Raw genomic sequence first — 55,960 nt, 5'->3', positions numbered from 1 at the left:
GACGGGTTTGTCGGCGGGTTTGGATGGGGCAGATGTGCCGGGTCGCGGTTCGGTAGGGTCGGGCGCATGTTCGCTGCGTACGCCGAGAAGTTCTCATCCGACGACCCGATCTCCGGCCTCGTGCTCGGGGAGCGGCCTGACCCGGTCGCGCCGGACGGGTGGACGACGGTCACCGTCAAGGCGGCCTCGCTCAACCACCACGACCTCTGGTCGCTGCAGGGGGTCGGGCTCAAGGCCGAGGCTCTGCCGATGATCCTGGGCTGCGACGCCGCCGGGCTCGACGAGGACGGCAACGAGGTCGTGGTGCACTCGGTGATCTCCTCGCCCGACTGGACCGGCGACGAGACCCTCGACCCGAAGCGATCACTGCTCTCCGAGCGTCACCAGGGCACGTTCGCCGAGAAGGTCGTCGTGCCGCGGCGCAACGTGGTGGCGAAGCCCGCCGGGATGTCCTTCGAGGAGGCAGCATGCCTGCCGACGGCGTGGCTGACGGCCTACCGGATGCTGTTCACCCAGGGTGGGCTCAAGGCGGGCGACTCGGTGCTGGTGCAGGGCGCTGGTGGGGGAGTGGCGACCGCGGCGATCACGCTCGCGCGGGCGGCCGGCCTCAAGGTCTACGCGACCTCGCGTGACGAGGCGAAGCAGAAGCGGGCCCTCGAGCTCGGTGCCCATGAGGCCCTGCCGTCGGGGGAGAGGCTGCCGGTCAAGGTCGACGCCGTGATCGAGACGGTTGGCCGCGCGACCTGGAAGCACTCGGTGCGCTCGCTGCGTCCGGGCGGGGCGATCATCATCAGCGGCACCACGTCCGGGGCGAACCTCGACGACGCGCTGCTGACCAACATCTTCTTCCTGCAGCTGAAGGTGATCGGCTCGACGATGGGCACCCGCAACGAGCTGGCGAGCCTGGTCTCCCTTCTCGAGGCGACCGGCACCCGGCCGCTGATCGACCGCACCATGCCGCTGACCGAGGCCAAGGCCGGGTTCGAGGCGATGCACGCCGGTGAGCTCTTCGGGAAGGTCGTCTTCACTCTGTGACGCGGAGTACGTGACGTAGCGCAATGTGACGCAGCGCAATGTGACGTACGGAATATCGTTCGACTCCCGTCGGTTCTGCAAGGGACCATTGAGTATCGCCGGCGGGGGCTCGGAAAGTTTCTCGAGGCGTGATGTCGAAATCGGCCCCGCCCGTTCGATCTATGTATGAGAGCGGGCGGCAACGGGCCCCTGCGTACGACCCGAGGAACTCGCAATGACTGCTGCCGTCACAACATCGCATCGTCCCGTGGACGGTGAGAAGCGGCGTACGCCTGCCGTCATCAACCTGCTCGTGCTGGCCACCTTCGTGGTGATCCTCAACGAGACGATCATGCTCAACGCGATCCCGAACCTGATGAACAGCTTCGGGGTCACCGAGCACGCCGCCCAGTGGGTCTCGACCGCGTTCATGCTGACCATGGCGTCGGTGATCCCGGTGACCGGCTGGTTCCTGCAGCGGGTGACGACCCGGACCGCGTACGCCACGGCGATGGGCGTCTTCATCGCCGGCACCCTGATCTCGGCGATCGCGCCGGTCTTCAGCATCCTGCTCGCCGGCCGAGTCATCCAGGCGGCCGGCACCGCGGTGATGATGCCGCTGCTGATGACCACGCTGATGACGGTCGTCGACGAGAGCGACCGGGGCCGGGTGATGGGCAACGTCACCATGGCGATCTCGGTCGCGCCGGCGCTGGGGCCGACGATCTCCGGACTGATCTTGGGCTTCGGGTCGTGGCGGCTGCTCTTCTTGCTGGTCCTGCCGATCGCCATCGGCGTGGCCTGGTCCGGGCTGCGCCGGCTGGAGAACGTCGGTGAGACGTCGAAGACGAGCGTGGACTGGGCATCGGTGGTCATCGCCGCGCTCGGCTTCGGATCGCTCGTCTACGGACTGAGCCGGTTCGCCGAGGGTGAGGTCGGGCGTCCCGTGATCATCGCCGCCTTCGGTGCGGTGCTGATCCTCGCGTTCGTGCTCCGTCAGCTGCGCCTGCAGCGCATCGGTTCGCCGCTGCTGGACCTGCGCGCCTTCCTGCACCCGACTTTCACCAAGGCACTGGTCCTGATGGCGATCGCGTTCCTGGCGATGATGGGCTCGATGATCCTGCTGCCGCTCTACCTGCAGACCGTGCGCGGGCTCTCCCCGCTCTACACCGGGCTCCTGGTGATGCCGGGCGGTCTCGCGATGGGCCTCCTCGGACCGACGGTCGGGCGGATCTTCGACGCGCGCGGCGGCCGGGTGCTCGTCATCCCTGGCTCCGTCGGCATCGTCGTCGCTCTCGCCGGGTTCTCCCAGATCTCGCTCACCACGCCCTACTGGCTCATCCTGGTGCTGCACCTGGTCCTGATGGTCAGCCTGGCCGCGGCCTTCACCCCGGTCTTCACCCTCGGCCTCGGGTCGTTGCCGTCCCACCTCTACTCCCACGGCTCCTCGATCCTGGGCACGCTCCAGCAGGTCGCGGCCGCGTTCGGCACCGCCTTGGCCGTGACCGTGATGTCGGTACGCAGCGACCAGGTCATCGACGAGGTCGGTGCGATCGCGGCGCAGGTCAGCGGTCTGCAAGCCGCATTCATGGTCAGCGCAGCGCTCGCGCTGATCGTGGTCGTGATGGCCGTTCTGCTGCCGGCTCGGGCAGAGGCGCCCGAGGAGCCGGTGACGTCACCTGACGCCGATCTCGACGCCGAGCTCGCCGAGCTGTGCGAGCACGGTCGCGAGGCCACGGCCTGCGGCTGCTGAGCTCCTAGCCCTCCGAGCGCCACTGGTAGACGCCGACCAGCAGCATCCGCAGCTGGGTCCGCACGGTGGCGACGATCTGTGCCTCCTGCTCGGGGCGAGTGGTGGAGAGGATCTGCTCCGCGGTGGCGACCAGGACCGTCACGAAGAGCGACGAGAGCACATGCAGGTCCTTGGCCGTCCAGATGTCGGTGCCGGTCATCAGCGCCAGGTCGGTGGCGAGCTCGCGCTCGCAGAGCTCGATCTCGCGGTGGATGGCCTCGCGCACCGAACGCGGCCCGGCGACGCGCTCGCGGGCGATGAACCCGAAGTGGTCGCGGCGCCGGTGAACGTGGTCGACGAGGGCATCGATCGAGCCGTCGACGATATCCTGGTCGGCCCGGGCGTTGCGGCGTACGTCGCGAAACAGGTCTCGCAGCGAGTCGAAGGATTCCTCGACCAAGGCCAGGCCGAGCGACTCGATGGAGTCGAAGTGGCGGTAGAAAGCGGTCGGCACGATGCCGACCTGCTTGGCGACCTGACGTAGCGACAGCGCTGTCAGCGAGCTGTCGGCGCACAGCTCCAGCGTCGCGTCGAGGATCGCCCTCCGGGTCCGGAGCTTGCGCTCCGCACGGCTCTCCGGCTCGGTACCCGTCTCGATCACCAGACCATCCTAGGCGCAGCGAGCAGGGAGGCGTCAGGTGCACACCTGTACACCGTGATCTGAACCACGTGCGCGGTGTCTTGACGCGTGCAGTGATGACCCGCCATCGTTGTCGGTGTACAGATGTTCACTGAAAGGCGAAACACATGGCACTCGACCTCGGCGGCCGGATCCTCCGCTCCCGCACGGTTGCGGCGCTCGCCTCCCCGCATGGCATCGACCGCTACCTCACCCAGATCAACCCGATGCTGGCAGCGCACGAGGTGCGTGCTCGCATCACCGACATCCACCCGGAGGTGAGCGCGCCTGGCGCGCCCCGGGTGGCGACCGTGACTCTCCAGCCCACCTCGACCTGGCGCGGTCACCGCGCCGGCCAGCACGTCAGCGTCGGCATCGACACGGGGGAGGGGCGGCGTACCACCCGCGTCTTCACCGTCTCCAACACCGAGAGCAAGCCGGGCGAGCCGCTCACCATCACGGTGCGCGCCCATGAGGACGAGCACGCGACTCCCTACAGCATCTCCAAGTTCCTCACCGAGCGGGCCACCGTCGGCACCCTCGTCCACCTGTCCCAGGCCGAGGGCGACTTCGTCCTTCCCGACCGGGTGCCCGAGCACATCGTCCTGATCTCGGGTGGCTCCGGCATCACGCCGGTGATGTCGATGCTGCGCTCCCTGCAGCGGCGTACGCACCGGGGCAAGGTCACCTTCCTGCACTGGGCGCCCAGCGCCGACCGCCAGATCTTCGCCGACGAGCTCGACGAGATCCGTCGCCAGGGCCACGGCGTCGACCTGCACATCATGCATACCTCTGACGGTGCGCCCTACCTCTCGCCGGCGCTGCTCGAGAAGCTCGTCCCGGGATTTCGCGAGGTGCCGACGTGGGCCTGCGGGCCGGCGTCGCTCATCGAGGCGGCCCAGGCGGCGTACGCAGGCACCGAGTCGCTCCGCGTGGAGTACTTCAAGCCGCCTCGGACCGCCGGTGTCGCCGGAGGCGAGATGGAGTTCGCCCGCACCGGCAAGTCCGTCGCCAACGACGGTGCGACGATCCTCGACCAGGCCGAGGCCGCGGGGCTGACCCCGGAGTCCGGCTGCCGGATGGGGATCTGCTTCTCCTGCGTGACCAACAAGAGCTCCGGACGGGTCCGCAACGTCCTGACCGGCGAGACATCCGAGCTCCCTGACGAACAGATCCGGATCTGCGTGAGCACGCCCGAGGGCGACTGCTCCGTGGACCTCTGACGATTCCTTCGAGGAGATACCCATGACCAGTGTTGAGAAGACCGGAAACCGCCGACTGAGCCCTGAGGAGCTGGAGGCGTTCGGCGCCGAGATGGAGGCGATCCGCCAGCGGATCGTCGCCGACCTGGGCGAGGAGGACTCGGCGTACATCTACGACATCGTGAAGAAGCAGCGTGCCTTCGAGCTCGCCGGCCGCGCGCTCTTCTACCTGCCCGTGATCGGCTGGGTCCCGGCCGTCGCCTGCCTGTCGATCTCCAAGATCCTCGACAACATGGAGATCGGGCACAACGTCATGCATGGCCAGTACGACTGGATGGGCGACCCCGACCTCAACTCCCGCATGTTCGACTGGGACACGATGGCGCCGGCCGAGAACTGGAAGTACGGCCACAACTACATGCACCACACGTTCACGAACATCGTGGGCAAGGACCGCGACGTGGGCTACGGGATCCTCCGGATGGACGAGGACCAGAAGTGGCACCCCTACTACCTCGGCAACCCGCTCTACGCGTTCCTGCTGATGACGTTCTTCGAGTGGGGTGTGGCGATGCACGACCTCGAGGTCGATGAGCTCGTCGCGGGTCGCCGCACCTGGGCCGAGAACAAGGAGATCGGCGCCCGGATCTGGCGGAAGGTGAAGAAGCAGACGCTGAAGGACTACGTCCTGTTCCCGCTGCTCACCGGTCCGCTGGCGCCGCTCACCTTCGCGGGGAACTTCACCGCCAACATCATCCGCAACATCTGGACGTTCAACATCATCTTCTGCGGCCACTTCCCGGCCGGCGTCGCCTCCTTCTCGCAGGAGGAGTGCGAGGACGAGACCCAGGGTCACTGGTACTACCGCCAGCTCCTCGGATCGGCCAACATCACCGGTAGCCGCACCTTCCACATCATGTCCGGCAACCTCTCCCACCAGATCGAGCACCACCTCTTCCCCGACCTCCCGGCGCGCCGCTACCCGGAGATCGCCGAGGAGGTCCGCGAGATCTGCGAGCGCTACGGCCTGGCCTACAACACCGGCCCGCTGCGCAAGCAGCTGTTCGGTGTCTTCAAGAAGATCTGCAAGTACGCCCTCCCCGACCGCAAGTCGGAGGCCGCCGCCGCGGCGGAGCCCACCCCGGTCCTCGAGGGGGTCGCGGCATGACGCCCGACCAGCCACAATGGGTTGTCATGGAGCCTGAGCTGAGCAAGAACGAGATCCGCAAGGATGTCGCGCAGAGCGCCGTCGAGGTCACCGCGACCACGGTCGGCCAGGTCACCATGATCATCACCGGCGCCGTACGCGACGTGGCCGGTGCCATCGGCGGCCTCGCCACCGAGCTCTTCGAGCTCCGCGCCGCCGCCAAGCGAGCCGAAAAAGACCTCCCCGAATAGGCCGCGCCGCGCTGGTCGAGCCCGCGAGCGCTAGCGAGCGGTGTCGAGACCAACACAGTCACATGCCGTGTTGGTCTCGACACGCCTCCGCCTAGCGGCTCCGGCGGCTCGACCAGCGCGGCGGGTTAGTCTTCGGGGTCGTCCAGGCGGGCCAGCCAGGTGGCCAGGCGCTCGATGGGGGTCTCGTGCTCGGGGTGTACGTCGACGAAGGCCTGGAGCTGCTCGGCCAGCCAGGCGAGGGTGACCTCCTCGTCGCCCCGACGGGTGACGAGCTCCTCGATGCCGCGGTCGGTGAAATACATGCGCTCAGTCTTTCATTCTGCGTTCAGCGGTGAGTCGGAGGCCGGACCGCCGGAGAGGCCGCGTACGACCATGCCGAGGGTGGCGTTGATGAGCCCGTCGCGATCGGGCTCGGGCACGTGGCGATAGGGCCCGTCGACGAAGAGGACCGCGAGGCCGTGGACCGCGGCCCAGGCGCCCGTCTCGGCATCGGGACGGAGATCGGCCGCTAGCCAGCCGGCCTCGACCAGGTCATCGAGAGCGGTGGTGAGGAAGGCGTACGGCGGGGCCTCGGCGAGGATCGCGGAGATCTCCTCCGGCGGGTGCTCGTCGCCCAGCTGGGGCCGGCAGAAGGCGGTGCGGAACAGCCCCGGCTGGGCGAGTGCGAAGTGGACGTATCCCCGCCCCGCCGCGGCGAGCCGTTGCACTGCGGCCTCTGCCGGGTCGGGTGCGGGAGTCTCGGCGGCGAGGAGCTCGAGGATCGTCGCGGTGAGCCGTTCCATCGCCTCGTGCTTGGCCGCATGGAGCAGGTCGGACTGGTTGGCGAAGTGGCGGTAGGTGGCGGTCGGAGTCACTCCGACCGAGCGGGCAGCCGCGCGGATCGTCACCGCGTCCGGGCCGCCCTGCTCGGCGAGCGTCGCGGCCGCATCGACCAACGCGTTGCGGAGGTCGCCGTGGTGGTAGGGCCGAGCGCCCTCGTCCGAGCTCACTGAAGAATTCACGGAATTCATGTTGACACCTGCCCACATCGAAGGGAAAGTTAACACCTGCCAAGTTTACATCTGCACACATTCCGCTGGAGGACTCATGTTCCACCGACTCGGCACCCTCGTGGTGCGAAATCCACGCCGGGTCCTGGTGATCGGCCTGGTCGCTCTCCTCGGCGCGATCTATCTGGCCACCTCGGCCTTCGGCAAGCTCGACGACGCGGGCTTCGATGACCCCGCTTCGGAGACCAGCCGGGCCGCCGTCGCTCTCGAGGAGGGATTCGGCAACGACGCCGGATTCGTCCTCATCGTCAGCACCGGCGGTGGCGCCGTGACCGAAGGCGCGGCCGCGAAGGACGCCCAGGCGCTTGTCGATCGTCTTCGGACCGACGACGAGCTCACCGACGTCGTCTCGTATCTCGATGCGCCCGGTCCGGGGATGGTCTCCGAGGACGGTGCGCACGGACTGATCTCCGTCGGCGCCGAGGACCCGGACGAGACCGACGCTGCTGCGGTGATCGACCGCTACACCGATACCAGCGCCACCGACAACGCCACGACAGTCCATGTCGGTGGCCAGCTCGCCACCTTCGAGGAGATCAGCGGCCAGCTCGGCAGCGACCTCGGCCTCGCCGAGGCCATCGCGATCCCGCTGATGATCGCCTTGCTCATGCTGGCCTTCGGCAACATCGTGGCTGCCGTCATCACCCTCGCGGTCGGCGGCTTCGCCATCGCAGGAACCTTCGCAGAGCTCTCCGTGCTCGGCTCGTTCACCGACGTCTCCATCTACGCCCTCAATGTGACGACCGGCCTCGGGCTCGGTCTCGCTGTGGACTACGGCCTGCTGATGGTGGCCCGTGTGCGGGAGGAACGAGCAGCCGGATCAGCGCACGCAGATGCGGTGGTGCGGGCCGTGGAGACCGCCGGGCGGACCATCGTCTTCAGCGCGTCCACGGTCGCGATCTCGTTGGCGTCGCTGCTGATCTTTCCCCTCTACTTCCTGCGCTCCTCGGCCTACGCCGGAATCGGGGTCATGGTGATCACCGCCGTCGTCGCCGTGGTGCTGCTCCCCGCCACGATCGCGCTCCTCGGTGACCGCATCGATGCGCTCCGGATCCCCGGCGTGCGCGGACTGCGCGGTGGCGCGGCTCCGTCCTGGACCCGCCTGGCGCGATTCGTCACCAGCCGCCCCTGGGTTGCTCTTCCTGTCGTTGCCGTCCTGCTCGCGATGGCTGCACCCCTTGCGGGCATCGAGTTCGGCACCCCCGACGACCGGGTTCTTCCGACGACAGCCGGCAGTCGTCAGGCAGGGGACCTGCTCCGCGAGGAGTTCGACGGTGACGGCACCAGCCCGATCACGGTGGTGACGACCTCGGCTGTCGCGGACGACGACCTCGAGACCTACGCCGCGGAGCTCTCCCGCGTCGATGACGTCGACCGCGTCGACACCCGTCTCGGGACGTACGCCGACGGCACCCTCGTCTCGAAGACGCCGGCCGTCCCGCCGGGCGACGGCGCGGACCAGCTAGCCGTCGTCAACCAGCTCGACCGCCAGTCCGCGGAGGCCCGTGACCTGGTCCGAGACATACGCGCAGTCCCGGCGCCAGCCGACGCCGACGCCCTGGTCGGAGGCGGTGCCGCTGAGCTGCTGGACTCCCTCGACGCGATCGGCGCCAAGCTCCCGTACGCGTTCGGCGGGCTCGCCATCGCCATGGTGATCATCCTGTTCCTCTTCACCGGGAGCCTGGTCCAGCCGCTACGAGCGTTGGCGCTCAACATCATCGGCCTCGGCGCGACCCTCGGGGCAACGATCGCGATCTTCCAGGAGGGCATGGGCGCCGACCTCCTCGGCTTCACCGCCATGCCGCTCAACGTCTCGATGGTCGTGCTGCTCCTGGTCATCGCGTTCGGGCTGTCGATGGACTACGAGGTGTTCGTGCTCGGCCGGATCACCGAGATGCGGCGCCGCGGCCTGGGCAACGTCGAGGCGGTCGTCCAGGGGCTGGCCCACACCGGCCGGATCGTCACCACGGCCGCCGCGCTGATCGCGACCAGCTTCTTCGCGTTCCTGGTCAGCGACATCAGCTTCATGAAGTTCTTCGGCCTCGGGGTCGGGCTGGCGATCCTCATCGACGCGTTCCTCATCCGCGGGATCCTCCTGCCCGCGGCCATGCGCGTGCTGGGGGAGGCCGCCTGGTGGGCGCCGAAGCCGCTGCGACGCCTGCACCGCAAGATCGGTCTGAGCGAGGAACCGGTCCCGGTCCCCGTCTGAGACGAGACGTACGAAGGCCCCTCGGTGTCTCCACCGAGGGGCCTTTCGAACGTGCTGTGTGGGTTTCGACTCGCGGTCACGGCCTCGCAGGCTCGGCCGCGCGCTCGCTCAACCCGCCCGGCCGACGCGGAGCGCTCCTTCGTCGCGCTCCGCTGGCCGTGCGATCAGGCGAAGGCGCGCTCGATGAGCTCCTTCTGCTCGACCGTGTGCCGCTTGATGGTGCCGACGGCGGTGGTGGAGGAGGCCGGGCGGGTGATCGGCTCGACCTCGCGGTCCAGGTCGGGAACCACGTTGAGGTAGTAGCTCGGCCACGGGCCCTGGTTGTAGGGCTCGTCCTGAACCCACTTGACCTTGGCGTCCGGGTACTTCGCGAGCTCTGTCGCCAGCTCCTCGGTCGGCCACGGGTAGAGCTGCTCGACGCGGACGATCGCGACGTCCTCGCGCTCCCGCTTCCTACGCTCGACGACGAGGTCCCAGGTCAGCCGGCCGGAGACGACCAGCACGGTGCTGACCTTCGAGGCGTCGGCCTCGGTGTCGGCGATGACCGGCTGGAACGAACCCGAGGTGAATTCGGCCGGCTGTGACGCCGCGTCCTTGCGACGCAGCATCGACTTCGGGGTGAAGACGATCAGCGGGCGGTGCTCCTCGCCGAGGGTGTGGGTGCGCAGCAGGTGGAAGTACGACGCCGGGGAGGACGGCTGAGCCACGACCATGGCCTCGTCGGCACACAGCGTGAGGAACCGCTCGATGCGAGCCGAGGAGTGGTCGGCACCCTGTCCCTCGTAGCCGTGCGGCAGCAGCAGCACGACGCCGGAGTCCTGGCCCCACTTGGTCTTGCCCGCCGAGATGTACTCGTCGATGACCGACTGGGCGCCGTTGACGAAGTCACCGAACTGCGCCTCCCACATGGTCAGCGCATCGGGGCGAGCCACGGAGTAGCCGTACTCGAAGCCGAGGGCGGCGTACTCGGAGAGCAGCGAGTCGTAGACGTAGAACTTCGCCTGCTCCTCGCTCAGGTTGTTCAGCGGCGTCCACTCATCGGCGTTCTTGCGGTCGATCATGGTCGCGAAGCGCTGCACGAAGGTGCCGCGACGCGAGTCCTGACCGGCCAGCCGCACCGGGCGGCCGTCGAGCAGCAGCGAACCGAAGGCGAGCGTCTCGCCGGTGGCCCAGTCGATGCCACCGTCGGAGATCTGTGTCGCGCGCCGCTGCAGCTGCGGCATCACCTTCGGGTGGACCGTGAAGCCCTCCGGCGGGGTGACGTACGCATCCGCGATCCGCTTCAGCACGTCCTGCGTGATCGCGGTGACGGTCTCGCCGGCAGGCTTCTCGGGGTAGTCCGGGACGGTCTCCCAGGCCTGCGGCATCTTGTCGGCCTCGCGCACCTCGGTGAAGACCTGCTCCAGGCGAGCCTGGTAGGCGGCCAGCACCTGCTCCGCCTCCTCGATCGTGATGTCACCACGGCCGATCAGCGACTCGGTGTAGAGCTTGCGGACCGAGCGCTTCTGCTCGATCAGGTCGTACATCATCGGCTGGGTGAACGACGGGTCGTCGCCCTCGTTGTGACCGCGGCGGCGGTAGCAGATGAGGTCGATGACGACGTCCTTGTTGAACGCCTGGCGGTACTCGAAGGCGAGCCGCGCGACGCGCACGCAGGCCTCGGGGTCGTCGCCGTTGACGTGGAAGATCGGCGCCTGGACCATCCGCGCGACGTCGGTGGCGTACAGCGAGGAGCGCGACGAGCCCGGCGAGGTGGTGAACCCGACCTGGTTGTTGATGACCAGGTGCACGGTGCCACCGGTGCGGTAGCCACGCAGCTGGGACAGGTTGAGCGTCTCCGCGACCACACCCTGACCGGCGAAGGCGGCGTCACCGTGGACCAGCAGCGGCAGGACCGGGAAGACGGCGCCCTGGTCGAGCACGTCCTGCTTGGCGCGGGCGATGCCCTCCAGGACCGGGTCGACGGTCTCGAGGTGGGACGGGTTGGCGGCGACGGAGACCTTGATCTTGTCGCCCAGGTCGGAGAGGAACTCGCCCTCGGCACCGAGGTGGTACTTCACGTCGCCGGAGCCCTGGACCGTGCGCGGGTCGATGTTGCCCTCGAACTCGCGGAAGATCTGGTTGTAGGACTTGCCGACGATGTTGGCGAGCACGTTGAGGCGGCCGCGGTGGGCCATCCCGATCGTGACCTCGTCCAGACCGGCCTCGGCGGCGGCCTCGCAGACCTCGTCGATGACCGGGATCGCGGTCTCGCTGCCCTCGAGGGAGAACCGCTTCTGGCCGACGAACTTGGTCTGCAGGAAGGTCTCGAAGGCCTCGGCCTCGTTGAGCTTCGACAGGATCCGGAGCTGCTCCTGGCGCGGGGTCTTGTCGTAGGGCCGCTCCACGCGGTCCTGGATCCACCGGCGCTGCTCGGGGTCCTGGATGTGCATGTACTCGATGCCGGTGGTGCGGACGTAGGAGTCACGCAGGACACCGAGGATCTCGCGCAGCTTCATGAACGGCTTGCGGCCGCCGGCGAAGGAGCCGACCGGGAACTCGCGGTCGAGGTCCCACAGCGTCAGGCCGTGCGACTCGATCTGCAGGTCGGGGTGCGAACGCTGCTTGTATTCCAGCGGGTCGGTGTCGGCCATCATGTGACCACGCACGCGGTGGGCGTGGATGATCTCGCCGACCTTGACCTGCTTGGAGATCTGGTCGTCGTGGGTGGTGTCGATGTCTTGGTTCCAGCGGATCGGCTCGTAGGGGATCCGCAGCGACGCGAAGATCTCGTCGTAGAAGTCGTTCTCACCGAGCAGCAGCTTGTGCACGGTCGCCAGGAACTCGCCCGACTGCGCGCCCTGGATGACCCGGTGGTCGTACGTCGAGGTCATCGTCATGATCCGCGAGACCGCGTTCTGGGCGAGCTTCGAGGGGGAGGCGCCCTGGAACTCGGGCGGGTAGTCCATCGAGCCGACGCCGATGATCGCGGCCTGGCCCTGCATCAGCCGCGGCACCGAGTTGTTGGTGCCGATGCCGCCGACGTTGGTCAGGCTCACCGTGGTGCCGGAGTAGTCGGCCATGGACAGCTTGTTGTCCTTGGCCTTGCGGACGATGTCCTCGTACGCAGTCCAGAAACCGGCGAAGTCCATCAGCTCGCAGCCCTTGATGGACGGTGCGACGAGCTGCCGGGTGCCGTCCTTCTTCTGCTGGTCGATGGCCAGACCGAGGTTGATGTGCGGCGGGGTCACCTGGGTCGGCTTGCCGTCGATCTCAGCGTAGGTGTTGTTCATCGCCGGCATCGCCTTGATCGCCTTGATGATGGCGTAGCCGATGAGGTGGGTGAAGGAGACCTTGCCGCCGCGAGCGCGCTTCAGGTGGTTGTTGATGACGGTGCGGTTGTCCCACAGCAGCTTGACCGGCATGTTGCGCACGGAGGTCGCGGTCGGCACCGAGAGCGACACGTCCATGTTCTTGGCGGTGGCGGCAGGGATGCCGCGCAGGGTGGTGTAGGTCGGCTCGTCGGTGACCGCTACGGCGGTCGGCTTCGGGGCGTCCTTAGGGGTGGGCGTCGCGGTGCCCTTGGCCGGCTCGGCGGCCTGGGCGGCCGGGCGCGGCTTGGCCTTGGGGGCCGGAGCCGCCTTCGCCACCGGCGCCTCGGTCGAGGCAGGGGTGGTCGGCGCGGGCGCGTTGGCCGGAGCGTCGGCCGGAGCGGTCGGGACCGGAGACTTGGCAGCGGGCGTGGCCGGGGCCGAGGCACCGTTCGGCGACGCGCCCGGCTGTCCGTTTGTTTCGAAGAACTTCACCCACACGGGGTCAACACTGCTGGGATCCTTCGTGTACTGGTCGTACATCTCCTCGACCAGCCACTCGTTGGCGCCGAATTCCGCTGGGATGTCGGCAGTGTTGGGGGACGGGGTGCCTGAGGACACGGCTTGATTCGCCTCTTCCGAATTTTCGCACTGTAAGAAATGGGTTGCCCACGGGCAAGGCTATCCCCCCGAACACGCAAATGCCCGATGCAGGCTCCACCTGTGGACAGGATGTAATCCGTCACACATCTTGCGTTACCTGCCGGGTGAGTTGCCACCCGGGTCGTTGTGCGTACAGTGGCCCGGTCCCAGAGCAGGTCGACGAGGCGGATTCCCCACATGACGAGCAGCAGCACGAGGCCCGGTCGTTCGAGCGGCCGGCGCGTCGCAACGGCCCTCACCGCGGCGGCCCTGGCCGGCACCGTGGCACTTGCCGGATGCGGTGGCGAGCCCGACAAGCCTGCGGCCTCGCCGTCCCCGTCGGCGCCCCCGCCGGCCACGGTGAAATCGGCGGCCAAGCTCATCCACGTGCAGGGCAGGTTCCCCAAGAGCCGGCACCAGGCGGTCGCCACGAACGTCGCCGCGGTCGTCGACCGCTGGCTGCAGGCTGCGTACGTCGGGGGTGACTTTCCGCGCGCCACCGCCACCTTCACCGCGACGTCATTTCCGGGCTTCTCCAAGGGTTCGATCGCCCAGGCCGGCAAGCAGATGAGTCTGATGAGCAGCGCCACGATCGCTCCCCACATCGACGGCGTCGAGGTGGTCTCCAGCGACGTCCACGTCGATCTGCTGGCCAACAACAACTACCCGGTCGGCGCGGTCGCACGGGTGCGGCTGGTCTACGACACCACTGGTGAGCGCGAGGCCCGTCAGACCGTCCGTGGCAGCCTCGACCTGGTGCCGACCAAGAGCTCCTGGGCCGTCTTCGGCTTCAACATCACCCGCGAGGAGAAGCCGGCGCTGGACCCGTCCTCGGCGCCGTCCACCTCGCCCAGCCCGTCCTCGTCCAGCAAGTCCGGAGACAAGTCGTGAACCGCATGACGAAGTCCGTACGCCGCCGCCTCCTGACCACCCTCGCGCTCGGCCTGGTGCTCGCGACGACCGCCTTCCTGGTGCCGGACGCCCAGGTCGCCGAGCCGCGGGCCGAGCTGATCGCGACCAAGTGGGCCAAGGGTCTCGACGTCGCCCAGCACACCCGCAAGGGCGGCACCATCTGGGTCCTGGCCGTCGGCTCGGACGCCCGTCCCGGCCAGAAGGTCACCCGCACCCGTGGCGACGCGCTGCACCTGATCGGCTTCAACCCGTCCACCGGCTACGCGACGGACATCTCGATCCCGCGTGACTCCTACGTCAACATCCCCGGCCACGGCCGCTCCAAGATCAACGAGGCGCTGACCGCGGGCGGCCCGAAGCTGATGGGCCGGGCGGTCGGCAACCTGGTCGGCGTGCAGCCGCAGTACGTCTTCGTCACCTCCTTCTCCGGCATGAGCGACCTGGTGATCGGGATCGGCGGGGTCGACGTCGACAATCCACGCGCCTTCAGCGACCCCTACGTCGCGCGCTACGGCTTCAAGAAGGGCCGCATCCACATCAGCGGCCCGCACTCGGTCGACTTCGCGCGGGCCCGCAAGACGCTGCCCGGCGGCGACTTCGACCGCTCGGCCAACCAGTCTCGGGTCATCCGCGGCATCCATCGCAAGATCGTCGCCCGGCAGAACGAGACCGGCTTCATGGCCAAGGGCGTCGCACTGGTGATGAAGAAGATGCACACCACCGGCCTCTCCGGCCGCGACCTCTACCAGCTCGCTCACGCGGTCGCCGCGATCAACCCGGGCAAGGTCCGCACCTGTGTCGTTCCCGGCGGGATCGGCAACGCCGGCGCCGCCAGCGTGGTGTTTCCCAACGTCGGGGCGGCCCGCGCGATGGGCAACGACGCCCGCCACGACGGCAGGCTCAACCGCGGCTGCCGCGGTTAGCTTCTCGCCCTCACGAAGTCGCGCACCAGCGGCGCGACCCGTTCGGGGTGGTCGGCGACCACCCAGTGAGAGCCCTCGATCTCGTGGACGGTCAGGTCTGTGACGTACGGCCTGGGCGCCTCGGCCGCCAGCGCACGGCTGACGTAGGCGTCGCCGATCGGGGCGATGACCTGGACGGGGACCGTCACGGGGCGAGGCTGCGGGCGGGCCATCCGGGCGATCGCGTTGGCCCGGTAGAGCTCCAGGCCGTTGATCCGGTCGGAGCGGGTGCGGTCGTGCGCCGAGCCGCCGACGACCCGGTCGAGCACGCCCGAACGCCAGGCGAGCTCGGGAAGCAGCGGTGCCTGGAAGAACCCGATGTAGGCCGACCCGGCGCCCTGCTTCAGACGCTCGAGCACTCCGCGGGCGGTTCGGCCGGGCGTACGCAGCCAGGCACCGGTCTGATCGAGGCTCGGTCCGGAGATCGAGGTGAACGACGCGATCCGTTCGGACGGTACGTTGCCGGCGACCGCGTCCCAGGTCTGGGTCGATCCCCAGTCGTGGGCGAGCAGGTGCACCGGCGCCGCCGGGCTCACCGCGTCGATGACGGCTTGGAGGTCGGCGTTGAGCTGCTCGATCAGGTAGCCCTCGCGGGCGGCCGGCGCCTGCGAGCTGCCGTGGCCGCGTACGTCGTAGGTCACGATTCGCAGCTCGCTGCCGAGGATCCTGACCAACGGGAGCCACACGCTGGAGTTGTCGGGGTAGCCGTGGACGCAGACCACCGTCGGGCGGGTGTCGCCGCGAGACCCGAAGTCGGTGACGGCCAGCCGGAGCCCGTCGGTCGTCGTCACGTAAAGGGTGCTCACGTGGCGAGGCTAGTCGGACGGAGTTCATCGCTACGTGACACGATTCGCCCATGGACATCAGCTATCCGGTCACGATCGCCGCGGCTCGCACCTGGTTCAAGCTCGGCGACATCAAGATCAACATGACCGGCGCGGAGCACATCCCGGAGAAGGGCGGCGCCCTCCTGGCGGTCAACCACCTCTCCTTCGTCGACTACGTCATGGCCGGTTTCCCCGGGGCCGAGCGGGGCCGGCTGACCCGCTTCATCGCCAAGAAGGAGGTCTTCGACCACCCCGTCGGCGGCCCGGTGATGCGCTCGTTCCACCACATCCCGATCGACCGCAGCTACGGCGCGGCCGGGATGAAGAAGGCCGTCGACTATCTCCAGAAGGGTGAGGTCGTCGGGATCTTCCCCGAGGCCACGATCTCGCGCTCGTTCCTGATCAAGGACCTCAAGACCGGCACCGTACGCATCGCCGCCGAGGCCGGCGTCCCGCTGATCCCGGTCGTGCTGTGGGGCACCCAGCGGATCATGACCAAGGGCCAGAAGGTCGACCTGTCGCGGCACAAGACCGTCGGCATCGAGATCGGCCCGCCGCTGCCGGTGACCGGGGAGGACCCGGCCGCCGAGACGGCTGCGCTCAAGGCGCAGATGGAGGGCATGCTCGACCGGCTGATCAAGGCGCACCCGGCCGAGGAGCAGCCCCCGGGCTCGTGGTGGCTGCCGAAGGCGTACGGCGGCTCGGCTCCCACGCTGGAGGAGGCCGAGACGATGTACGCCGAGGAGCGCCGCCTCCGCGCTCAGCGGAAGGCCGCGAAGCGCAAGTCCTAGGTCGGCGCGCCGGCGCGCTCGGCGCCGGCGATCTGCTCGACCGCCGTCATCGCGGTGAGCGCAGCGTCGAAGAGCCCGTCGACGACATCGTCGTAGCTGTGGGTGATGGATCGTCGGGGGCCCTGCTCGGTGGCTCCGATGAGTGCGGCGATGGCCTCGCCGGCCTCTTCGCCCACCTTCGCGACTCTCCCCCAGAGAACGGCTTCCGCGTCGCGATCGCCCTGGGACTCATCGAGCCACCGGGACAGATACGCGAGCAGAGCCGGCGTAGCGTCGGTCATGCGGTCGGAGTCTAGGGCGCTCCCGGTAATCCGGTCGAGCCTTAGATATCGGGACTACTCAGCAGGCTGGTAGACCCCGAGCCGATTCCCGGACGGGTCGGTGAAGATGAACCGGCGCCCGCCGGGGTAGTCGTAGGGCACTTCGGTGATCGTGCCGCCGGCCTTCTCGACGGCCGAGACCGCGGCCTCGAGATCGGTCGTGCGGATCAACGGGAGCGGGGCGACCGGGGTCTCGGAGGCGTACATCCCGCCGTTCTCGTCCGTGCCGTCAGGTCCGACGATCCCGGCGTACATCCCGCCGTAGTCGTTGAAGGACCAGCCGAAGGCGGACTCGTAGAAGGCGCGCGAGCCGGGGAGGTCGGTGACCGCGAGCTCGAGGTAGTCGATGTGGAGTGCATTCATGTCCCTCGACGCTACCGGCAGCCACCGACACCCTCGCTCAGCCGAAGGCGATCTCGAAGTCCTTGCCGCGGAACGAGCCGATCTTGGTCGCGTCGCGGAGGTAGGCGAGGGGGCCGTCGGGGTCGAAGTTCCAGCTGCCGTGCGCGGGCAGGAGCCTGGCCCGGCCGTCCATGGTGAGCCAGGCGGTGTCAGGGTGCTCCTCGATCCCGGGCTGCTCGACGTTGCCCTTCATCGGGAGGCGCGGAGCCAGCTGGGTGACGTCGCTGAACCTAGCGGTGGCGATCGGGCCCTCGTCGTGGCTCGCCTCCCAGGTGTGGGTCGCCAGCGGCCCCTTCGTGGAGGCTCCTCCGCTGAACTTGGCCAGCCCCTTCGGGATCGCCCACAACGTACGGCCGCCGGCCACGGAGTCGGGGGAGTCCACCCAGATGTCGACCACGCTCACCGCCTTCTTCCCGTTGGACGCGGTGATCACCCGGGCGGAGAGGAGCTCGTGGTAGGTAAGCGGGCTGGGGTCGGTGTAGTCGACCAGGGCGACGGCGTAGATGCCCTTCGGGTGCCGCTCGTCGACATGGTGTCCGAGCCGGTAGACCGAGAGCCACATCGATCCGTGCATGTGCCAAGGGGCTGGGGGATAGCTGGTCACGTACGTCTCCCGAATTCTGTTGTCGATCCGTGTCGAGATGGCGATGCTCTGCTCGACGCGTTGGTGAGTGGCGATGGTCGCCACGCACGCACAAGGAGACCAGAGATGACCGACCAGGTGAAGGGCCCCGCCTCCTACTTCCCGTCCATCGAGAAGAAGTACGGCCGCCCGATCGCTGAGTGGAAGCAGATCATCCGCGACCACGGGAGCAGCAAGCACATGGAGCTCGTGGCCCATCTGAAGAGCGAGTACGCCCTCGGGCACGGTCACGCCAATGCCCTCGTCGCACACACGCTCGCCGAGGATGCCGCTGCGCGCTGACGCGCCGACACTGAAGGGGCGAAGCGCTTCTTCTGGCGCCTCTTCGTGTTGACTTCCGCCATGCGCGACGGACCGTTGGAGATCACCGACCTGCTCTGGTCGAGCTCGGGTACGGCGGTGGTCAGGGCCGATGCGGTCGAGCTGCTGCGATCGCGGGGTCAGGTGCGCGCGGCGCAGGTCGTCTCCATGCTGCCTGCGCGCGACGGAGTCCTCGACGCGGAGGCGATCGACGCGCTCGGGCTGCGGATCCATCGGGAGCTGCAGCGGCTGGGGGAGGAGCTGCAGCTGGGCCGGCGAGTGGCTTCCGTGGTGCGTACGTTGCTTCCGGCCGGGTCCGCGCCCGTGCGAGTCGTCGACGTGGGCTGCGGGCTCGGGCACGTGCTGCGCTCGATCGCGGCCCGGGGTGAGCTCCCCGCGCACGTCGACCTGGTCGGGGTCGACCTCAACGCCGTGCTCGTCGCCGAGGCCTCGCGACTGGCCGCGCTCGAGGGGTTGGACTGCCGGTTCGTCTCGGCTGACGCGTTCGAGCCCGGGGGCGTCATCGAAGACGGATCACGGACCGTGGTCGTGTCCAGCGGGCTCATGCACCACCTCGCTCCAGAGGACCTCGACGGGTTCTTCGCCGCGCAGGCGCGACTGGGCGTCGCGGCATTCGCGCACTGGGACATCGCGCCGTGCCTGTGGTCGACTATGGGCGCCTGGCTCTTCCATCAGGCACGGATGCGCGAGGCGGTCTCCCGCCACGACGGCGTGATGTCGGCCCGCCGGGCGCATCCGGCCGAGACGCTGCTCGCGGCCGCGAGCCGTGGTGCACCGGACCATGACGTCGAGGTGCGGGAGGGTTCGCGTTGGCATCCGCGAGCGCTCGACGTGCTGCGTCCGCTCGTGGGCGTGCGTCGATGAGTCTCGTCGTCCTCGTGCTGCTCGGCCTCCTCGACGCCGCCTTCAGCGGGTTCCGCTCCGCTCAGGGCCGCAGCGGGCTGGTCGACCACGCTCACGAGGACCACGTGGGCATGCTCCGCGGGGTTCGCCTGTTCCCGTGGCTGTCGTCGGCAGCGGTCGGCGTTCTCGCGATCGACCTGCTCCTGGGACAGGACCTCGAGGCGTACGTCTCGGCCGCCGACCTGTTCCTGCTGATCATCGCGCCGTTCGCTGCCGTCGTGCTGCTTGCGCTGGCGGCGTACGGGATCCTGCGCTGGGAGCTGAGATACCTCGCCTCCGCGATCATCCTCGGCCCGTGCACGTTCCTGCGTCCGTACGTCGTGACGGCCGCCGCGATCGTCGTGATCGTCCGGGCCGGCGAGGTGAGCGTGGCAGTCGCAGCGACCCTCGCCGTCATCGGGGTGCTCGCCGTGGAACCGGTCCTGGACCGCCGCGCGAAATGAGAGAAACCGCTGGTCACCCAGCGGTTTCATCTGTGCCCCCGGCAGGAATCGAACCTGCGGCCTACGGTACCGGAAACCGGCGCTCTATCCCCTGAGCTACGGAGGCATGCACCACCTGAGTGGTGCAGATGGAACCCTACAGGCTGGGACGGATAACGGTGAAACCGACTGGCGCTTATACGCTGGACCTCGTGACTCCTGAGCAGCTTTCCACCGCGGTCGTCGATGTCCTCACCGCGCTCGTCGATGAGGGTGCGATCACCCTTCCCGACGGCGTCCCGAGCACTGTCACGGTGGAGCGACCCCGGCAGAAGGGTCACGGCGACTACGCCACCAACGTGGCGCTGCAGCTGGCCAAGAAGGCGGGTATGAACCCCCGCGCGCTCGGGGAGCAGGTGGCTGAGAAGCTCAAGGCGACCGAGGGGATCGCGGACGTCGAGATCGCCGGGCCAGGCTTCCTGAACATCTCTGTCGAGGCCGGCGCCCAGGGCAAGCTGGCGGCCGAGATCGTCGCCGCCGGCGCCGCCTACGGCAACAACGACGCCTTCGCGGGACACAACATCAACCTGGAGTTCGTCTCCGCCAACCCAACCGGACCGCTGCACCTCGGCGGAGTTCGCTGGGCCGCGGTCGGCGACGCGCTCGGTCGTGTCCTGGAGGCGTCCGGCGCCGAGGTCACCCGGGAGTACTACTTCAACGACCACGGCGGCCAGATCGACCGCTTCGCGCGCTCGCTGCTGGCCTGGGCGCAGGGCAAGCCGGTGCCGGAGGATGGCTACGGCGGGGCGTACATCGAGGAGATCGCCAAGCAGGTCCTCGCCAAGGAGCCGAAGGCGCTCGAGAGCGACGACCCGCAGGAGGTCTTCCGCGCGATCGGCGTCGACCTGATGTTCTCCGAGATCAAGCAGAGCCTGCACGACTTCAACGTCGAGTTCGACGTCTACTTCCACGAGGACAACCTGCACAAGTCCGGCGCCGTGGACCGAGCCATCGAGAAGCTCAAGGAGCTCGGCAACGTCTACGAGAAGGACGGCGCGATCTGGCTCGCGACCGAGAAGTTCGGCGACGACAAGGACCGCGTCGTCATCAAGGCCGACGGCAACGGGGCCTACTTCTCCGGCGACCTCGCCTACTACCTCGACAAGCGTGAGCGCGGCTTCGACCGCTGCTTCATCATGCTGGGCGCCGACCACCACGGCTACGTCGGCCGGATGATGGCGATGTGCGCCGCCTTCGGCGACACCCCCCACGAGAACCTCGAGATCCTGATCGGCCAGATGGTCAACCTCCTCAAGGACGGCCAGCCGATGCGGATGTCGAAGCGTGCCGGCACCGTGGTCACCATCGACGACATCGTCGAGGCGATCGGGGTCGACGCCGCCCGCTACGCGCTGGCCCGCTACTCCAGCGACTCCAACATCGACATCGACCTGGACCTGTGGGCCAAGGCCGACAGCGCCAACCCGGTCTACTACGTGCAGTACGTCCACGCGCGCACCTGCCGGATGATGGCCAACGCCGCAGACCACGGCATGGCGATCGATCTCGACACCTTCGACCCGTCGCTGCTCACCCACGAGCGCGAGGGCGAGCTGCTGCGCGCGCTGGCCGAGCTGCCGCGCGTGGTCGCGACCGCCGCCGAGCTGCGCGAGCCGCACCGGGTCGCTCGCTATCTGGAGGACACCGCCGGCATCTTCCACCGCTGGTACGACGATGACGACTGCCGGATGCTGCCCAAGGGCGACGAGCCGGTGGCCCCCGTCAACCTGGCCCGGCTTGCGCTCGTCTCCGCCGCCCGCACCGTCTTCGCCAACGGCCTCGGGCTGCTCGGGGTCTCCGCTCCGGAGCGGATGTGAGCGCGCACGCATCGCCGGGCTCGTTCACCGGCACCTCCCCGGTGTGGCTGAAGACCCCGGACGACGTCAACGCCCTCGTTCCGGCGCTGTGGTCGGCAACGGCGTCCAAGGACGCGAGCGGTGTCCTCACGGTCGGTGGGGTCGCGGTGCCCGACCTGGTCGCGAACATCAACACCCCTGCGTACGTCTTGGACGAGGTCGACTTCCGCGAGCGCGCCCGCGCGTTCCGTGACGCCTTCACGGGCTATGACGTCTACTACGCCGGCAAGGCGTTCCTGTGCACCGAGGTCGCGCGCTGGGTGGCGCAGGAGGGGCTCTTCCTCGACGTGTGCTCCGACGGTGAGCTCTCGGTCGCGCTGCGTGCCGAGGTGGACCCGGCGAAGATCGGCTACCACGGCAACAACAAGGCGCCGATGGAGCTGCGGCGGGCGATCGTCGCCGGCGTCGGGCGGATCATCGTCGACTCCTTCGCCGAGGTCGAGCGGGTCGCCGCGATCGCTGCCGAGACCGGGGTGGTTGCCCGGGTGATGGTGCGAGTCACCGCCGGCGTCGAGGCCCACACCCACGAATACATCGCCACCGCCCACGAGGACCAGAAGTTCGGTTTCTCGATCTCCTCGGGCGACGCCTTCGAAGCCGTACACCGCCTCCTGGACGCCCCGAACGTCGAGCTGCGCGGGCTCCACTCCCACATCGGCTCCCAGATCTTCGACTCCTCCGGCTTCGAGGTGGCCGCCCGGCGGGTGCTGGCGCTGCAGGCCCGGATCCGGGACGAGCTCGGCACCGAGCTGCCCGAGATGGACCTCGGTGGTGGCTTCGGCATCGCCTACACCACCCAGGACGACCCCTCGACGCCCAAGGCGCTGGCCGAGGAGCTGACCGCGATCGTCGAGCACGAGTGCCGTGGCTTCGGCCTGGCGGTCCCGCATCTCTCGATCGAGCCGGGCCGGGCCATCGTGGGCCCCTCGATGTGCACCGTCTACACGGTCGGCACGGTCAAGGAGGTCGCCCTCGACGGCGGTATCACCCGCACCTACGTGAGCGTCGACGGCGGGATGAGCGACAACATCCGCACGGCTCTCTACGACGCCGACTACTCCGCCACCCTCGCCGGGCGAGCCTCGTCGGCCGGCCCTGTCCTGGGCCGCGTCGTCGGCAAGCACTGCGAGTCCGGCGACATCGTGGTCAAGCACGAGTTCCTGCCTGCGGACGTCGCGCCCGGCGATCTGATCGCAGTCCCGGGCACCGGCGCCTACGGGCGCTCGATGGCCTCCAACTACAACCACGCGCTGCGGCCGCCGGTCGTCGCGGTCCGCGACGGTGAGTCCCGCGTCATCGTCCGGCGCGAGACCGAGGACGACCTGTTCGCCACCGACATGGGCTAGCCCCAGCCGAAGCGTCACCCCGGTCGGCCGAGACGTCACCCCGGTCGGCCGAGACGTCACCCCGGTCGGCCGAAGCGTCACTCCGGTCGGCCGAGACGTCGCTGCGGTTGGCCGAGTTGGCACGAACTGCCCACTCGGCCGACGTACCTGACGTCTCGGTCGACGTAACTGACGCTTCGGCCGACGGGGGTGACGTCTCAGCTGGAACGAAGGGTACGGAGGACGGCGCGACCTCGGGGTGAGAGCCGGTAGCCGACGGGGAGCGACTCGGTGAGGCCGAGCTCCTTGAGGCGGCGGATGTCAGACTTGAACGGTTTCTTCTCCCGCCCGATCGAGGCTGCGATGGTCTCGGCCAGCTCGCCGGGACGTGCCTCGATGAGCTCCAGGTGCTGCCGGGTCCAGGGACCGCGGCGGCTGCGCCGGTCCATGTCCGCCAGCTTCGCGACCAGCGCAGCGGTCTCCTTCTTGCCCGGGCGCTTCGCGCGCAGGGCGATCCGCTCATCATCACCGGCGTAGCGCATCTCGATCCGGTAGACGTCCCCGTCCTTGCGGGACAGGAAAGCCAGCAGCTCCGAGAGCGTCGTACCTGCCCGGCGGGCGTCGTCCTCCGTGATCGCGTCGCAGGTCACCGGCGAGACGGCGATGAACTCGACCACGCCCAGCCGAGTGCGCTGACGACCGCCGGCGACGTGCATCGGTCGCTTCCAGCGGCGGAAGGCGAGATCGACCTCGCCGGCGCGGATGCGTTCGAGGTCGGCGTTGGGGAACAGCACCCACCTATCAAACCTTGCCGGATCGGAGATCGCGCGACCTCTGTAGGAAATTCGGTTTCGCCTTCCCGAAATCCTGGGGTCGGGGCGCTTACGATGGAGCGCATGCCGAGGGGGGTCTACTCAGATCGAGCCGCGGCGCCGTCGCAGGCGCCGCGCACCTCGGTCGCCCGGCTGACGAAGGAGCGCCGGGACAGCGTGACCCGCGCCGCGCAGACCTTCGGCTGGTCGGTGGTGACCGGCAAGGCCGCGGCGCAGCGGCCGGTGCGGTGGGAGGTGCTCGGGACCGACGTACGCGCCGAGCGCTGCGACCTCGTCATCGACGGCACCTGCGACGGGATCCTGGTCGAGTACTGGCACGGCAAGGCATCCTCGGAGAAGGGCCCTTGGCGGGCGGCGCGCTGGGTCGTGGTGCGGGTTCCCGCCCGTCTTCCCAAGACTGCCGCGATGATCGGGCTCTCGCCAGGCTCGGGCAACACCGGCACGGGCCGGGTGCCTACGCCGGTCTTCTTCCCGCCGGAGTTCCGCGCCAAGACCAACGTGACCACTCCGGACGGGGCCGTCATCGCGGCGGACGAGGAGCATGCCCGGTCGCTGTCCCGGTTCGCCAGCCATGTCGTCGACGAACGCCTGTGGGTGGTGGCCCGCAACGACGCCATCACGGTCACCACCGACGTGGAGCCGGATGCGGAAGAGCTGCTCCGCCGCGTACGCCTCGCGCGCGATGTCGCTGCGGTGCTCCGGCCGATCCCGGAGCTCGCCTGAGGTCTTGCCGAAATCCCTTGACCTCAAGTCAACTTGAGCAGGTTGACTCGCCGTATGCGAGCAATCAGACAGCACGAGTTCGGCGGCCCGGAGGTCCTACGCCTCGAGGAGGTGCCCGACCCGACCCCAGGCCTGGGCCAGGTACGCATCAGGGTGGAGGCCGCGGGCATCCACCGCCTCGACACCTCGATCAGAGCCGGCGACCTGCCGCCGACGATGCCGCGACCGGAGCTCCCGATGACACCCGGTCGTGAGGTCGCCGGCGTGGTCGACGAGCTCGGTGGCGGCGTCGACGAGGCCTGGCTGGGCGCGAAGGTGGTCGCGCATCTCGGCCCGGGAAGCAGCGGCGGCTACGCCGAGCTCGCCATCGCCGACGAGACGCAGCTCTATCTCCGCCCCGACGGGCTGGAGTCGGCCGAGGCCGTCGCCGCGATCGGCACCGGACGCACCTCGGCGGCGGTGCTCGACGACGCCCAGCTCACTCCCGACGACGTCGTCGTGGTCACCTCGGCCGCTGGTGGCATGGGCGCAATCCTGCTCCAGGGCATCCGCAACGCGGGCGCTCGCGCGGTCGGGCTCGCGGGTTCGGACGCCAAGCTCGAGGTCGCTCGCGGCTTCGGCGCGCAGACGGTCATCGACTACCGCACGGACGGTTGGCTGGAGCGGCTCCGTGCCGAGGAGCCCCGGATCACGGTCCTTCTCGACGGGCTCGGCGGCGACGTGCCCAGGCAGGTCTACGCCCACCTCGAGGACGACGGGCGGATGGTCCGGTACTCCGGCGACCAGGACGGCTACGAGGGCGGCGCCAAGATCATCGACATCCTCGGCCCCCGGGTCCTGGGCCGGATCAAGGAGTTCGAACGGGCCGCGCTCGAGGCCGCAGCAGACGGCACGCGGAGGCCATACGTCGGATCGAGGTTCCCGCTCGCCGAGGCCTCGGTGGCCCACGCCGCACTCGAGGGCCGTGAGACGACGGGGAAGGTCGTCCTGGTGACTCGGTCGAGCTAGTTGTGAAGCTGAGAGGGGCCTATAGGTCACTCTCAGCTTCACAACCTCGCCGAAATGTCCGCGCCTAGAGCGGAAGTCGGACCCCGGAGCCCGTCCCGGATACCCTTGGGCGCGTGAGCAGCAACAAGACGACCACGCACGCCGCCGAACCCTTGGGCGTAGCCGTCCTCGGCTGCGGTGTGGTGGGGTCCCAGGTGGTCCGGCTCCTGCTCGAGGGCGATGCGGATCTCGCCGCCAGAGTGGGTGCCCCGTTGGAGATCAGAGGCGTGGCCGTGCGCCGCCTCGATGCACCCCGCGACGTCGAGGTGCCCGCCGAGCTGCTCACCACCGACGCGCAGGGCCTGGTGGCCCGCGACGACGTCGACCTCGTGATCGAGGTGATCGGCGGCATCGAACCGGCCCGCGGCCTCATCCTCAAGGCACTGGAGAGCGGCGCCAGCGTCGTCACCGCCAACAAGGCGCTCCTCGCGGAAGACGGCCCGACGCTCTACGAGGCCGCCGAGAAGGCCGGCACCGACCTCTACTACGAGGCCGCGGTCGCCGGCGCGATCCCGATCCTTCGCCCGCTGCGCGACTCGCTCGTCGGTGACCACGTCACCAAGGTGATGGGCATCGTCAACGGCACCACCAACTACATCCTCGACAAGATGGACACCTACGGGGCCGGCTTCGAGGAGGCTCTCGCCGAGGCCCAGGAGCTGGGCTACGCCGAGGCCGACCCGACCGCCGACGTCGAGGGCTTCGACGCCGCCGCGAAGGCCGCGATCCTGGCGAGCCTCGCCTTCCACACCCGGGTGACCGCGAGCGACGTCTACCGCGAGGGCATCACCGAGGTGACCGCCGGTGACGTCGCCTCGGCCAAGGCCATGGGATCAGTCGTCAAGCTGCTCGCGATCGCCGAGCTCGACGACGACGATGTCTCGGTCCGGGTCCACCCCGTGATGATCCCGCGCTCCCACGCCCTCGCCACCGTGCGAGGCGCCTACAACGCCGTCTTCGTCGAGTCCGCCTCGGCCGGTGACCTGATGTTCTACGGTCAAGGTGCAGGCGGAGAGCCCACCGCGAGCGCCGTCCTGGGCGACCTGGTCACCATCGCCCGCAACAAGGTCCTCGGCACCCGCAGCTTCGGCGAGTCCTCCTACGCCGCTCGCGCGGTGCGCCCGATGGGGGAGACCGTCACCCGCTACCACGTCAGCCTCGACGTCGCCGACAAGGCCGGCGTGCTCGCCGCCGTCGCGACCGCCTTCTCCGAGCACGGCGTCTCGATCAAGGCCGTACGCCAGGAAGGACGTGGCGAGGACGCCCAGCTCGTCGTCGTCTCTCACGAAGCCCCCGATGCCGCGCTCGCGGCGACCGTGCAGCACCTGCGCGAGATGGAGTACGTCCGCGACGTCGCCTCGGTGATGCGCGTAGAAGGAGCAGTCTGATGACCAGTCAATGGCGCGGAGTGATCGAGGAGTACCGCACCCTCCTCGACATCCCCCAGGACACCCCGGCGGTCACCCTCGGCGAGGGCGGCACTCCGCTGGTCCACTCCGAGTGGCTCTCCAGCGCCACCAAAGGTGAGGTGTGGCTGAAGGTCGAGGGTCAGAACCCGACCGGCTCGTTCAAGGACCGCGGCATGACTGCGGCCATCTCCGTCGCCGTTCACGAGGGCGCGAAGGCTGTGGTCTGTGCCTCGACCGGCAACACCTCGGCGTCGATGGCCGCCTATGCCGCCAAGGCCGGGATCACCCCGGTCGTGCTCGTCCCCAACGGCAAGATCAGCGCCGCCAAGATGGCCCAGGCCCTGGTTCACGGCGCCGAGGTGGTCAAGGTACGCGGCAACTTCGACGACTGCCTCAAGCTCTCCCGTGCGCTCGCCGACAGCTACCCGGTCGCGTTGGTCAACTCGGTCAACCCGATCCGCCTCGAGGGCCAGAAGACGGCCTCCTTCGAGGTCGTGGACCGTCTGGGCGACGCGCCCGACTACCACCTGATGCCGATCGGCAACGCCGGCAACCTGTCCGCCTACTGGCTCGGCTATGAGCAGTACGCAGCGGCCGGTCACGCCACCAAGACCCCGGTCATGCGCGCCTTCCAGGCCGAGGGCGCGGCGCCGCTCGTGCTCGGCCACCCCGTCGAGCACCCGGAGACCAGGGCGACCGCGATCCGTATCGGCAACCCGGCCTCGTGGCAGCTCGCAGAGGCCGCGGCCGCGAAGTCCGGCGGCCGGTTCCGGGCGCTCTCCGATGACCAGATCCTCACCGCCCAGTCGCTGCTCGCCCGCAACGACGGCGTCTTCGTCGAGCCTGCCTCGGCGGCCGGTGTCGCCGGCCTGCTCGCCGACCTCGAGGCGGGGGAGACCTACGCCGGAGCCACCACGGTCATCACCGTCACCGGTCACGGGCTCAAGGACACCGCCACCGCGCTGGAGTTCTTCGGCGAGCTTCCCGAGATCATCATCGACGCCGATCTCGAGGCCGCCGCTGCCGCGGCCGGGCTCGCGTAGCGGCACCGATGACGTTCGTAGAAGGCCCGGTGACCGTCACCGTCCCGGCCACCTCCGCCAATCTCGGTCCCGGCTACGACTCCCTCGGGCTGGCGCTCGACCTGCGTGACGAGCTCACCGGCGAGGTGATCTCGACAAGCTCGACCACCGGAGGACGGACGCTGGAGGTCACCGTCGAGGGTGCGGGCGAGGGCACGGTCCCGCTCGACGAGTCCCACCTCGTCGTACGCTCCATGCGGGCCGCCTTCGAGATCATCGGCAAGCAGCCTGCGGGTCTGCGGCTGCACTGCCACAACCGGATCCCGCATGCGCGCGGGATGGGTTCGTCCTCGGCCGCGATCGTCGGCGGCCTGGTGCTGGCGCGGGCTCTGGTCGCCGGGGGAGAGCTGATCCTCGACGACGACACCCTCTTCCAGAAGGCCGCCGAGATCGAGGGTCATCCCGACAACGTGGCGCCCGCGTTCCACGGCGGCTTCACGATCGCGGGTGACGACGACGGCTTCTTCGCGGTACGCACCGCTGTGGACCCCCGGGTCAGCGTGGTCGTCTTCGTCCCCGCCACGGGTGTCGAGACCAAGACCGCCCGCGGCCTGCTGCCCGAGACCGTCCCGCACTCCGACGCGGCGGCCGACGCGGGGCGTACGGCCCTCCTGGTCGCCGCGTTGAGCGATGCCCCCGAGCACCTGCACCGCGCCACCCGCGACTTCCTCCACCAGGAATACCGCCGGCCCGCCATGCCGGAGTCGCTCGCCCTGGTCGACGAGCTGCGCGCCGACGGCATCGCGGCGATCGTCTCCGGCGCCGGTCCCACGGTCCTGGCTTTCAGCAGCGGCGTGGAGTCGGCAGAGACGACCAAGCTCACCGCCCGCTGCCCCGAGGGCTGGGCCTGTCATGCACTGAGCGTCGACATGGACGGCGTACGCATCCTCTGACCGCCCCAGGTCCGGGCTCGGGTCCCTGCTGAGGTGGGTGCGGTGCGTGTTAGCCTGGACATACATCCCTCGGACCGTTCAGGTCTACGGATGTGCTATCCCCCTTTCGTGCCGTGCCACTTCGTTTGGCGCGCGTCGGCCCGTCAGGGGTTCTGACAAACGAGCCGTCGGTGTCGTACGCCGATCGGCGATACGTGGGAAAGGACTCACGTGACTGAGACCATGGAATCCACCGCTCCGGAGCCGAACGCAGCCCCGAAGAAGCGTGGTGGCCTTGGCGGAATGCTCCTCGCCGACCTCAAGGCGATGGCCAACGGGATGGGCATCGCCGGGGCGAACTCGATGAAGAAGGCCCAGCTGATCGACGCGATCAAGGCTGCCCAGGGCAACCGGGCGCAGTCTGCGCCGGCGCAGAAGGCCGAGAAGCCTGCTGCCGACAAGCCTGCTGCCGACAAGCCCGCAGAGAAGCCTGCAGCTAAGAGGCCCGCGGAGAAGCCTGCCGCTGAGAAGCCGGCGGCGAAGACCGCCGACAAGCCGGCCGACAAGACCGAGAAGCCCGCCGAGAAGCCCGCCGAGGCTGCCGACGCGAGCAACGAAGGCGGCAACGAGGGCGGTCAGCGCCCGCGCCGCCAGCGCAACCAGAGCCAGAACAAGAGCGGTGGCCAAGGCGGCCAGCCCGCCGGCGGTGGCCAGAACCAGGGCCAGAACCAGAACCAGGGCAAGGGCCCGGCCAAGGCCGGCCAGCCTGCCGCCGAGAAGAAGAACGAGGACGCGCAGAAGGAGCGGCAGGCCGAGTCTGCCGACGAGGCGGGCGATGACGACGGAGAGGGCGGCAGCCGCCGCAACCGCCGCCGCCGGGGCCGTGACCGCGACCGCAACCGTCCGGGCCGCGGCGAGCCGGACACGACCGTCCTCGAGGACGACGTGCTGGTGCCTGCCGCGGGCATCCTGGACGTACTCGACAACTACGCCTTCGTCCGCACCTCCGGCTACCTGCCCGGACCGGACGACGTCTACCTCTCCCTGTCGCTGGTCAAGCGTCTCGGCCTGCGCCGTGGCGACGCGATCGTCGGCCAGGTGCGCCAGCCCCGCGAGGGCGAGCGCAAGGAGAAGTACAACCCGATGGTGCGTATCGACTCGGTCAATGGCGCCGACCCCGAGATCGCCAAGCACCGCGTCGAGTTCGACAAGCTCGCGCCGGTCCACCCGGACCAGCGGCTCCGCCTCGAGGGCGGCTCCGACCCCGTCACCGGCCGGATCATCGACCTGGTGGCGCCGATCGGCAAGGGCCAGCGCGGCCTGATCGCCTCGCCGTCCAAGGCGGGCAAGACGACCGTCCTGCAGGCGATCGCCGGAGCGATCACCGCCAACAACCCCGAGTGCCACCTGATGGTCGTGCTCGTCGACGAGCGCCCGGAGGAGGTCACCGACTTCGAGCGCAGCGTCAAGGGTGAGGTCATCGCCTCGACCTTCGACCGGCAGCCCGCCGACCACACCGTGGTCGCCGAGCTGGCCATCGAGCGGGCCAAGCGCCTGGTCGAGCTCGGCCACGACGTGGTCGTCCTGCTCGACGGGCTGACCCGCCTCGGCAAGGCGTACAACCTGTCCGTCCCGGCATCGGGTCGGATCCTCGGTGGCGGCGTCGACTCCGCGGCGCTCTACCCGACGAAGCGGTTCTTCGGCGCGGCCCGCAACGTCGAGGACGGCGGCTCGCTGACCATTCTCGCCACGGCTGCGGTCGAGACCGGTTCGAAGACCGACGAGATCATCTTCGACGCGTTCAAGGACACCGCCAACTCCGAGCTGCGTCTGAGCGAGGAGTACGCGGAGGCAGGGATCTTCCCCGCCGTCGACGTCAACGCCTCCGGCACCCGCCGCGACGACCTGCTCTTCGCCGGTGGCGAGGGCGATGCGGTGCGCAAGCTGCGTGCCTCGCTGGCCACGCTCGAGGGCGCCAAGGCCGCCTCGGTGCTGGTCGAAAAGGTGGCAGGGTCGGCCACCAACATGGTGCTGCTCAACCAGGTAGCCAAGAGCTGAGGAACAAGCTCCTGGGGCCGTCGGGAATTATTGGCGGCCCCAGGCGTTCACATACACTGAATCCTCGGTGCCGGTTCACGTCCCGCAACCTGCGGTGGCGACCCGGAGCCCCATGTCTTGAGAGGAACCTCATGAAGCCCGACATCCACCCGACTTACGTCGAGACCCAGGTCACCTGCACCTGCGGCGCCTCGTTCACCACCCGCAGCACCGTGGCCGAGGGCGCCATTCGCGCCGACGTGTGCTCCAACTGCCACCCGTTCTACACGGGTAAGCAGAAGATCCTCGACACCGGCGGTCGCGTGGCTCGCTTCGAGGCTCGCTTCGGCAAGCGCAACAAGTAGTTGCCTCCCAGCGCCGGCCCCTGCATTCGCAGGAGGCCGGCGTTGGCGTATTTCAGCGACACCCGGTTTTAGAGAGACCACCCCCGGGCGGAGATGTCCCGCCGGAGCGAAGCGGAGGCGCAAATGACGCAGTTTGAAGCGGTCGAAGGGCTGATCGAGGAGCACGAGGGCCTCGAGAAGCGGCTCGCCGAGCCCGAGACCCACGCCGATGCACGCCTGGCCAAGAAGCTCAACCAGCGGTACGCCGAGCTGAGCTCGATCATCGACGCCTACCACTCCTGGCAGCAGCTCGGCGACGACCTGGAGGCCGCCCGCGAGCTGGCGGGGGAGGACCCCTCGTTCGCCGAGGAGGCAGAGGCGCTCGTGCCGCAGCGCGAGGAGGCCGAGGAGCGCCTGCGCCGCCTGCTCGTGCCACGTGACCCGACCGACGACAAGGACGCCATCCTCGAGGTGAAGTCGGGGGAGGGCGGCGAGGAGTCGGCGCTGTTCGCCGGCGACCTGCTGCGGATGTACACCCGCTATGCCGAGCGTCAGGGCTGGAAGCTCGAGTTCCTCGACGCCAACGAGTCCGACCTCGGCGGCTACAAGTCGGTCACCGTCGCGGTGAAGGCGAAGGGGACCTCCGAGCCCGGCCGAGCTCCCTACGCGCTGCTCAAGTTCGAGGGCGGCGTACACCGCGTCCAGCGGGTGCCGGTCACCGAGTCGCAGGGTCGGGTGCACACCTCCGCCGCCGGTGTCCTGGTGGTTCCCGAGGCCGAGCCGATCGATGTCGAGATCAACGACAACGACCTCCGCATCGACGTCTACCGCTCCTCGGGCCCCGGCGGCCAGTCGGTCAACACCACCGACTCAGCGGTCCGGATCACCCACGTACCCACCGGGATCGTCGTCTCGATGCAGAACGAGAAGTCACAGCTGCAGAACAAGGAGCAGGCCATGCGCGTGCTCCGTTCGCGCCTCCTCCAGGCCGCCCAGGATGCCGCCGACGCGGAAGCCTCCGACGCCCGCCGCTCCCAGGTACGCACCGTCGACCGCTCCGAGCGCATCCGCACCTACAACTTCCCGGAGAACCGCATCTCCGACCACCGCACCGGCTACAAGTCCTACAACCTGGACCAGGTGCTCGACGGCGATCTGGAGCCCGTGATCACCAGCGCAGTAGACGCCGACCTGGCCGCCCGCCTGGCCGGCCTCGACTCCTGACCCGCCGAAGAGTCAGTTCCTGACGCCGAGAAGTCAGTTCTTGAGATCGAGAGGTCAGTTTGCGGAGCCCAAGGTCTGCTTGGCGCTCAGAAACTGACCTCTCGCTGTCAGATACTGACTCTTCGGCGTCAGATAATGACTCCCTGATCAGGCGTCGACCTTCTTCTTGAACCCGGCGATGAAGCCGGCGGCCTCTGCCGACTCCTCGGAGTCGAAGTACACGGCCGCCTTCGTACGGGTGTAGTAGGGGCTCGCGGGGGTGTGGTACTTCTTCCCGCTGCTGCCCTTGATGTCGTACGCAGCGTCCGAGCTGCTTCCGTCCGCGGCAGGCAGCACCGCGCCGGCGTAGGGAGCGCCATCGGTCGCGGCGGGCGCCTCGGCGACCGGGGCCACCTCGGGCTCGGTGTCGACGGGAGCAGCCGTCGTCTCCTCGGCCGCGGGGGCCTCGGTGTCCGCGGCGGTCGGCTCATCAGCCGTCGTCTCGGCCGCAGCGGCAGCGGTGACGCTCTCGGCCTCCGCGACGACCGCGGCGGTGTCCACGTCGGTGACGTCAGCCTCGATGGTCTCGGGCTCGTCTGTGGCCTCAGCAGCCGTCTCGGTCACCGACGCCTCTGCGGGGACGGCGACAGCGGCGACGGGAGCGCTGGTGGTCTCGGGGCTCGAGTGGTCCTTCTCGGCTCGATCCGGGGTTTTGGCGCCCTTGCGAATCGGTCGTCCGAAGAAGAACCAGATCAGAACGGCGAGGACGGCGATGAGTGCAAGCAGCAACGGCCACTTCATGGGGTGATGTTTCCTTCCAGGGGGATCTCGGGTGTGATGGTGGGGCAGCACGGTGCCCGACGAGGGTGCGGTCAATCCCGCGTCCCCCGACATGACCCGAAGAACTAGTGAAGCGGCCGAACGTTACCCTCAGCCGGGTAGAGCATGACTAACACATTTCAGGAGCAGTTGCCCATGTCCGCCCCGCGCACCCTTCTGGCAAGTGCCCGAAAGCAGCTCGAAGAGGCCGGTGTCGCCAGTCCGGACGCCGATGCGGCCATCTTGCTGGCCCATGTCCTCGATACTGATCGCAACCGCCTCTTCCTCGTCGACGACGTGGCAGAGCACCACGAGAAGGCCTATGCGCGCCTGCTCGCCCGGCGTGCGGAGCGCGAGCCGCTGCAGCACCTGACCGGGGTGGCCTACTTCCGGCACGTCGAGCTCGCCGTCGGCCCCGGCGTCTTCGTGCCCCGGCCCGAGACCGAGCTGCTCGCCGGCTGGGCGATCGACCAGGCGGCGACCACCGACCGGCCCGTCATCGTCGATCTCTGCACCGGGTCGGGCGCGATCGCGAAGAGCATCGCCGACGAGGTCCCGGGCGCCGACGTCCACGCGGTCGAGCTCTCCGACGACGCCTATGCCTGGGCCGTACGCAACCTGAGCGGCACCGGCGTGGACCTGCGCCAGGGCGACATGGCCGATGCGTTCCCAGATCTGGACGGCACCGTCGACGTGCTGGTCTGCAACCCGCCCTACATCCCGCTCGAGGCCTGGGAGTCTGTCGCCGCCGAGGCGCGCGACCACGACCCCGACCTCGCCCTCTTCTCCGGCCAGGACGGCCTGGACGCGATCCGCGTCCTCGAACGGCGGGCCGCCGAGCTGCTCAGGCCCGGGGGAGTGGTCGGCTTCGAGCACGCCGACGAGCAGGGCCCGGACGGTCAGAACGGCGGCGCCCCGGCGGTCTTCAGCGGCACCGGGAGATGGAACGACGTACGCGATCATCGAGATCTGGCAGGCCGTCCGCGCTTCACGACCGCGCAACTGGCAACATGAGCACTGTGACTGAGCGCTACCCGATCGCCACCGAGGACGAGCAGACCGAGGCGATCGATGCTGCTGTGACCGCCCTTCAGGCAGGCGAGCTCGTGATCGTGCCGACCGACACGGTCTACGGCATCGCCGCCGACGCGTTCGACAAGGGCGCCGTGGCTGGTCTGCTCGCCGCAAAGGGCCGTGGCCGCGCGATGCCGCCGCCCGTGCTGATCTCCAACGTCGCCACCCTCGACGCCCTTGCGACGAGGATCCCCGAATGGGCGCGCACCCTCGTCGAGGAGCTGTGGCCCGGTGCGCTGACGATCGTGCTCCACCAGCAGCCGTCGCTGCAGTGGGACCTCGGCGAGGCCCGCCAGACCGTGGCCGTACGCATCCCGGACTCCGACATCCTGCGCCGGATCATCGACCGGGTCGGTCCGCTGGCGACCAGCTCGGCCAACCGCACCACGAAGCCTGCCGCCACCAACGCCGACCAGGCCGAGGCGATGCTGGGCAAGATGGTCAAGGCCATCCTCGACGGCGGCGAGTCGCCGGTCGGGGAGGCGTCGACGATCGTCTCCGCCACCGGCGACGAACCGAAGATCCTCCGCGAGGGCGCGATCAACATCGACCGGATCAACGAGATCATCGCCAAGCACGACGTCGCCATCCGGAGACCGGGCGACCCCGACCCCGCCGCCGAGACCGACGTGCCCGACTCGCCCGCCACGGACGCCGACACAGAAGCCTGATGCGCGCCTACGTCCTCCTCTTCCTGGTCGCCGCCGTGGTGACCTACCTGCTCACCGTCGTCGCCCGCGAGTTCGCGATGCGCACGGGAGCCGTCGCGAAGGTCCGCGACCGTGACGTACACGCTGTGCCGATCCCCTACATGGGTGGCGTCGCGATGCTGGGCGGGCTCGTCGCGGCCTACCTGGTCGCCCGCGAGCTGCCGTTCCTCGCCGATGCGCCGGACTTCGTGCTCCAGGACACCGGTGTGGTGATCCTGGCCGGCGCCCTGATCTGCATCGTCGGCGTCGTCGACGACATCTTCGAGCTCGACGCGCTCACCAAGCTCGGCGGCCAGGTGCTGGCGACCGCGATCCTGGTCGGCTTCAACCTGCAGTACAGCCTGATCACCTTCCCCGACGGCACCCAGTTCGCCATCGACCCCGCCCAGGGAGCCTTGCTCACCGGGCTCGTCGTGATCACCGTGGTCAACGCCGTCAACTTCATCGACGGTCTCGACGGCCTGGCCGCGGGCGTGGTCGCCATCGGGGCGCTCGCCCTCTTCCTGTTCTGCTACCAGTTCACCCGGATCAACGACATCGGCCGAGCCTCGACTGCGGCGCTCCTGAGCGTGGCGCTTGCGGGAGCCTGCGTCGGCTTCCTGATCCACAACTGGCACCCCGCCCGGCTGTTCATGGGCGACAGCGGCTCGATGCTGATCGGTCTGATCCTCGCCGCCAGCGCGGTGACCCTCTCCGGCTCCTACAACGCCGGTGGCCTGAACCTGAACGCCTTCGACGCCTCCACGGCGCTCCTGGTGACCTTCCTGCCCCTGCTGCTCCCGCTGACGATCCTGGTGGTCCCGCTCGTCGACCTGGTGCTGGCCGTCGTACGCCGCACCCGCGCCGGCCGCTCGCCGTTCGCCGCCGACAAGAAGCACCTGCACCACCGCCTCCTCGAGATCGGTCACTCGCAGCGTCGTGCGGTCCTGATCATGTGGCTCTGGGCGGGCCTGATGTCCTTCGGCTCGGTCTTCGTGACTCTCTACCGCGGTCCGGTGGTCATCGCGGGCGTCGCCACCGCCACCGCCCTCATCGTGCTGCTCACCTTCGTCCTCCCCAAGATCCGCGGAGAGCGCACCGACAAGCTCCTCGAGGTCCCCGAGGACCTCACGCCGCTCGACGAGCAGCCACAGCAGCCGGTGCCTTGATCGATCAATTAGGGCACCCAAACCCGCTTGTGATAGTTTTCACGAGCGTTGAGGATACGCTCCTGACCGCGTGAAATGCCCCCAGAGAGAACGGCCGCCGACGATGACGACCGCAACCAGCAAGACGATGGTGCTGCGAGGTTCTGCCGCAGTCTCTGGTGCCGCTGCGCTCGTAGCCCTCGTGGTGGCCTTCTTCGTCGCCGGAAGCACCGGTCTGGCCGGCGCCGCGATCGGCGCGATCGCTGCCCTGGTCATCCTCGGCATCGGGACCTGGGCGATGTTCTGGATCGCCGCGAAGTCGCCGGCCCTCTCGCTCCCCGGGGCGTTCGCTGTGTTCACCTTCCAGGGGCTGTTGTTGTTCGCCATCCTGCTGGTGCTCTCCACCCAGGCCGAGGGCGTTGTCGTTCGTTCGGCGGCTCTCTTGGTCGTCGTGGTCACCATCGCGTGGACGACGTCCTTCGCCTTCCTGGTGCGACGGGAGCGGATCCCGCTCTTCGACCTGCCGGGGGCAGACGTATGACTCGCCAGTAACGCCTGATATCGTCCGGGCCGTCGGGAGGCGGCCGCCGGGATGATACCTGAGCCACAGGGCTCGCCACCCAGAATCGTAAGTTTCGAAGAAACAGGAGACAGCGTGAAGTCGCTTGCCGCCAGCGTCTTGGCGTCCGCACCGGAGCCCCACATCCCGGGGCCCGCGGACTTCAACCTGCCGCCGATCGTAGGGTCCGGTGACTGGGCTCTGACCAAGGTCTCGCTCCTGGTCATCCTCTCCGCAGTCATCGCCTTCGTGCTGTTCTATGCCATGTCGCGCAAGGCCGCCGTGGTTCCGGGCCGCCTGCAGTTCGTCGGCGAGTACGTCTACGGCTTCGTCCGTAACGGCATCGCCCGCGACACCATCGGCTCGCACGACTTCATGAAGTTCGTGCCGTTCCTGTTCACCATCTTCCTCTTCATCCTGGTGAACAACTTCTACGGGGTCATCCCGTTCATCCAGTTCCCGACGATGTCCCACATCGGCTACACCACGGCGCTCGCGCTGATCACGTGGCTGATCTACAACGCTGTCGGCATCGCCAAGCACGGCTTCTTCGGCTACCTGAAGCACCAGACGGTCCCGTCCGGCATCAGCGGCCCGATCTTGATCATGCTGGTGCCGCTGGAGTTCTTCTCCAACATCATCGTCCGGCCGTTCACGCTCGCGCTGCGTCTGTTCGCGACCATGTTCGCCGGCCACCTGCTCCTCGCGCTGTTCTCCATCGGCGGCGCCTACCTGATCCTGCACTACTCGCCGGCCGTCATCGGAGTCACCGCTGGACTGCTGTCGTTCATCATCGGCATCGCGGTGAGCTTCCTCGACATGCTGGTCATGTTCCTGCAGGCCTACGTCTTCACCCTGCTCTCGGCCATGTACATCGGCCAGGCAATCGCCGACGAGCACTGAGCCTCTCAGTCTCCGGCGACACACGTTTCAACCCAATACGACGCACAACAACTGACGCGATCCTCGCGTCAACAACCGAAAGGAACCCCCAATGGGTGGCACCCTGAACATGATCGGCCTTGGTCTCGCTGCGGTCGGTCCGGCCATCGGCGTTGGTCTGATCTTCGCTGCGTACGTTGCTGGCGTTGCCCGCCAGCCGGAGGCTCAGAGCCGCCTGCAGACGATCGCCATCTTCGGCTTCGTTCTGTGTGAGCAGTTCTTCATCATCTCCCTCGCCCTCGCCTTCGTCCTCCAGCCCTGACACCGGGGAGCTACTGAGGTTTCGACATGATCCTTACCCAGGTAATGGCCGCGGAGGATGCGCCCAACCCGCTGATCCCGCACGTTCCGGAGATCATCCTCGGCTTCATCGTCGTCGCCATCCTCTACGTGGGGATCGCGAAGTTCATCGTTCCGAACTTCGAGAAGGCGTACGCCGATCGAACCGCTGCGATCGAAGGCGGCATCGAGAACGCCGAGGCCAAGCAGGCCGAGGCCGATGCCAAGCTCGCACAGCTCGAGGAGCAGCTCTCGCAGGCCCGCCACGAGGCGGCCCGCATCCGTGAGGAGGCTCGCGAGCAGGGCGCGGCGATCGTCGCCGAGATGCGTCAGCAGGCTCAGGCCGAGTCGACTCGCATCGTCGAGCACGGCAAGGCGCAGATCGAGGCCGAGCGCCAGGCGGCGGTCACCTCGCTGCGTTCCGAGGTCGGTTCGCTGGCCACCGGTCTCGCCGGTCGCATCGTCGGAGAGTCGCTCGACGACGACGAGCGTTCCAGCCGAGTGGTCGAGCGGTTCCTCGCTGACCTCGAGGCAGGGGTTCACTGATGGACTTCCGTGGAGCGTCGGCCGACGCCGTTGCCGCCCTGACCGAGGAGCTGAAGACCGCTGTCTCCGCCTCTCCTGAGGCGGCGGCGAAGGCGGCCGACACCCTCTTCGAGGTCTCCCAGACCTTCCGCGCCGAAGCAGCTCTGCGCCGATTCGTCACCGATGCGTCGGTGCCGAAGGAGGCCAAGACCGGCCTCATCGGTGAGCTGTTCGGCGGGAAGGTCGACGCGACGGGCCTCGGCGTGGTCGAGTCGGCGGTCAAGCACCGCTGGACGCGCGCCGGCGACCTGAGCGACGCGATCGAGCGCCTGAGCGAGATCGCCGCGGTTCGCAGCGCCGGCGGCGAGGCCACCCGCCTCGCTGACGAGCTCTTCGCGGTCCAGCGGTCCGTGCAGGAGACGCCGGAGCTGCGCGACGCGCTCTCCGACCCGGCTCGTACGACCGAGGACAAGGCTGCGCTGGTCGACACGCTGCTCGAGGGCAAGGCGCTTCCGGCGACCGTGACCCTGACGAAGCAGGCGCTGGCGGGCACCTACCGCACCGCATCGGCCGCTCTCGGTGAATACCAGAAGGTCGCGGCATCCGTTGCAGACGAGGGCACCGCGGTCGTCCGCGTTGCGGCCCCGCTCTCGGAGGCCGAGACCACCCGTCTGGCGACAGCACTGGCGAGGAAGTACGGCCGTGAGGTCCACCTCAACGTGGTCGTCGACCCGGCTGTCGTCGGTGGCATCAAGGTATCGATCGGTGACGACGTCATCGACGGCACCGTCTCGAGTCGCCTCGAAGGGGCGCAGCGAGCCCTGGCCGGCTGATCCGGCACCGCGGCCGACCTCAACTGGCCGTACGACCCCTGTGTGACACAGACTGACTTGTAAGAACTGAGAGAGAAGGCACAGATGACGGAGCTCTCCATCCGTCCCGACGAGATCCGGGACGCACTGGCAAAGTACGTCGCGGACTACAAGCCGGAGGCGGCGAAGACCGAGGAGGTCGGCACCGTCGCTTCGACCGCGGACGGCATCGCCCGCGTGTCGGGTCTGCCCTCGGCCATGACCAACGAGCTCCTCGAGTTCGAGGACGGCACCCTTGGTCTTGCCCTGAACCTGGACACCCGCGAGATCGGTGTCGTCGTCCTGGGCGACTTCGACAAGATCGAAGAGGGCCAGTCGGTCCGGCGTACGGGCGAGGTCCTCTCGGTCCCCGTCGGTGACGGCTACCTCGGCCGCGTCGTGGACCCGCTCGGCAACGCGATCGACGGCCTCGGCGAGATCGAGACGGTCGGCCGACGCGCGCTGGAGCTCCAGGCTCCCGGCGTGATGGCCCGCAAGTCGGTGCACGAGCCGCTCGCCACCGGCATCAAGGCGATCGACGCGATGACCCCGATCGGCCGTGGCCAGCGTCAGCTGATCATCGGTGACCGCTCGACCGGTAAGACCACGGTTGCGATCGACACGATCATCAACCAGAAGCAGAACTGGGAGTCGGGCGACCCCGACAAGCAGGTCCGCTGCATCTACGTAGCCATCGGCCAGAAGGGCTCGACCATCGCCTCCGTGCGTGGCGCCCTCGAGGAGTCCGGCGCGCTGGAGTACACGACGATCGTCGCCGCTCCGGCCTCCGACTCCGCCGGCTTCAAGTACCTCGCCCCCTACACCGGCTCGGCCATCGGCCAGCACTGGATGTACGAGGGCAAGCACGTCCTGATCGTCTTCGACGACCTGACCAAGCAGGCCGAGGCCTACCGCGCCGTGTCGCTGCTGCTGCGCCGCCCGCCGGGCCGTGAGGCCTACCCGGGTGACGTCTTCTACCTGCACTCCCGGCTGCTGGAGCGTTGCGCGAAGCTCTCCGACGAGATGGGCAAGGGCTCGATGACCGGTCTGCCGATCATCGAGACCAAGGCCAACGACGTCTCGGCGTTCATCCCGACCAACGTCATCTCGATCACCGACGGTCAGATCTTCCTGCAGTCCGACCTGTTCGCGGCCAACCAGCGCCCGGCGATCGACGTCGGTGTCTCGGTCTCCCGCGTCGGTAGCGCCGCGATGACCAAGGCGCTCAAGGGCGTCACCGGCTCGCTCAAGGTCGAGCTCGCGCAGTACCGCGCGATGGAGGCCTTCGCGATGTTCGCCTCCGACCTGGACGCGGCCTCGAAGCAGCAGCTGGCCCGCGGTCAGCGGCTGATGGCGCTGCTCAAGCAGCCGGCCTACTCGCCCTACCCGATCGACGAGATGACCGTCTCGCTGTGGCTGGGCACCTCCGGCAGCCTGGACATCGTCCCGGTCGAGGACGTGCTCAAGTTCGAGCGGGAGTTCCTCGACTTCCTGCGTCGCTCCCACGACGGCATCCTTGCCGGCATCCGTGAGTCGCTGAAGTTCGAGGACTCCACCGAGTCCGAGCTGAAGAAGGCGTACGACTCGTTCCTCGACCAGTTCGAGACCTCGGAGGGTCACTCGGTCAAGCCGGGTTCCGCCAAGGAAGAGGCCCTGGCTGACGAGGACGTCGAGCAGGAGCAGATCGTCAAGCAGAAGCGGGGCTGACCCATGGCCGTGTCAGTGCGTGAACTCCGCGCGCGGATCAAGTCGACAGAGTCGATGAAGAAGATCACGCGTGCCATGGAGCTCATCGCTGCGTCCAGGATCATCAAGGCGCAGCAGCGGGCCAACGAGGCCGCGCCGTACGCCCGTGAGCTCACCCGCGCCGTCTCGGCGGTGGCGACCTACTCCAACGTGGACCACCCGCTGACCACCGAGCCGGAGGCGCCTACTCGCGCCGCCGTGCTGGTGGTCACCAGCGACCGTGGTCTGGCCGGCTCCTACTCCTCGAGCGTGCTCAAGGAGGCCGAGGGCCTGGTCGAGAAGCTCAAGGCCGAGGGCAAGGAGGTCGACCTCTACGTCACCGGACGCAAGGCGGAGGCTTTCTACAAGTTCCGCGGTCGTTCCGTGGCGCAGGCCTGGACCGGCTTCTCCGACCGTCCGGACTTCGATGCGGCCAAGGAGATCGGCGAGAAGCTGATCGAGGTCTTCGTCGAGGGTGCCGAGGCTGAGGCTGCGGTCGCTCCCGGCGTCGACGAGGTCCACGTGGTCTACACGCGGTTCATCACCATGATGACGCAGAAGCCCACGGCCGTACGCCTCCTGCCTCTGGAGGTCGTGGAGGGCACCGAGGCTCCTGCCGAAGGTGATGTCCTGCCGCTCTACGAGTTCGAGCCGTCGGCCGAGGCCGTGCTCGACTCGCTGCTCCCGCAGTACGTCGTGAGCCGGATCTGGTTCGCGCTGCTGCAGGCCGCTGCTTCCGAGCTGGCCCAGCGTCAGAAGGCGATGAAGTCGGCTACCGACAACGCCGACGAGCTCATCAAGAAGTTCACCCGGGTTGCCAACCAGGCTCGCCAGGCAGGCATCACCCAGGAGATCAGTGAGATCGTCGGTGGCGTGAACGCGCTCGCCGACGCCCAGGCTGCGAACGACTGAGAACCCACAGAAAGACTGACTAGAAAATGACCGCACAGGTTGACGAGAAGACCACGTCGGGCCGTATCGCCCGCGTGATCGGCCCGGTCGTCGACGTGGAGTTCCCCGTCGACGCCATGCCGGACATCTACAACAAGCTCGAGGTCGAGGTCACCATCAGTGGTGAGACGACGACCCTGCCGCTCGAGGTTGCCCAGCACATCGGTGACGGCATGGTCCGCGCGATCTCGCTGAAGCCGACCGACGGCGTCGTACGCGGCTCGTCGGTGCGTGACACCGGCGGCCCGATCACGGTCCCCGTGGGTGACGTCACCCTCGGCCACGTGTTCAACGCGACCGGTGACATCCTCGACGTCGACCCGGCCACGGTCGAGGTCAACGAGCGCTGGGGCATCCACCGCAAGGCTCCGGCCTTCGACCAGCTCGAGTCCAAGACTCAGATGTTCGAGACGGGCATCAAGGTCATCGACCTCCTCACCCCCTACGTGACCGGTGGAAAGATCGGCCTCTTCGGTGGTGCGGGCGTCGGCAAGACCGTCCTCATCCAGGAGATGATCGCCCGAGTCGCCAAGAACCACGGTGGTGTCTCCGTGTTCGCCGGTGTCGGCGAGCGCACCCGTGAGGGCAACGACCTCATCCACGAGATGCAGGAGGCGGGCGTCTACGACAAGGTCGCCCTGACCTTCGGCCAGATGGACGAGCCGCCGGGCACGCGTCTTCGCGTGGCCCTCTCGGCGCTGACGATGGCGGAGTACTTCCGCGACGTCCAGGGCCAGGACGTGCTGCTGTTCATCGACAACATCTTCCGCTTCACCCAGGCGGGCTCCGAGGTCTCCACCCTGCTGGGCCGGATGCCTTCGGCCGTGGGCTACCAGCCCAACCTCGCCGACGAGATGGGTCAGCTCCAGGAGCGGATCACCTCGACGCGTGGTCACTCGATCACCTCGATGCAGGCGATCTACGTGCCGGCCGACGACTACACCGACCCGGCTCCGGCGACCACGTTCGCGCACCTGGACGCGACCACCGAGCTCTCCCGCGAGATCGCGTCGCTGGGTATCTACCCGGCCGTGGACCCGCTGACCTCGACGTCGCGAATCCTGGACCCGCAGTACATCGGTCAGGACCACTACGACTGCGCCGTCCGCGTCAAGCAGATCCTCCAGCGCAACAAGGAGCTGCAGGACATCATCGCGATCCTGGGTGTCGACGAGCTCTCCGAGGAAGACAAGATCATCGTCTCCCGCGCTCGCCGGATCCAGCGCTTCCTCTCGCAGAACACCTACGTCGCCAAGCAGTTCACCGGCATCGAGGGCTCGACGGTTCCGGTCAAGGACACCATCGAGGCGTTCAACAAGATCGCCGAGGGTGAGTACGACCACGTCGCCGAGCAGGCGTTCTTCATGTGCGGTGGCCTCGACGACGTCGAGGCGAAGTGGGCCGAGATCCAGAAGAGCCTCTGATGACGGACGCACTTCAGGTGGAGCTCGTCGCTGCAGACCGGGTGGTCTGGAGCGGCGGGGCCACCATGGTCATCGCCCGAACGGTCGACGGTGATGTCGGCGTCCTGCGCGGTCACGCGCCGGTGCTGTCGGCGCTCACCGAGGCGGTCGTGGAGATCACTCCGGAGGAGGGCACCGAGGTCATCGCGACCGTCGACGGTGGCTTCCTCTCGGTGGCCAACGACCGCGTCTCGATCCTGTCCGAGCACGTGCTGCTGGCGCACGAGATCGATCTCAGCAAGGCTGAGGTCGAGCTCGAGGAGGCCCGTCGCCTGCTCGGCACCAACAACGACGCCGAGAAGCGCATCCGTCGTGCCGAGGCACGCATCCGCGCTGTCGAGAAGGCCTCATAGGGTAAGAGGAGGCGATACCCGGATGGCATGGTGGGAGCTGCTCTTGGCCGTTGTGGCCGCGTTGCTTCTGCTTGTCCTGGCCTATGGCATCGGGATCGCCGTACGCCGCCGTCTGCTCGAGCGCAACGGCGGCGTCTTCGAACTGAGCCACCGCGTCCGGGACACCAAGCCCGGGCGCGGTTGGATCATCGGCATCGGCCGCTACTCCGGTGATGCACAGCTTGAGTGGTTCCGCATCTTCTCGCTCTCGCCCAAGCCCAAACGGGTCTGGCGCCGGGTCGAGCTCAGCTATGTCTCCAGCCGTTCCCCTGAGGGGATCGAGGAGCTGGTTCTCTACCCTGAGAGCCTGATCGTGACCTGTGAGGTCAACGGCGAGCTGATCGACCTGGCGATGGATCAGCAGACGCTCATCGGCTTCCAGGCGTGGCTCGAGTCGCGCCCGATTCGGTCCAACTGGACCGTCTTCTGAGCCTCTCGCTCCGACCGACTCCGGCATGACGCCGGGGTCGGTCGGTTCGTTTTCGGGGGCTTCCCTGATTGTCCGGGGGCCGTCCGGGGCGGATGGTTGAGGTATGTCCTCAACCGCTCCCATTCCCACCCCGCCCGCCTCGACCACGCCGCCTGCTCAGTCCGACGAGCTCCGCTGCACCGACGCCGACCGTGACCGCGTCATCGACGTGCTGAAGTCCGCCTACGCCGACGGCCGGCTCGACCAGGCCGAGTTCGACGTCCGGTTCGACCTGACCATGAAGGCGAAGACGTACGTCGCCCTCGAGCCGATCACCCGTGACCTGGTCGCGCAGCCCGCTGCTGTGGCTCCGTCGCCGGCAAAGCCTGCCCGCGACCTGCTGCCGCCGCCGACCACCGAGGAGCGGCTGCTGGCCGCTCTGGCCCAGGCCACGACCTGGGTGCCGATCGTCGTCGGGCCGGCGATCCTCTACTACACCGTCGGCAAGCGCTCCGAGTTCGTCAAGCACCACGCCGCCGGGGCGCTCAACCTGCAGCTCACCCTGCTCGCCGTCACGATCGTGACCTTCGGGCTCGGTGGCGCGCTCTACGGGATCGCCTGGGTCCTGGCGACCGCCTTCGCCGTCGTGGCGCTCGCCGGCGCCCCGCTTCGCCAGCCGTGGGTGCTGCCGATCTTCGGTCGCGGCGGGCCGTACGAGAAGAAGCAGGACTGATCCCCGCCCCTGGGCGCGATCTGAGGGCCACTAGCCTTTGCTCGTGACGCCCCTCCGCCGTGCCCAAGCCGGATCGGTGGTGGCGTTCGCCACCAACGGCCTGCTGTCCGCGACCTTCATCTCCCGCATCCCCGCACTGCGCGAGAGCCTCGGCCTGAACAACTCGGCCGTCGGGCTGATGCTGCTGGCGATGGGCATCGGCTCGGTCGCTGCGCTACCCCTCGCCGGCGGGCTGGTGATGCGCTGGGGCGCTGCCCGGCTCGTACGCCGCTGCGCGGCCCTCTGCGCCGTCGCCCTGTGCCTGGTGGCGATCTCCGGGAGCTGGCTCGAAGAGGCTTGGCTGGTCGCGCTGTTCCTGGTGGCGTACGGCGTCGGCTACGGGGTCTGGGACGTCGCCATGAACGTCGAGGGAGCCGCGGTCGAGCGGCTCGGCGGCAAGACGTTGATGCCTCAGCTGCACGCGATGTGGAGCGTCGGCACCGTGCTCGGAGGGCTGCTGGGTATCGCCCTGGTGGGGACGTTGCCCACCGTGTGGCACATCGCCGTGGTCGCTGCCGTCGCGCTGGCGGCCTGCTGGTGGGGGACCGCGGGCTTCCTGCCTGCCGAGCCTCCTCCGGAGGGGCACTCTCCGCGACGCGAGCTGATCGCCGCCTGGCGCTCGCCCCACACGCTGCTGCTCGGCCTGATGGTGCTCGCCTTCGCCGCCGCCGAGGGGAGCGCGAACGACTGGGTCGCGCTGGCGATGATCGACGGCTACGACGTGAGCCACCGGGTCGGCGTGGCGTGCTACGCGGCGTTCGTCTTCTGCATGAGCCTCGCCCGCTTCGCGGGGGCGAAGGTGATCGACAGGGTCGGCCGGCAGCCGGTGCTGCTCGCCTCGGCTGCTCTCGCGGGTGCTGGGATCCTGCTGACGGTGTTCGCGGGCTCGTTCGGGCTCGCGCTGGTCGGCATCGTCCTGTGGGGCTTCGGGGCCGCCCTCGGCTTCCCGCTGGGGATCAGCATCGCCGCCGACGACGAGACCAGAGCAGCGGCTCGTGTCTCGGTTGTCTCCACGCTGGCCTACGGGGCGTTCCTGGGCTTCCCACCGATCCTGGGAGCGGTAGGGGACCAGATCGGCACCCTGAGGTCCCTCCTGGTCGTCGCCGTCCTCATGCTCCCCGCTGCGGCGCTGGCCGTGACGGTGGCGCGGCGGCGGTCGGTGTAACACGCTGTGTAACTCGATGTGTAACACGCTGTTCGTGAAACTATCCGGTCGTTATAACGGGCGAGTAGACCTACGAACGACGTGTTACACGGGGAGCGGGCGCCCCAGCCGGGTCAGTTGAACAGCGCGCGGATGTCGTCGGCGCCGATGGTGGAGCCCATGGCACCTTCGCCGTCGACGACCTTCGCGAAGAGCTCGGCCTTGCGCTCCTTGAGCTCCATGACCTTCTCCTCGATCGTGTCCGTCGAGACCAGCCGGTAGACCATGACGTGCTGGGTCTGGCCGATCCGGTGGGCGCGGTCGACGGCCTGGGCCTCGGCGGCGGGGTTCCACCAGGGGTCGAGCACGAAGACGTAGTCGGCCTCGGTCAGGGTCAGGCCGACGCCGCCCGCCTTGAGCGAGATCAGGAAGACCGGGGCGTCGCCGTCGCGGAAGCTCTCGATCACCGCGCCTCGGTCCCTCGTGGAGCCGTCGAGGTAAGCGGCGTCGATGCCCGCCTCCTTGAGGCGCGTGCGGGCCCGACCGAGGAACGAGGTGAACTGGCTGAAGACCAGCGCCTTGTGGCCTTCGGCGGCGAGCTCCTCGATGTGGTCGACCAGTGTCTCGAGCTTGGCGGAGCCGACATCGTCGTCCTCGGGGTCGACCAGGCCCGGGTCGAGCGAGAGCTGACGCAGCCTGGTCAGGGCGCTGAGGATCGCGACCCGGTTGTCGTTGAAGTCGTCGAGCAGGTGCAGGATCCGCTGCCGTTCCTTGGCGAGGTGGGCGTCGTAGATCTTGCGGTGGACCGGGTTGAGGTCGACGCCCAGCACCTGCTCCTGCTTGGGCGGCAGGTCGTCGGCGACGAGCTCCTTCGTACGCCGCAGCAGGAACGGGCGCAGCCGGGTCCGGAAACGGCGCAGCGCCTCGTCGTCGCCCGACTTCTCCACGGGCGAGACCACCGTGTCGCGGAACATCCGCGGGCTGGGGTAGAGCCCAGGTGCGGTGATCGAGAGCAGCGCCCACAGCTCCATCAGCCGGTTCTCGAACGGTGTGCCCGTCACCGCGAGACGCCAGCGGGCGTCGATGCGGCGCGCCGCTGCGTACGTCTTGGACTGGTGGTTCTTGACCTGCTGCGCCTCGTCGAGGACGAGGCCGGCCCAGGGACGCCCGGCGAAGGCGTCCTGCTCGAGCCGGAGGATGGCGTAGGTCGTGACCACGACGTCGGCGCCTTCGCGCGCCTCGGCGATGGAGTCGACGCGCTTGCTCACCGTGCTCACCCGGAGGCCGGGGGTGTGGCGGCGGGCCTCCTGGACCCAGGCCGGTACGACGCTGGTGGGCGCCACCACGAGGTAGGGGTCGCGCGTCCCGGGCTGCGAGTGCACGGCGTGGGAGATCGTCGCCAGCACCTGGAGCGTCTTGCCCAGGCCCATGTCGTCAGCGAGGATCCCGCCGAGACCCTGCTCGTGCAGGAAGGCCAGCCAGTGGAAGCCGTCGAGCTGGTAGTGGCGCAGCTCGGTCGCCAGCCCGATGGGCTCCGGGCGGGGGATCTCACGCAGGTCGCGTAGCGCCTGGGCACGCTGGACCCACTCGGCGGCCTGCTGGTCGACCACGCCGAGCTCGGCGAGCTCGGCCCAGACACCGAGGTCGTGCTTGCCGACCGCGATCCCGTCACCGGTGCGCTCGTGGAGCTGCCCGGCCGCCTCGACGACGTTGCGCAGCCGGTCGAGCTCGGGACGGTCGGTGGTGATGTAGGTGCCGCTGGGAAGGATGAGGTGGTCGTCGCCGCGGGTCAGCGCGCCGAGCACGTCCGGCAGGGGGACGGCCTCGGCGCCGATGCGGATGACCACCTGCAGGTCGAGCCAGTCCTGGCCGCCCACGGCGGCGCCGTCGGGAGAGGTGATCTCGAAGGAGATCTCGGGGTCCTCGTCGGTCTCGCGGAAGTCGGGCCGCTGCACCTCGGTGACCTCGACGCCGTCGATCTCACGCAGCGCCGGGAGGTCGTGGATGGCGAGCGCGAGCGCATCGCCGTCGCGCACCTCCTGCTTGCGGAGCAGCTCGGCCGAGACGCGTCCCCGGAGCGAGGCCTCCTCGGCCGGGTCACGGACCAGGCCGAGGTCCTCGCGGGAGTCCACCGGGTAGTGGCGGGAACCGTAGGCCCAGGTCCAGCCGAGCGTGGCATGGGTCGAGCTGCGCCAGGTGACCGTCAGACTCAGCCGCGGCGCCGGCGGGTCCGGGATGTCGAGGGAGTCGTCGGCGGACCGCAGCGGGACCAGCCGGGCCAGCGGGCCCAGCAGAGCGCTCAGGGTGCCGATCTCGGGTTCAGGGACGGTCAGCGGCTCCCGGGCGGTCACCAGCCGATGGGCGTGCGTCGACAGCGGCCCGGACAGCTCGCCGAGGTGGAGGACTCCGGCATCGAGCACGCCCACCGAGCGGGTCGGGCGTCCGATCGGGAGCACCGTGGGACCTGCGTAGACGCGGTCGCCGTGGGCCAGACCGAAGCGGAGGACGGCCTCGTCCTCCTCGCGATGCAGCTCGCCGGCGAGCGAGAGCGGCTCGTCGAAGACGACGACGCCGCGTACGTTCTCGCCGGGCAGCACGGTCACTCCGCCACGGATCGCGTCGCGCAGCAGGGAGATCGCGTGCTCGCCGAAGTCGGCGAGGCTGAGCGAGGAGCCGCGGGCGTAGAGCAGCCGATCCGGCCGAAGCTGACGGGCCAGCTCCTGGAGAGGAAGCAGCTGGCTGCGCGGGAAGTCCTTACCGGGCTGCGCGTTGGGGATGTTGCCCCAGTCGGCGCCGGTCTTGGCCCACCGGTCGCGGTTGCCCATACGCATCGGACGGAGCTCGACGGTGGGGGAGCCCCCCACCGCAGCCCGCGGGCTGTGCACATCGATCTCGAGCGCCAGCGCGGGCAGGTCGTCCTCGGGCTTGTTGTCCTCGGCGAGCTGGCCCAGCAGCGTACGCAGCTCCGTCTCCCACGTCGGGCCGGGCGCGGTCGCCTTCGTGGGGGAGTCGGCGAGGACCATGGCCAGGGCGGCGCCGTGCTTGCAGCTGTTGTGCACGGGGCAGCTGCACGAGGTCGTCAACCTGGTGACGCCGTTGCGGGACTCCAGGTTGAGGGTCACCCGGTAGGGGGCCGGGCTGGTGCCTCTGACCTCCGCGGCTGCTCGCAGCGCGCTGCTACCGATCTCGGTGATCCGGGGCTCACCGACCCTGCCCTCGGTCGCGTAGGCCCGGCCACGCTCGATCGTCTGTGGGTCGAAGGTCTCGCGGAGGAGGTCGTTCGTGAGAGCTTCGAGCAAGGGCACCCGATCTATTCTTCCAGCATGAGGGCGGTTCCGCGACTTCGTGGACGCTTGTGGTGAGCCGCGTCTCGATCGTTGCGGCGACACTGGTCTAGACCACTGGGGCGTCCTGTCGACGTTGCAACGCATTCACCAGCGTGCATAGCCGCGCGCGTCTCCCGGGCGCTGAGGCAACCGGATCCGTACCGATCGGGTGAACTCCGGTGCGCAAAAGTAAAGCCACCTCGATCCGAGCGGGGGGATCCGGACCGAGGTGGCGATGAATACTTTCGGCCAAGTTGGCGGCGAATGCAAGTCGAACCGCGGTGGCGGGAATATGACGTGTCGTATATCTGCCATGATGTCCGTCGTTCGTTCCTGCCATGGAAAGGCTTCCTGGATGCTCGATGCGCTCGGTCTCGACAGTCTCGAGGAGACGGTCTACCGCCAGCTGGTCGGCGCTCCGTCGGCCAATCTCGAAGAGCTGGCCGATGCCGCTGACCTGGACGCCTACGCGGTCTCCGCGGTGCTGGCGGCGCTCGAGGGGAAGGGCCTGGTCGCCCGGGCTTCGGCGGGTCAGGACCGCTTCGTCGCCTCCCCTCCGGCGGTGGCGCTCGGAGCTCTGCTCGTCCAGCGTCAGGACGAGCTACGACGCGCCCAGGTCGAGATGACCGAGCTCGCCGGTCTCTATCGCGGCTCGGTCGCACGCCGGGACGTGGCGGACGTCGTCGACGTCGTGCACGGCACCGAGGCGATCGCCCAGCGGTTCGCCCAGCTGCAGTACTCGGCGAGGAAGTGCATCCAGGCGCTGCAGAAGCCGCAGGCCGCCGTGGTCACCCGCGAGGACGCCGACGAGGCCGAGCGGGCCGCGATCGAACGCGGGGTCAGGCACGACATCGTGCTCGAGCGCTCCGTCTTCGACACCCCCGGCATCTACGAGACGATCGACTCCGGACTCGAGATCGGGATCGAGCTGCGGGTGGTGCCGACGGTGCCGCTGCGCGCCTTCATCGTCGACCGGGAGATCGCCCTGATCCCGCTGATGCAGGGTGAGTCGGCGACAGGCGGACGCAACCCGGTCCAGGACGCGCTGCTCCTTCACCCCAGCGGTCTGCTCGACGCGATCATCGCCCTCTTCGACCTGATCTGGGCCTCGGCGCCGAAGCTGGTGGCGACGCCGGAGGGCGCCGTCGAGACCGCCGCCGACCGGCTCGAGCCTCTCGACACCAAGGTCCTCTCGCTGCTGCTCGCAGGCCTGACGGATGCCTCGATCGGCGCGCAGCTCGGGCTGTCGCTGCGTACGGTCCAGCGACGGGTGCGCCAGATGATGGACCGCGCGCAGGTCGACACCCGCCTCCAGCTCGGCTACGAGGCGGGCCGCCGCGGCTGGCTGTGAGCCAGAACCTCAGCGCTCGCCGCCGGGCACCCACAAGACATCGCCCTGTTCGCGGTTCGCGTGCCGGGCGAGGATGAAGAGCAGGTCGCTGAGTCGGTTGAGGTAGGTGAGGGCGAGCTTGTTCATGGTCTCGCCATGGGCCTCGTACGCAGCCCAGGCAGCCCGTTCCGCGCGGCGCACGACCGTGCGGGCGACGTGCAGGTGGGCCGCGGCCACGGTGCCCCCGGAGAGGATGAACGAGCGGAGCTTCTCGAGCGGCTCGTTGTATTCGTCGCACCAGGCCTCGAGCCGGTCGACGTAGGCCTGCTCGACGCGGAGCGGCGGGTACTCGGGCTGTGTCATTTCTGGGCTGACCACCGGCGTCGAGAGGTCGGCCCCGACGTCGAAGAGATCGTTCTGGATGGTCGTCAGCACCTTCACGACGTCCTCGTCGATCCCGCCGTGGGCGAGGGCGACGCCGATCGCCGCCCCGGCCTCGTCGGTGGTCGCGTACGCCTCCAGTCGGAGGTCGGTCTTGGCGGTGAGGCTCATGTCGCCGAGCCGGGTCTCACCGGCATCGCCGGTGCGGGTGTAGATGCGTGTCAGGTTGACCATGCGCTGAGCCTATGCGCAGCGCCCACATCCCGGCACCCGTGGTCATTTGACAGAAAATAGTGACGAAAGTGACCAATGAGGCCTATGAGGTGCAACCAATCGGATACGCAGCGCGTCATAGTGAACGAGAGGGAGCGTCTCTTCTGTGTAGGGCAACCCCACTTCCCAGGGGATGGAGGCAGAGCATGGAGATCGTGATCGATGGGCCGACGCTGGTGCTGAGCGGAGATTTCGACGTCCGCAGCACCTGGATGGCGCGCAGCGTCATCTATGACCATCTCGACTCGGTGGAGGGCGACGTCGTGCTCGACGTCTCCGGGGTGAGCAGTGCCGACGTGACGGCACTGAAGGTGCTCGCCGTCGCGACCCGGCAGGCTCACGCGGAGGGTCGCCGTCTCATCCTTCACGGCTGCACGCCTGCGGTGCGTCGGATGCTCCACCTCTCCAGGCTCTACCGGGTGCTCGAGGTGGAGAACTCGCCGCTCATCGCGTAGCTGGCCGAGGAGCGGGCCCGGGAGCGACGAACGAGTGACATCTTCCACACCGGAGCCGGTTACTGATCGGTAACCGAGGGGCTAGCATGCCTCTTATGACGGACACCACGCCCTCCGAGCAGAGCCGCCCGGCGAAGGATCGCTCCTGGCTGATGCGCACGTACGCCGGCCACTCGACCGCCGAGGCGTCCAACCAGCTCTATCGCAACAACCTCGCCAAGGGCCAGACCGGCCTCTCGGTCGCCTTCGACCTGCCCACGCAGACCGGCTACGACCCCGACAGCGCCCTCGCCCGCGGCGAGGTCGGCAAGGTGGGTGTGCCGATCATGCACATGGGGGAGATGCGCAAGCTCTTCGACCAGATCCCCCTCACCGAGATGAACACCTCGATGACGATCAACGCGACCGCCATGTGGCTGCTTGCGATGTATCAGGTCGCCGCCGAGGAGCAGAACCCGGAGATGGATCCGGCCGAGGTCGCGGCCAAGCTGGCCGGCACCACGCAGAACGACATCATCAAGGAGTATCTCTCCCGGGGGACGTACGTCTTCCCGCCGGAGCACTCCCTGCGGCTGATCAGCGACATGATCGCCTACACGGTCCACCAGATCCCGAAGTGGAACCCGATCAACATCTGCAGCTACCACCTGCAGGAGGCCGGCGCGACACCGGTGCAGGAGATCGCCTACTCGCTGTCCACCGCCATCTCGGTGCTCGATGCCGTCAAGGCCTCCGGCCAGGTCTCCGAGGAGGACTTCGGCAAGGTCGTCGGCCGGATCTCCTTCTTCGTCAACGCGGGCGTGCGGTTCGTCGAGGAGATGTGCAAGATGCGCGCGTTCGTCGAGCTGTGGGACGAGATCACCCGTGAGCGCTACGGCGTCGAGGACCCGAAGATGCGCCGGTTCCGCTACGGCGTACAGGTCAACTCCCTCGGCCTGACCGAGGCGCAGCCGGAGAACAACGTCCAGCGCATCGTGCTGGAGATGCTCGCCGTGACGCTGTCCAAGAACGCGCGGGCGCGCGCGGTGCAGCTGCCCGCCTGGAACGAGGCGCTCGGCCTGCCGCGCCCGTGGGACCAGCAGTGGTCGCTGCGTCTGCAGCAGGTCCTCGCCTACGAGTCCGACCTGCTGGAGTACGGCGACCTCTTCGACGGCTCGCCGGTCGTCGAGGCCAAGGTGGCCGAGCTCGTCGCAGGCGCCAAGGAGGAGATCGACCGGGTCCAGGCCATGGGTGGCGCGATCGCCGCGGTCGACACCGGCTACATGAAGTCCGAGCTGGTCTCCTCGCACGCGCGCCGTCGCGCCGCGATCGAGTCCGGTGACGAGATCATCGTCGGCGTCAACAAGTTCACCACCACCGAGCCGAGCCCGCTGACCGCGGATCTGGACGCCGCGATCATGGTCGCCGATCCCCGCGCAGAGGAGGCCGCCAAGGCCTCCCTCGAGTCGTGGAAGGCCGAGCGTGACGAGAAGGCCGTCGCCGAGGCGCTGGCCGCGCTGGCCGCCGCCGCGAAGACCGACGCCAACCTGATGGAGGCCACCCTGGTCGCTGCCCGAGCGGGCGCGACCACGGGGGAGTGGGCCGGCACCCTGCGCGAGGTCTTCGGCGAGTTCCGGGCGCCCACCGGCGTCTCCGGCGCGGTCGGAGCCGCGGAGGCCGGAGCCGAGCTGTCGGCCGTACGCGACCGGGTCAAGGCCACCGGCGAGGAGCTCGGCGTCAAGCTGCGCATGCTCGTCGGCAAGCCGGGCCTGGACGGGCACTCCAACGGCGCCGAGCAGGTCGCCGTCCGGGCCCGTGACGCCGGCTTCGAGGTCATCTACCAGGGCATCCGGCTCACCCCGGAGCAGATCGTCGCCGCGGCGGTCGCCGAGGACGTACACGTCGTCGGGCTCTCCATCCTCTCCGGCTCGCACATGTCGCTGGTGCCGTCGGTGGTCGACGGGCTGCGCGAGGCGGGGCTCGGTGACGTACCGGTCATCGTCGGTGGCATCGTGCCCGAGTCCGACGCCAAGACGCTGATCGAGTCGGGCGTCGCGGCGGTCTACACGCCCAAGGACTTCAGTCTCACCGAGATCATGGCCGACATCGTCGAGGTCATCCGCAAGGCCAACGACCTCTCCTGAACCGAGGCGTTGACACGGCTCCCGAAAAACTTCGGGAGCCGTGTCGATTCCGGTGGGTGGCCATTCGTGACAGGGGCAGAGGGAGGCGCATGGCGCGATCCCGATCGCCGGCTTCGCCCAGGTGACCGCGGTCTTCTCGTTGATCGGCGTCGCGATGGCCGCGGTGATGGCCCGCGTCGCCCTCCGCCCGCGGCGTACTTTCGTCGTCACCACCGTCTTGCTGACCGTCCTCTCGCTCGTCCCCGACCTCACCTTCGGCTTCGATGCGGCCAGCGCGGTCGTGCTGATGGCTCTGCACGTCCTCGCCGCGGCCATCGTCATCCCTGTCCTGGCTCGTCGCCTGGCCGAGGAGCGGTGATCTGGGCAGCGTGGCCGCCGTGTCCCAGGAACTAAGGCTCGCCTAACCATGCTGTTAGCCTTCGGGCGTGGGCAAGAAGAGGAAGCCTCCCAAGACGGAGTGCTGCGTGTCGAAGTCGCGCTGCAAGCGGTGCCCGATCCGCATGCTCAAGGAAGGCACCTTGCCCGAGGGGATGACGGTCAAGAAGCGACGCCTGGTGACCCTCGACGGCAAGCCCGTCAAGAAGAAGCATCTGGCTGCTTGAAAAGGCACCGCCGAGCTGCGCCCGAGGTGGTAGGAATTGCCTTGCAGGTTTTTACCTACTCACGCAAGGACGTTACCGATGCCTCACGCCACCCGTCGCTCTGTCCTGTCCGGTGCCGTCACCGGCGCTGCGGCGCTGAGCGCTGCCGGGTACGCCGCCACGCCGGCTCATGCGGGCAAGCCCGACACCGTCCGGTTGACCGTGCTCGGCACGACAGACCTGCACGGCAACGTCTTCAACTGGGACTATTACAAGAATGCCGAGTTCTCGAACAGCGCCGGCAACGAGATCGGTGTCGCCAAGGTCAAGACGCTGATCGACGCGGTCCGTGAAGAGCGGCGGGGCGAGCCGATCCTGACGATCGACGCCGGAGACACCATCCAGGGCACCCCGCTGGCCTACTACTACGCCCGGATCGACCCGATCACCCAGGGTGCGGTCCACCCGATGGCCCGCGCGATGAACCTGGTCGGCTACGACGCCGCAGCGCTGGGCAACCACGAGTTCAACTACGGCATCGACACGATCCGGAAGTTCGAGGAGCAAGTGAACTTCCCGATGCTCGGCGCCAACGCGGTCGACCCGTCGACGAAGCTGCCGGTCTTCCCGCCCTACATCATCAAGGACTACGACCTCGGCCGCGGCCGGCGGCTCCGGGTCGGTGTGCTCGGCCTGACCAACCCCGGCATCGCGATCTGGGACAAGGCGATCGTGGAGGGGAAGATGGAGTTCCCCGGGCTTGTCGAGCAGGCGAAGATCTTCGTACCCGAGCTCAAGAAGGCCGGCTGCGACCTGGTCATCATCAGCGCCCACTCCGGCGCCGACACCTCCAGCTCCTACGGTGACGAGCTGCCGCCGGAGAACGCCGCCACCCTGGTGGCCGAGCAGGTGCCCGACGTTGACGCTATCCTGGTCGGCCACGCCCACCGGGAGATCACCCAGCGCTACGTCACCAACACCGGGACCGGCGCGCAGGTGCTGCTGACCGAGCCGCTCTACTGGGGCATGCGCGTCTCCGTGATGGACCTGGTCGTACGCCGCGAGAAGGGCCGCGGCCGGCCGCGCTGGGTCCTGGAGTCGGCGACCTCGCAGACGCTCAACTCCAACACCGTCGACGCTGACCCGGACGTCTCGGCCGCGGTGCAGGAGCAGCACGACATCGTGATCGACTACGTCAACTCCGTCGTCGGCACCTCGGCCGTGGAGATGCTGGCGGCGC

At 68.6% G+C, this 55,960-nt stretch carries 55 protein-coding genes and 1 tRNA gene (1 of these 56 only partly in view); 43 read left to right on the top strand and 13 right to left on the bottom strand.

Features of this window, described 5'->3' with window-relative positions; genetic code table 11:
• Positions 1-66 precede the first annotated feature (66 nt).
• The gene (locus IEY84_RS07015; protein WP_183543705.1) at positions 67-1,035 is read left to right on the top strand and encodes a zinc-binding dehydrogenase; all 969 of its coding nucleotides are present in this window, start codon (positions 67-69) and stop codon (positions 1,033-1,035) included.
• Between the two features lie 247 nt (positions 1,036-1,282).
• Positions 1,283-2,767, top strand: coding sequence for an MDR family MFS transporter (locus IEY84_RS07010; protein ID WP_229788417.1), 1,485 nt, complete (start codon positions 1,283-1,285; stop codon positions 2,765-2,767).
• A 4-nt stretch (positions 2,768-2,771) separates the two neighbouring features.
• Here the strand turns inward: IEY84_RS07010 and IEY84_RS07005 are convergent, their stop codons facing one another.
• The gene (locus IEY84_RS07005) at positions 2,772-3,407 is read right to left on the bottom strand and encodes a TetR family transcriptional regulator (RefSeq protein WP_183543701.1); all 636 of its coding nucleotides are present in this window, start codon (positions 3,405-3,407) and stop codon (positions 2,772-2,774) included.
• Positions 3,408-3,553: 146 nt separating this feature from the next.
• On the opposite strand from IEY84_RS07005, the gene IEY84_RS07000 reads away from it, so the two are divergent.
• The 3 genes from IEY84_RS07000 to IEY84_RS06990 are packed head-to-tail and all read left to right on the top strand — an operon-like array spanning position 3,554 to position 6,025.
• The gene (locus IEY84_RS07000) at positions 3,554-4,648 is read left to right on the top strand and encodes a flavin reductase family protein (RefSeq protein WP_183543699.1); all 1,095 of its coding nucleotides are present in this window, start codon (positions 3,554-3,556) and stop codon (positions 4,646-4,648) included.
• A gap of 22 nt (positions 4,649-4,670) precedes the next feature.
• On the top strand, positions 4,671-5,795 hold the full coding sequence (locus IEY84_RS06995) for a fatty acid desaturase family protein (protein ID WP_183543697.1): 1,125 nt from the start codon (positions 4,671-4,673) through the stop codon (positions 5,793-5,795).
• A 26-nt stretch (positions 5,796-5,821) separates the two neighbouring features.
• Positions 5,822-6,025 (top strand): hypothetical protein, encoded by a 204-nt coding sequence (locus tag IEY84_RS06990; protein WP_183543695.1) that lies wholly within the window; start codon positions 5,822-5,824, stop codon positions 6,023-6,025.
• Between the two features lie 125 nt (positions 6,026-6,150).
• Here the strand turns inward: IEY84_RS06990 and IEY84_RS06985 are convergent, their stop codons facing one another.
• Both IEY84_RS06985 and IEY84_RS06980 read right to left on the bottom strand, forming a co-directional pair.
• Positions 6,151-6,327 (bottom strand): DUF6104 family protein, encoded by a 177-nt coding sequence (locus IEY84_RS06985; protein ID WP_183543693.1) that lies wholly within the window; start codon positions 6,325-6,327, stop codon positions 6,151-6,153.
• A gap of 12 nt (positions 6,328-6,339) precedes the next feature.
• Positions 6,340-7,026, bottom strand: a complete 687-nt coding sequence (locus IEY84_RS06980) for a TetR/AcrR family transcriptional regulator (RefSeq protein ID WP_221208632.1) — start codon at positions 7,024-7,026, stop codon at positions 6,340-6,342.
• Between the two features lie 85 nt (positions 7,027-7,111).
• Between IEY84_RS06980 and IEY84_RS06975 the strand changes: the two genes are divergently transcribed.
• Positions 7,112-9,283, top strand: coding sequence for an MMPL family transporter (locus IEY84_RS06975; protein ID WP_183543689.1), 2,172 nt, complete (start codon positions 7,112-7,114; stop codon positions 9,281-9,283).
• A gap of 164 nt (positions 9,284-9,447) precedes the next feature.
• Here IEY84_RS06975 and IEY84_RS06970 read toward each other — a convergent pair whose 3' ends face one another.
• Positions 9,448-13,194 (bottom strand): multifunctional oxoglutarate decarboxylase/oxoglutarate dehydrogenase thiamine pyrophosphate-binding subunit/dihydrolipoyllysine-residue succinyltransferase subunit, encoded by a 3,747-nt coding sequence (locus IEY84_RS06970; protein ID WP_183543687.1) that lies wholly within the window; start codon positions 13,192-13,194, stop codon positions 9,448-9,450.
• A 219-nt stretch (positions 13,195-13,413) separates the two neighbouring features.
• On the opposite strand from IEY84_RS06970, the gene IEY84_RS06965 reads away from it, so the two are divergent.
• Positions 13,414-14,106 (top strand): hypothetical protein, encoded by a 693-nt coding sequence (locus IEY84_RS06965; protein ID WP_183543685.1) that lies wholly within the window; start codon positions 13,414-13,416, stop codon positions 14,104-14,106.
• Between the two features lie 5 nt (positions 14,107-14,111).
• Positions 14,112-15,050, top strand: coding sequence for an LCP family protein (locus tag IEY84_RS06960; protein WP_183544480.1), 939 nt, complete (start codon positions 14,112-14,114; stop codon positions 15,048-15,050).
• Here IEY84_RS06960 and IEY84_RS06955 read toward each other — a convergent pair.
• Positions 15,047-15,895, bottom strand: coding sequence for an alpha/beta fold hydrolase (locus tag IEY84_RS06955; protein WP_183543683.1), 849 nt, complete (start codon positions 15,893-15,895; stop codon positions 15,047-15,049). The two genes, IEY84_RS06960 and IEY84_RS06955, sit on opposite strands and share 4 nt — an antisense overlap.
• 50 nt (positions 15,896-15,945) lie before the next feature.
• Here IEY84_RS06955 and IEY84_RS06950 point away from each other — a divergent pair, with 50 nt between their 5' ends.
• Complete coding sequence (locus IEY84_RS06950) at positions 15,946-16,707, top strand: lysophospholipid acyltransferase family protein (RefSeq protein ID WP_183543681.1); 762 nt, start codon at positions 15,946-15,948, stop codon at positions 16,705-16,707.
• Here IEY84_RS06950 and IEY84_RS06945 read toward each other — a convergent pair.
• From IEY84_RS06945 to IEY84_RS06935, 3 genes are read right to left on the bottom strand one after another with little or no spacing between them, the layout of a single operon-like run.
• Positions 16,704-16,988 (bottom strand): MazG-like family protein, encoded by a 285-nt coding sequence (locus tag IEY84_RS06945; protein ID WP_183543679.1) that lies wholly within the window; start codon positions 16,986-16,988, stop codon positions 16,704-16,706. The genes IEY84_RS06950 and IEY84_RS06945 overlap by 4 nt on opposite strands.
• 54 nt (positions 16,989-17,042) lie before the next feature.
• A complete protein-coding gene (locus tag IEY84_RS06940; protein WP_183543677.1) occupies positions 17,043-17,390 on the bottom strand; it encodes a VOC family protein in 348 nt (115 codons plus the stop codon).
• Positions 17,391-17,427: 37 nt separating this feature from the next.
• Complete coding sequence (locus IEY84_RS06935; protein ID WP_183543675.1) at positions 17,428-18,117, bottom strand: acetoacetate decarboxylase family protein; 690 nt, start codon at positions 18,115-18,117, stop codon at positions 17,428-17,430.
• 21 nt (positions 18,118-18,138) lie between these two features.
• Here IEY84_RS06935 and IEY84_RS06930 point away from each other — a divergent pair, with 21 nt between their 5' ends.
• Genes IEY84_RS06930 through IEY84_RS06920 form a run of 3 tightly spaced genes read left to right on the top strand, consistent with a single transcriptional unit; the run spans position 18,139 to position 19,739 of the window.
• A complete protein-coding gene (locus IEY84_RS06930) occupies positions 18,139-18,354 on the top strand; it encodes a DUF4287 domain-containing protein (RefSeq protein ID WP_183543673.1) in 216 nt (71 codons plus the stop codon).
• A 60-nt stretch (positions 18,355-18,414) separates the two neighbouring features.
• Positions 18,415-19,257, top strand: a complete 843-nt coding sequence (locus tag IEY84_RS06925) for a class I SAM-dependent methyltransferase (protein ID WP_183543671.1) — start codon at positions 18,415-18,417, stop codon at positions 19,255-19,257.
• Complete coding sequence (locus IEY84_RS06920; protein WP_183543669.1) at positions 19,254-19,739, top strand: hypothetical protein; 486 nt, start codon at positions 19,254-19,256, stop codon at positions 19,737-19,739. The genes IEY84_RS06925 and IEY84_RS06920 overlap by 4 nt, the downstream gene beginning before the upstream one ends.
• A gap of 33 nt (positions 19,740-19,772) precedes the next feature.
• On the opposite strand, the gene IEY84_RS06915 is transcribed toward IEY84_RS06920, so the two are convergent.
• Positions 19,773-19,845 (bottom strand) — tRNA-Arg (locus tag IEY84_RS06915).
• An 85-nt stretch (positions 19,846-19,930) separates the two neighbouring features.
• Between IEY84_RS06915 and argS the strand changes: the two genes are divergently transcribed.
• Both argS and lysA read left to right on the top strand, forming a co-directional pair.
• Positions 19,931-21,595, top strand: coding sequence for an arginine--tRNA ligase (gene argS, locus IEY84_RS06910; RefSeq protein ID WP_183543667.1), 1,665 nt, complete (start codon positions 19,931-19,933; stop codon positions 21,593-21,595).
• Positions 21,592-22,980: a diaminopimelate decarboxylase gene (gene lysA, locus IEY84_RS06905; RefSeq protein ID WP_183543665.1), complete on the top strand. Its 1,389-nt coding sequence runs from the start codon at positions 21,592-21,594 to the stop codon at positions 22,978-22,980. Before argS ends, lysA begins: the two co-directional genes overlap by 4 nt.
• Before the next feature lie 197 nt (positions 22,981-23,177).
• Here lysA and IEY84_RS06900 read toward each other — a convergent pair whose 3' ends face one another.
• Positions 23,178-23,753 carry an ASCH domain-containing protein gene (locus IEY84_RS06900; protein WP_183543663.1) on the bottom strand — a complete coding sequence of 192 codons (576 nt, stop codon included), beginning with the start codon at positions 23,751-23,753 and terminating at the stop codon, positions 23,178-23,180.
• 102 nt (positions 23,754-23,855) lie between these two features.
• Between IEY84_RS06900 and IEY84_RS06895 the strand changes: the two genes are divergently transcribed.
• The 8 genes from IEY84_RS06895 to prfA all read left to right on the top strand — a co-directional run bounded on the left by IEY84_RS06895 (position 23,856) and on the right by prfA (position 32,530).
• Positions 23,856-24,515, top strand: a complete 660-nt coding sequence (locus IEY84_RS06895) for a hypothetical protein (RefSeq protein ID WP_183543661.1) — start codon at positions 23,856-23,858, stop codon at positions 24,513-24,515.
• A gap of 54 nt (positions 24,516-24,569) precedes the next feature.
• Positions 24,570-25,523: an alcohol dehydrogenase catalytic domain-containing protein gene (locus IEY84_RS06890; protein WP_183543659.1), complete on the top strand. Its 954-nt coding sequence runs from the start codon at positions 24,570-24,572 to the stop codon at positions 25,521-25,523.
• A gap of 113 nt (positions 25,524-25,636) precedes the next feature.
• The gene (locus IEY84_RS06885; RefSeq protein ID WP_183543657.1) at positions 25,637-26,950 is read left to right on the top strand and encodes a homoserine dehydrogenase; all 1,314 of its coding nucleotides are present in this window, start codon (positions 25,637-25,639) and stop codon (positions 26,948-26,950) included.
• A complete protein-coding gene (gene thrC, locus IEY84_RS06880; protein WP_183543655.1) occupies positions 26,950-28,014 on the top strand; it encodes a threonine synthase in 1,065 nt (354 codons plus the stop codon). The genes IEY84_RS06885 and thrC overlap by 1 nt, the downstream gene beginning before the upstream one ends.
• A gap of 8 nt (positions 28,015-28,022) precedes the next feature.
• Positions 28,023-28,946: a homoserine kinase gene (gene thrB / locus IEY84_RS06875; RefSeq protein WP_183543653.1), complete on the top strand. Its 924-nt coding sequence runs from the start codon at positions 28,023-28,025 to the stop codon at positions 28,944-28,946.
• A 210-nt stretch (positions 28,947-29,156) separates the two neighbouring features.
• Positions 29,157-30,983 carry a transcription termination factor Rho gene (rho, locus tag IEY84_RS06870; protein ID WP_183543651.1) on the top strand — a complete coding sequence of 609 codons (1,827 nt, stop codon included), beginning with the start codon at positions 29,157-29,159 and terminating at the stop codon, positions 30,981-30,983.
• 131 nt (positions 30,984-31,114) lie between these two features.
• Entirely contained in the window at positions 31,115-31,327 is a 213-nt protein-coding gene (gene rpmE / locus IEY84_RS06865) for a 50S ribosomal protein L31 (protein ID WP_183543649.1), read from the top strand.
• Positions 31,328-31,450: 123 nt separating this feature from the next.
• A complete protein-coding gene (prfA, locus tag IEY84_RS06860; protein WP_183543647.1) occupies positions 31,451-32,530 on the top strand; it encodes a peptide chain release factor 1 in 1,080 nt (359 codons plus the stop codon).
• 147 nt (positions 32,531-32,677) lie between these two features.
• Here the strand turns inward: prfA and IEY84_RS06855 are convergent, their stop codons facing one another.
• Positions 32,678-33,310 carry a sunset domain-containing protein gene (locus IEY84_RS06855; protein WP_183543645.1) on the bottom strand — a complete coding sequence of 211 codons (633 nt, stop codon included), beginning with the start codon at positions 33,308-33,310 and terminating at the stop codon, positions 32,678-32,680.
• A 174-nt stretch (positions 33,311-33,484) separates the two neighbouring features.
• Here IEY84_RS06855 and prmC point away from each other — a divergent pair, with 174 nt between their 5' ends.
• From prmC to IEY84_RS06780, 15 genes are all read left to right on the top strand, one after another.
• A complete protein-coding gene (prmC, locus tag IEY84_RS06850; protein ID WP_183543643.1) occupies positions 33,485-34,342 on the top strand; it encodes a peptide chain release factor N(5)-glutamine methyltransferase in 858 nt (285 codons plus the stop codon).
• On the top strand, positions 34,339-35,073 hold the full coding sequence (locus tag IEY84_RS06845; protein ID WP_221208631.1) for an L-threonylcarbamoyladenylate synthase: 735 nt from the start codon (positions 34,339-34,341) through the stop codon (positions 35,071-35,073). The genes prmC and IEY84_RS06845 overlap by 4 nt, the downstream gene beginning before the upstream one ends.
• Complete coding sequence (locus IEY84_RS06840; RefSeq protein ID WP_183543641.1) at positions 35,073-36,260, top strand: glycosyltransferase family 4 protein; 1,188 nt, start codon at positions 35,073-35,075, stop codon at positions 36,258-36,260. The genes IEY84_RS06845 and IEY84_RS06840 overlap by 1 nt, the downstream gene beginning before the upstream one ends.
• A gap of 103 nt (positions 36,261-36,363) precedes the next feature.
• Entirely contained in the window at positions 36,364-36,780 is a 417-nt protein-coding gene (locus tag IEY84_RS06835) for a hypothetical protein (RefSeq protein ID WP_183543639.1), read from the top strand.
• A 114-nt stretch (positions 36,781-36,894) separates the two neighbouring features.
• Positions 36,895-37,701, top strand: a complete 807-nt coding sequence (gene atpB, locus IEY84_RS06830) for a F0F1 ATP synthase subunit A (protein WP_229788416.1) — start codon at positions 36,895-36,897, stop codon at positions 37,699-37,701.
• 91 nt (positions 37,702-37,792) lie between these two features.
• On the top strand, positions 37,793-38,002 hold the full coding sequence (locus IEY84_RS06825) for an ATP synthase F0 subunit C (RefSeq protein WP_183543635.1): 210 nt from the start codon (positions 37,793-37,795) through the stop codon (positions 38,000-38,002).
• Positions 38,003-38,028: 26 nt separating this feature from the next.
• The gene (locus IEY84_RS06820) at positions 38,029-38,565 is read left to right on the top strand and encodes a F0F1 ATP synthase subunit B (protein WP_183543633.1); all 537 of its coding nucleotides are present in this window, start codon (positions 38,029-38,031) and stop codon (positions 38,563-38,565) included.
• The gene (locus tag IEY84_RS06815; RefSeq protein WP_183543631.1) at positions 38,565-39,377 is read left to right on the top strand and encodes a F0F1 ATP synthase subunit delta; all 813 of its coding nucleotides are present in this window, start codon (positions 38,565-38,567) and stop codon (positions 39,375-39,377) included. The genes IEY84_RS06820 and IEY84_RS06815 overlap by 1 nt, the downstream gene beginning before the upstream one ends.
• A gap of 84 nt (positions 39,378-39,461) precedes the next feature.
• On the top strand, positions 39,462-41,102 hold the full coding sequence (gene atpA / locus IEY84_RS06810) for a F0F1 ATP synthase subunit alpha (RefSeq protein ID WP_183543629.1): 1,641 nt from the start codon (positions 39,462-39,464) through the stop codon (positions 41,100-41,102).
• Positions 41,103-41,105: 3 nt separating this feature from the next.
• Entirely contained in the window at positions 41,106-42,032 is a 927-nt protein-coding gene (locus IEY84_RS06805) for a F0F1 ATP synthase subunit gamma (RefSeq protein ID WP_183543627.1), read from the top strand.
• A 26-nt stretch (positions 42,033-42,058) separates the two neighbouring features.
• Positions 42,059-43,495 (top strand): F0F1 ATP synthase subunit beta, encoded by a 1,437-nt coding sequence (atpD, locus tag IEY84_RS06800; RefSeq protein ID WP_183543625.1) that lies wholly within the window; start codon positions 42,059-42,061, stop codon positions 43,493-43,495.
• Positions 43,495-43,887, top strand: coding sequence for a F0F1 ATP synthase subunit epsilon (locus tag IEY84_RS06795; protein ID WP_183543623.1), 393 nt, complete (start codon positions 43,495-43,497; stop codon positions 43,885-43,887). Before atpD ends, IEY84_RS06795 begins: the two co-directional genes overlap by 1 nt.
• A gap of 22 nt (positions 43,888-43,909) precedes the next feature.
• On the top strand, positions 43,910-44,356 hold the full coding sequence (locus tag IEY84_RS06790; protein WP_183543621.1) for a DUF2550 domain-containing protein: 447 nt from the start codon (positions 43,910-43,912) through the stop codon (positions 44,354-44,356).
• Between the two features lie 103 nt (positions 44,357-44,459).
• Positions 44,460-45,068 (top strand): DUF1707 and DUF4870 domain-containing protein, encoded by a 609-nt coding sequence (locus tag IEY84_RS06785; protein WP_183543619.1) that lies wholly within the window; start codon positions 44,460-44,462, stop codon positions 45,066-45,068.
• Between the two features lie 43 nt (positions 45,069-45,111).
• Positions 45,112-46,272 (top strand): MFS transporter, encoded by a 1,161-nt coding sequence (locus IEY84_RS06780; protein ID WP_229788415.1) that lies wholly within the window; start codon positions 45,112-45,114, stop codon positions 46,270-46,272.
• A gap of 113 nt (positions 46,273-46,385) precedes the next feature.
• Here the strand turns inward: IEY84_RS06780 and IEY84_RS06775 are convergent, their stop codons facing one another.
• On the bottom strand, positions 46,386-49,556 hold the full coding sequence (locus IEY84_RS06775) for a DEAD/DEAH box helicase (protein ID WP_183543618.1): 3,171 nt from the start codon (positions 49,554-49,556) through the stop codon (positions 46,386-46,388).
• Positions 49,557-49,932: 376 nt separating this feature from the next.
• Between IEY84_RS06775 and IEY84_RS06770 the strand changes: the two genes are divergently transcribed.
• Positions 49,933-50,928 (top strand): helix-turn-helix domain-containing protein, encoded by a 996-nt coding sequence (locus IEY84_RS06770; RefSeq protein ID WP_183543617.1) that lies wholly within the window; start codon positions 49,933-49,935, stop codon positions 50,926-50,928.
• A 9-nt stretch (positions 50,929-50,937) separates the two neighbouring features.
• On the opposite strand, the gene IEY84_RS06765 is transcribed toward IEY84_RS06770, so the two are convergent.
• Positions 50,938-51,522: a cob(I)yrinic acid a,c-diamide adenosyltransferase gene (locus IEY84_RS06765; protein WP_183543616.1), complete on the bottom strand. Its 585-nt coding sequence runs from the start codon at positions 51,520-51,522 to the stop codon at positions 50,938-50,940.
• 185 nt (positions 51,523-51,707) lie between these two features.
• Between IEY84_RS06765 and IEY84_RS06760 the strand changes: the two genes are divergently transcribed.
• From IEY84_RS06760 to IEY84_RS06740, 5 genes are all read left to right on the top strand, one after another.
• The gene (locus IEY84_RS06760) at positions 51,708-52,016 is read left to right on the top strand and encodes an STAS domain-containing protein (RefSeq protein WP_183543615.1); all 309 of its coding nucleotides are present in this window, start codon (positions 51,708-51,710) and stop codon (positions 52,014-52,016) included.
• A 95-nt stretch (positions 52,017-52,111) separates the two neighbouring features.
• Positions 52,112-54,139, top strand: a complete 2,028-nt coding sequence (locus tag IEY84_RS06755) for an ethylmalonyl-CoA mutase (RefSeq protein ID WP_183543614.1) — start codon at positions 52,112-52,114, stop codon at positions 54,137-54,139.
• A 97-nt stretch (positions 54,140-54,236) separates the two neighbouring features.
• Positions 54,237-54,497: a DUF6069 family protein gene (locus IEY84_RS06750; protein ID WP_308424449.1), complete on the top strand. Its 261-nt coding sequence runs from the start codon at positions 54,237-54,239 to the stop codon at positions 54,495-54,497.
• 67 nt (positions 54,498-54,564) lie between these two features.
• Complete coding sequence (locus IEY84_RS06745) at positions 54,565-54,741, top strand: hypothetical protein (protein ID WP_008362162.1); 177 nt, start codon at positions 54,565-54,567, stop codon at positions 54,739-54,741.
• A gap of 78 nt (positions 54,742-54,819) precedes the next feature.
• Positions 54,820-55,960: the 5' portion of a bifunctional metallophosphatase/5'-nucleotidase gene (locus IEY84_RS06740; protein ID WP_183543610.1), read on the top strand. 683 nt of this gene lie beyond the right edge of the window; 1,141 of the gene's 1,824 nt are visible here — the first part of the coding sequence; it begins with the start codon at positions 54,820-54,822; its stop codon lies off the right edge, out of view.

The sequence above is a fragment of the Nocardioides albus genome (assembly GCF_014648255.1).
Classification (GTDB): domain Bacteria; phylum Actinomycetota; class Actinomycetes; order Propionibacteriales; family Nocardioidaceae; genus Nocardioides; species Nocardioides albus.
The sequence above is the reverse complement of the archived record's forward strand: the minus strand, read 5'-3'. Positions and strand labels throughout refer to the sequence as shown.

Excerpts from the sequence above, each read along its gene's own strand:
- IEY84_RS06790 (WP_183543621.1), top strand. The coding sequence starts at position 43,910 with ATGGCATGGTGGGAGCTGCTCTTGGCCGTTGTGGCCGCGTTGCTTCTG.
- IEY84_RS06965 (WP_183543685.1), top strand. The coding sequence starts at position 13,414 with ATGACGAGCAGCAGCACGAGGCCCGGTCGTTCGAGCGGCCGGCGCGTC.
- IEY84_RS06805 (WP_183543627.1), top strand. The coding sequence starts at position 41,106 with ATGGCCGTGTCAGTGCGTGAACTCCGCGCGCGGATCAAGTCGACAGAG.
- IEY84_RS06765 (WP_183543616.1), bottom strand. The coding sequence starts at position 51,522 with ATGGTCAACCTGACACGCATCTACACCCGCACCGGCGATGCCGGTGAG.
- IEY84_RS06960 (WP_183544480.1), top strand. The coding sequence starts at position 14,112 with ATGACGAAGTCCGTACGCCGCCGCCTCCTGACCACCCTCGCGCTCGGC.
- IEY84_RS06975 (WP_183543689.1), top strand. The coding sequence starts at position 7,112 with ATGTTCCACCGACTCGGCACCCTCGTGGTGCGAAATCCACGCCGGGTC.
- thrC (WP_183543655.1), top strand. The coding sequence starts at position 26,950 with ATGACCAGTCAATGGCGCGGAGTGATCGAGGAGTACCGCACCCTCCTC.
- IEY84_RS07000 (WP_183543699.1), top strand. The coding sequence starts at position 3,554 with ATGGCACTCGACCTCGGCGGCCGGATCCTCCGCTCCCGCACGGTTGCG.
- IEY84_RS07015 (WP_183543705.1), top strand. The coding sequence starts at position 67 with ATGTTCGCTGCGTACGCCGAGAAGTTCTCATCCGACGACCCGATCTCC.
- IEY84_RS06845 (WP_221208631.1), top strand. The coding sequence starts at position 34,339 with ATGAGCACTGTGACTGAGCGCTACCCGATCGCCACCGAGGACGAGCAG.
- IEY84_RS06760 (WP_183543615.1), top strand. The coding sequence starts at position 51,708 with ATGGAGATCGTGATCGATGGGCCGACGCTGGTGCTGAGCGGAGATTTC.
- IEY84_RS06895 (WP_183543661.1), top strand. The coding sequence starts at position 23,856 with ATGCCGAGGGGGGTCTACTCAGATCGAGCCGCGGCGCCGTCGCAGGCG.
- IEY84_RS06755 (WP_183543614.1), top strand. The coding sequence starts at position 52,112 with ATGACGGACACCACGCCCTCCGAGCAGAGCCGCCCGGCGAAGGATCGC.
- IEY84_RS06840 (WP_183543641.1), top strand. The coding sequence starts at position 35,073 with ATGCGCGCCTACGTCCTCCTCTTCCTGGTCGCCGCCGTGGTGACCTAC.
- IEY84_RS06835 (WP_183543639.1), top strand. The coding sequence starts at position 36,364 with ATGACGACCGCAACCAGCAAGACGATGGTGCTGCGAGGTTCTGCCGCA.
- IEY84_RS06995 (WP_183543697.1), top strand. The coding sequence starts at position 4,671 with ATGACCAGTGTTGAGAAGACCGGAAACCGCCGACTGAGCCCTGAGGAG.
- IEY84_RS06950 (WP_183543681.1), top strand. The coding sequence starts at position 15,946 with ATGGACATCAGCTATCCGGTCACGATCGCCGCGGCTCGCACCTGGTTC.
- IEY84_RS06825 (WP_183543635.1), top strand. The coding sequence starts at position 37,793 with ATGGGTGGCACCCTGAACATGATCGGCCTTGGTCTCGCTGCGGTCGGT.
- IEY84_RS06855 (WP_183543645.1), bottom strand. The coding sequence starts at position 33,310 with ATGAAGTGGCCGTTGCTGCTTGCACTCATCGCCGTCCTCGCCGTTCTG.
- IEY84_RS06925 (WP_183543671.1), top strand. The coding sequence starts at position 18,415 with ATGCGCGACGGACCGTTGGAGATCACCGACCTGCTCTGGTCGAGCTCG.
- prmC (WP_183543643.1), top strand. The coding sequence starts at position 33,485 with ATGTCCGCCCCGCGCACCCTTCTGGCAAGTGCCCGAAAGCAGCTCGAA.
- IEY84_RS06990 (WP_183543695.1), top strand. The coding sequence starts at position 5,822 with ATGGAGCCTGAGCTGAGCAAGAACGAGATCCGCAAGGATGTCGCGCAG.
- prfA (WP_183543647.1), top strand. The coding sequence starts at position 31,451 with ATGACGCAGTTTGAAGCGGTCGAAGGGCTGATCGAGGAGCACGAGGGC.
- IEY84_RS06940 (WP_183543677.1), bottom strand. The coding sequence starts at position 17,390 with ATGAATGCACTCCACATCGACTACCTCGAGCTCGCGGTCACCGACCTC.
- IEY84_RS06815 (WP_183543631.1), top strand. The coding sequence starts at position 38,565 with ATGGACTTCCGTGGAGCGTCGGCCGACGCCGTTGCCGCCCTGACCGAG.
- IEY84_RS06785 (WP_183543619.1), top strand. The coding sequence starts at position 44,460 with ATGTCCTCAACCGCTCCCATTCCCACCCCGCCCGCCTCGACCACGCCG.
- IEY84_RS06820 (WP_183543633.1), top strand. The coding sequence starts at position 38,029 with ATGATCCTTACCCAGGTAATGGCCGCGGAGGATGCGCCCAACCCGCTG.
- IEY84_RS06930 (WP_183543673.1), top strand. The coding sequence starts at position 18,139 with ATGACCGACCAGGTGAAGGGCCCCGCCTCCTACTTCCCGTCCATCGAG.
- IEY84_RS06770 (WP_183543617.1), top strand. The coding sequence starts at position 49,933 with ATGCTCGATGCGCTCGGTCTCGACAGTCTCGAGGAGACGGTCTACCGC.
- IEY84_RS06945 (WP_183543679.1), bottom strand. The coding sequence starts at position 16,988 with ATGACCGACGCTACGCCGGCTCTGCTCGCGTATCTGTCCCGGTGGCTC.
- IEY84_RS06920 (WP_183543669.1), top strand. The coding sequence starts at position 19,254 with ATGAGTCTCGTCGTCCTCGTGCTGCTCGGCCTCCTCGACGCCGCCTTC.
- IEY84_RS06795 (WP_183543623.1), top strand. The coding sequence starts at position 43,495 with ATGACGGACGCACTTCAGGTGGAGCTCGTCGCTGCAGACCGGGTGGTC.
- atpD (WP_183543625.1), top strand. The coding sequence starts at position 42,059 with ATGACCGCACAGGTTGACGAGAAGACCACGTCGGGCCGTATCGCCCGC.
- atpA (WP_183543629.1), top strand. The coding sequence starts at position 39,462 with ATGACGGAGCTCTCCATCCGTCCCGACGAGATCCGGGACGCACTGGCA.
- IEY84_RS06985 (WP_183543693.1), bottom strand. The coding sequence starts at position 6,327 with ATGTATTTCACCGACCGCGGCATCGAGGAGCTCGTCACCCGTCGGGGC.
- thrB (WP_183543653.1), top strand. The coding sequence starts at position 28,023 with ATGACGTTCGTAGAAGGCCCGGTGACCGTCACCGTCCCGGCCACCTCC.
- IEY84_RS06890 (WP_183543659.1), top strand. The coding sequence starts at position 24,570 with ATGCGAGCAATCAGACAGCACGAGTTCGGCGGCCCGGAGGTCCTACGC.
- rpmE (WP_183543649.1), top strand. The coding sequence starts at position 31,115 with ATGAAGCCCGACATCCACCCGACTTACGTCGAGACCCAGGTCACCTGC.